This window comes from Ancrocorticia populi (genome assembly GCF_003123745.1).
GTDB classification, from domain to species: domain Bacteria; phylum Actinomycetota; class Actinomycetes; order Actinomycetales; family Actinomycetaceae; genus Ancrocorticia; species Ancrocorticia populi.
This window is the reverse complement of the sequence record NZ_QETB01000006.1, coordinates 1-57,214: the sequence shown is the minus strand read 5'-3', so window position 1 is coordinate 57,214 and position 57,214 is coordinate 1. Positions and strand designations below refer to the sequence as shown.

The window sequence follows — 57,214 nt, the reverse complement described above, 5'->3', positions numbered from 1 at the left end:
GTCAGAATGGACGCCGTAACCATGGCAATGGTTGAAATTGAGAACGTTCACAAGTTCTTCGGAGATCTTCATGTGCTCAAGGGCACGAGTCTCAGTGTCGAGCCGGGTGAGGTGTGCGCGATCCTCGGCCCGTCTGGTTCTGGTAAATCCACGCTGCTGCGCTGCGTCAACGTGCTGGAAGAAATCCAAGCCGGTTCGATCACTGTGGATGGCCAGCTCATGGGATTCCGCAAGGATGAATCTGGCAAGCTCCACGAGCTCACCACGAAGCAGCTCGCGGCCCAACGAACGAATATCGGGATGGTGTTCCAGCGGTTCAATCTGTTCCCGCACATGACAGCCTTAGAAAACGTCATGGAGGCACCCGTTCAGGTCAAAGAACTCTCCAAGGAGGATGCTTCCTCCAAGGCGAAGGAACTGCTGGAGCGCGTGGGCCTATCGGATCGGTCCGATCACTACCCCGCCCAGCTCTCCGGTGGCCAGCAGCAGCGTGTGGCTATTGCACGTGCTCTCGCGATGGAGCCGGACGTCATGCTGTTTGACGAGCCCACCTCGGCGCTTGACCCCGAGTTGGTGGGCGAGGTTCTATCCGTCATGAAGGATCTTGCTGAATCTGGGATCACCATGATGGTTGTCACCCACGAGATGGGTTTCGCGCGCGAGGTGGCCGATCACGTGGTGTTCATGGATGACGGCTTCATCGTTGAGCAGGGCAAACCTGCGGATGTCTTCGATCATCCCACGTCCGAGCGGACTAAGGATTTTCTGGCGAAGGTGCTATAGGGGTCTCGCCCATCCACGTTAGGACGCGGTAGCCGGTGCGGAGCGTACCTTCAAGTTCAACGATTCCCGTATTTACCGGGTGGTGCCCAATCACAAAATCTTTGGAGATCCCGATACCGCGCAGTGCGCTCCACGTTGAGATCATGCTTCCGTGAGATACAAAAGCAACGGAATCGGCTCCGCTTTCCTCGGCTTCGCTCACCACGGCGTCAAAACGCTCAAGTACCTCATATCCCGTTTCGCCTCCACCCATCTTGGCGTGGAGATCTCCGTCAAACCATTCCACGATGGTGCCGAAATAAGCATCGAAGGCTTCCTGAGTTGTTCCTCCTTCGAGGCTGCCCGCTTGAACCTCGCGGATGCCCGATCGAACAAGGGGCTCCATCCCACGCATCTGAGCCAACGGCGCCGCCGTGAGGTGAGTGCGCGTCAGGGTGGAGACGTACAGCGAATCGATCGCCGTGCCCGCTAATCTGTCCGGCAGCGTCAGCGCCTGATCATGTCCTAGCTCCGTCAGCAGTGCTCCGGGTTCGGCGGTGTCTAGTACTCGCGCCACATTGTTCGGGGTTTGTCCATGGCGGATGAGACGCAGCTTCATTATCGCTCCTTCACTTCGCGTGCCTGTGCATAAAAGACGTCCTCTACAACGGCACGCGCACGGCGGGCCGCCCGTAGATATTCTTCTTCCACATCTAGGCGCTGGGAGGATTCGAATCCCAACAGTGCCGCTACAACGCCCAGATCGGTCAGATCGTGGGGAAGGACGTCAATCTTGGTCCCCTGCGAGCGCCCGGTGCCAATAAAGTTCATGTCTCTGAGCAGCGAGGCCATGTTCCATGCCTCCGAAAGGTGCTCAGCTTGCTCTGAGGTGAGAATTCCTGCCTTCTCGCAAGCTGCGAGCACCTCGAGGGTGGAGGTGACGCGAAGGCTCTCGTATGTGCCGGCCTTCTCCAACTGCAGCAGTTGTGCCGTCCACTCAACGTCGGAAAGTCCCCCGCGCCCGAGCTTTAGGTGGCGCTGCACCGAAATGCCACGTGGAATCCGCTCGGTTTCCACCCGTGCTTTGATCCGCTGAATTTCGCGAATCTTTGCGGGCTCGAGCCCCCTTTGCGGATACCGGTACGGATCAATGAGAGAGATGAACTCGCTTCCCAGCTCCGCGTCCCCAGCAATCGGACGGGCACGTAGGAGAGCCTGATACTCCCACGGATCGGCCCAGCGCTCGTAGTATTCGGCATAGGCGGCCAGGGAACGGGTGAGGCGGCCGTTGCGTCCTTCGGGCCGCAGATCGTAGTCCACCGGGATTTGAGGCTCCCCGCTCAGGCTCCCCATAAGGCGTGATAGACGAGTTGCAACATCCACGGCCACCCGCTGGGCTTCTTCTTCATCGGCACCTGCGAGTGGATCGTGCACGAAGATGACGTCCGCATCGGAAGCGTATCCCATCTCCGCTCCTCCGAGCCTGCCCATAGCGATCACGCTGTAGCGCGAGACCGGCCCAGAGATATGGGCAGCCTCACACGCCGCACGCACCGCGCCAGTCAAGCCGGCCGAGATGGCAATCTCAGCGGCCCGAGAAACCGCCGCGCGGGAGGCCACAGCGTCTACAACTCCAAGGACTTGTCCCATCGCTGTACGCAGAAGCTCGCGGCGGCGCATGTACCGCCCTGCATTCGCAATGTCCTCGGCAGAGGTGCGCCTTGCGATTGTGGAGGCCAACTCCGCGTCCAACTCGGCCCGGGTGCGAGGTTGCAGATCTTTCTTATCCACTAACCAGCCAACGGATTCGGGTAGATCGGGAACATTCTGTGCGAGGTAGCGTGATGACGAGAGAAGGAGGCAAAGGCGTTCGGCGGCAGCTCCCCCGTCACGGAGTGTTCGCAAGTACCACGACGTCCGTCCCATCTTTTCTGATAGAACACGGAAGGCAAGCAGACCCCTATCGGGCTCAGGCCCGGCCGCGAACCAGCCCAACATCACGGGAAGAAGCTGGCGCTGAATGGAAGCGGTGCGGGACACCCCGGACGTGAGGGCACTGATGTGGTTGATGGCGCCACCCGGGTCCAGATACCCCATGGAGGCTAGGCGCGCCTTCGCTGCATCCTGATCCAGCGAGATGTCATCTGGCGAAAGCTTTGCCGCCTCTGGTAGGAGCGGGCGATAGTAGATGGCCTGGTGGAGGCGGCGGACCTCGCTGCGAGTTTCTTGCCAGACCCGGTCGATTTCGGGGCCGGTTGTGATTCCCTCGCAATGCATCGCGCGGGCAACTCGCCGCAGTTCGGCCTCCCCACTCGGGACGAGGTGCGATCGCCTCAGCCGCTGCAGCTGAATCCGGTGCTCGAGGGTGCGTAGGAGCCGATAGTCGTGATCCAGAAGATCAGCATCCTTGCGGGCGATGTAGCCGCCGTCGCGCAGCGCTGCAATCGAATCCAGAGTGGAGCGGGTCCGGAGAGTATCGTCCGAGCGTCCGTGAACTAGCTGAAGGAGCTGGACGGTGAACTCAATGTCTCGTAGTCCGCCCTTGCCCAGCTTAAGCTGGCGGCCTTCCTCACGGTGCGGCACATGGGCCTCCACCCTCCGGCGCATAGCCCGAGAATCCTCCACGAAGTGTTCGCGCGAAGCTGCTTCCCACACCTCTGGCCACAGCGTGTCAATGTAGCGCTGGCCGAGGGCCATATCCCCCGCGGCAGGGCGCGCTTTGAGCAGGGCTTGGAACTCCCAACCCTTAGCCCACCGCTTGTAATAGGCAACATGAGATTCCAGGGTACGAACTAGCGGGCCATCTTTTCCTTCCGGCCGCAGATTGGCGTCCAGCATCCACAAGGCCTGCTCGCCAGCCGGGGCGGACACAGCTTGCCCCAGTTTGGCAGCCAGCTTCGCGGCCAAACTCATTGCCTGACTCTCATCCACAGAATCGTCGGTTGGGCTGGCCACGTAAACCACATCAACGTCCGAAACATAGTTCAGTTCCCGGGCACCCGTCTTACCCATGGCGATCACGGTGAGTGCCACATGCTCGCTACCTTCAACCTCGCTTCGCGCGTACGCTAGGCCAGCCTCTAGGGCGCCGCCCACGATATCGGTGATGCGAGCCGAGACCTCTGGCATCGCCTCTAAGGGGTCTGGGCATGTCAGATCCGCAGCCGCCACACGAGCGATGCGGGTGAAATAGTGAGCCCGGAGAGCGTTGATGGCGTCCGGTTCCGTTGAAACCGGATACGCATCCGAGGGGTTGGCTCCCACAGCCGTGAGCGCGCTAGCCCGTTCGTCCGCCTGATCACCTCGCGGTATGCCGCAGGCTCCGCGCGGCCCCGGGGCAAATACATCTTTGAGCCGATCCGGGTGGGAGATGAGGAAATCGCCCAGCATCGTGGACATTCCGAGCAGGCCAAACAGCTCACGGCGGGATCGCGAATCACCTAGGAGCGAGGCCAACGCCTTGGAATGCTCAGCTTCCTGACACGCCTCCGCAAGCCGAATTAGCGCGAGGAGGCACTGGTCTGGATCGGCCACCTCGTGAAAATCTGCGAGGAAGCTACCAATTTCCATTCCCGCCAGAGCGGGGTCATCGAGGAGGCTGGCGCAGCGCGCTGGCTCCACAAAACCCGCCTTGCGTAGCTGGCTCGTATAGCTCTGTTCACGCACAGAATCTCCCTAGAATGTGGCTAGGAAGCGGCGGCGCTCCTCGGTGGTTATCTGTGTGGAGTATTCGCGCCATTCGTGCTTCTTTTCCCGAAGGAAGTAGGCGAAGCAATCCTCTCCCAAGCCTTCCGCCATGAGCTCGGATTCCCGCATAACCCGCAACGCCTGGCTGAGCGATTCAGGCAACGATTCTATGCCGAGGATCTGGCGTTCCATGGTGCTCATCAAGCTGACGTCCGTATCGGCCTGCTCAGGGAGTTCATAATCCCCCGCGATTCCCGCGAGCCCCGCGCGAATCATTGCAGCGAAGGCGAGGTAGGGGTTCGCCGAGGAATCGATCGCACGGTACTCCAGACGTGCTGATTGCGACTTTTCGGGTTTGTAGTACGGGACGCGAATTAGAGCAGATCGGTTGTTAGGTCCCCAACACACGTACGACGGAGCCTCGTCCCCTCCCCACAGACGCTTATATGAGTTGACGTGCTGATTCGTGACTGCGGTGATTTCCCGAGCGTGGCGAAGCAGGCCCGCCATAAACTGCCGCCCTGTCTTTGAGAGCCCGTAGGGTCCCGTGGGATCAGCAAACGCGTTTCGCTCGCCCTCAAACAGCGAAATATGTGTGTGCATACCCGAGCCTGGGACGTTTCCGAGCGGCTTCGGCATGAACGATGCTTGGACACCCTGGCGCACAGCGATCTCTTCAATCACTGCCTTGAACGTCATGAGGTTGTCCGCCATCGAAAGCGCGTCCGAGTAGTGCAGATCGATTTCGTTCTGGCCCGGGCCCGCCTCGTGATGGGAGAACTCCACGGAGATGCCCATCTCTTCAAGATTCAAAATGGCGTCCCGCCGGAAATCATGGGCCGTTGAGCGCGTAACGTGATCGAAGTAGGAGGCAGAATCGATCGGAACCGGGATCTTCTCAGGATCAGATTCCTGTTGGAAGAGATAGAACTCAACCTCCGGGTGAACGTAACAGGTAAAGCCCATATCGGCCGCGCTCTCGAGTGCTCGCTTGAGGATATTCCGCGGATCCGTTCGCGCTGGCTCATCGTCGCGCGTGGTGATGTCACAAAACATTCGTGCCACCGGATAGTCCGTTCCGCGCCACGGTAGGAGCTGGAAGGTTGCTGCGTCTGGACGGGCGAGCATATCCGCCTCGTAAACACGAGTGAGTCCTTGGATCGAGGAACCGTCAAAGCCGATTCCTTCCTCGAATGCCTTCTCCAATTCGGCCGGCGCGATCGCCACAGATTTGAGTTTGCCAACTACATCTGTGAACCAGAGCCGGACGAATCGCACACCCTTCTCTTCGATGGTGCGTAGTACATATTCTTGTTGACGATCCACGGCACTCCTTATGCTCTGTATTACATACTACTCAACACGGATGTCCTGCCAGCTCACGTACACGGACGGCGATTTCGTATCGTCGCTTTCAGGATCTGCATGAAGCCGGTTCAGCAAGAGGGATAAGAACTCTCCCACCTGATTCCAGCTGGTGAGTGGTTCGGACGTCCGAATCAGAGACGGGACGGATTCGGCCACGTCTACCTGCTGGACAACACTGAGCCGTTCTAGGCTCTGAACCCATCCGTCGATGCAATCGAGCGCCACCGCCCACGCGCCGTAACCGGCAATCTCGCCGATCGAAGCGTCCAGCGGCGTCTCAATCAGATACCGCCGGAATCCTCGGGCTTGGTCTCGTGCCACAGAACCGTCGGTGGTACGCACTGAGGCACCCAGAATGGTTGCTGCCCCAATAACCATGAGGAGCACGGACACAATCACCCAGAACGGTCTGAGCGAGCCTGCCAACATCAGGATTATTGTCAGAATTGTTGCCGCGAATCCTCCCAAAAGTTCGAGGATTCCCGCGGAGGCTAAGCTCTCGCGCCCGGAGCGTAGCCAGTGGTAGTCCGAACTCACCCGTTTCGTCACCGTACCAACAAGCTTTTCACCTACTGATCTGCGGGTACCTGAGAGCCTTGCAACTGGCACGCCAACAGGCGGGAACCCAAGATCTTCAAGAGTGGCACGAAACCTGCGCTCATCGAACGGATGAGACTTCGCATATGGCGGATTCTCCGCCCGCCCAGGAACCGATATGAGATCAAGGAAGGTTCGCTCCTCGGTATTACATGTCTCATCGGGTCCGCGCAGAAACACGATGATGATCGAGGGAGTGGCCTTGGGCAAATAGCGATATTCCACAAGTTCGATAAAACCGCGGCTAGCGAGATCCAACAGGGCCGAAATCGCTATCTCATCTCGAGGTGCCTCACGCATGATCAAAGCGCCATCTTGTGGCCTCATGTTCGGTGGGAGTACGCGCACCGGCGGATCGCCGCCACTGACGTGCCGGGTGGGATGCGATTCTCCGGGACTGGGAAACTCTCCGCGAGGAAGATCCGCATATTCGGATTCTGGGCGCACGGCCAGCAACAGCACCGCGAGCGCCAAGACAATGAGGGTGATCCCCACCCAGAACTCTGCGGAGGTTACGGCAAAGTAGGAAATTATCTCGCGCATGGGCCGCCTCCTCCTGTGTTGATCGGATGCTTTGTTCAGCATAGCGGCATCGCTGCCTTAAGATAGTGACAAGTTTGCGAAGGAGAACAATGTCCGGTTCCAACAGACCCCAGCGAGTACGCCTGCATCACCTCACTCAGATGAAGGAGCGGTCCGAGCCAATCACTATGCTCACCTGCTACGACGCAGTGACGGCACAGATCTTCGATAACGCAGCTATTGACATGCTATTGGTCGGGGATTCCTTCGGGAACACGCTCTTGGGCTATGGCTCCACTATCAAGGTCACCCTTGACGAGATGCTCATGGCCACCGGTGCCGTGAGCCGTGGCGCCCACCGCGCCTTCGTAGTGGCAGACCTTCCGTTCGGCGCATATGAGGAATCCCCTACACAAGCAGTCTCCTCCGCGGTCCAGCTCATCAAGGCGGGAGCTCAGGCCGTCAAGCTGGAAGGCGGCGTGCGCCAAGCGGCCACGGTCAAGGCGATTACTGACGCAGGCATCCCGGTGATCGGCCATATCGGATTCACCCCGCAGTCTGAGCATCGACTGGGCGGGCCCCGCGTTCAGGGACGTGGAGAGGAGGCAGCCGCTGCCGTGATCGACGATGCAGTTGCCGTCCAAGAGGCCGGAGCATCCGGCGTTGTCCTAGAGATGGTCCCGGCCCGGGTTGCTGGCAAGATCACCAAGATTCTGGAGATCCCCACCATTGGTATTGGTGCTGGCGATCACTGCGATGGCCAAGTACTGGTATGGACGGATATGGCGGGAATGACCGGCTGGTCGCCGTCGTTCTCAAAGCAATTCGGGGCCGTAGGTGCGGCGCTACGCGACGCGGCAACAAGCTATAGCGAAGCGGTCAAGTCTAGGGCGTTCCCAGACGAATCTCATTCGTTCTGATCGTCCCACGCCTCTTCCCATTTCTTTTCTGCTTCATCGGCCCGCGCGTTCCGTTCGCGCGCAATCTCGTAGGCCTTGCGCGCCTCATCGGCGCTGGCATAGGGCCCCATACGGTCCTGCCAGCCTGACTGTTTGCCGCGCTCAACGCGCCCGGTCCGAGTGTTGAAGTAGTACTGTTCGCCCATGGCAACACAGTACATTCCGCCTCATTCTCCCGTCCGCATTTCGCCCGGCTGTGCCAGCATCCTACAATGGCAGCTATGTTGGCTGATCGCGCCCCAAGAGGCACCCTAGTTCCTGGAAAACTCACCCCAAAGCGGGCGGTCCCCAAATCGATTGATCGCCCAGAGTATCTCTTCCACGACGGACCCGAGGTGGTGACGGCCTCCGACATTAAGGACGCCGAAACGATCGAAAAGATCCGCGCGGCCGGACGGATCGCCGCGGATGCCATGTATGCGGCCGGAGCTGCAGTTAAGCCGGGCATCACCACGGACGAACTGGACCGAATCGCTCACGAGTACATGTGCGATCACGGCGCCTACCCATCCTGCTTGGACTACATGGGCTTTCCCAAGTCCATCTGTACCTCAATCAACGAGGTCATCTGCCACGGCATCCCCGATTCGACCGTGCTGCGCGAGGGAGATTTCATCAATCTTGACGTGACCGCCTACAAAGACGGCGTGCACGGCGATACCAACGCGATGTTCATGGTGGGCGAGGTGGACGAGGAGTCCCGGCTGCTTGCCGAGCGGACGAAGAATGCCATGATGCGTGGTATCAAGGCAGTCAAGCCGGGCCGGCAAATCAACGTGATTGGGCGCGTCATCGAATCCTACGCCAAGCGCTTTGAGTACGGCGTGGTTGAGGACTTCACCGGGCACGGCGTGGGTGAGGCCTTCCATTCGGGCCTCATCGTTCCGCATTACGATGCAGCGCCCAGCTACGCCACGATCATTGAACCGGGGATGGTGTTCACCATCGAACCAATGCTCACTCTGGGCGATATCGCGTGGGACCAGTGGGATGACGATTGGACAGTGGTCACCAAGGATCGCTCGCGTACGGCACAATGGGAGCACACACTGGTTGTAACCAAGGATGGCGCAGAAATTCTGACGCTGCCCAGCAACGAGAATTTGGCCCCACACCTGTAAAGGACCACCATGGCAGAGCAGCTTGGATTTGGTATCGATATTGGCGGCTCCGGCATCAAAGGTGCTTACGTCAACCTCCTATCTGGCGAGTTCGCCACGGACCGCTACCGGATCCCAACTCCTCAACCTGCCACGCCAGAGGCCGTAGCCGCAGCCGTGAAGAAGCTGGTGGACCGCTTCGATGTGCCAGCCAGCGTTCCCATCGGCATTGATTTTCCCGCTCCGATACTCCACGGGGTGGCCCCGATGATCGCCAACCTCGATCCCGAGTGGAAGGATCGTGACGTGCTGTCCCTCTTCTCCGGATACCTAGACCGTCCGGTGTTCGTTGTGAACGACGCCGACGCGGCCGGTTTCGCCGAGGTCCATTACGGGGCGGCCTCCGGATACGACGGATTAGTTATTGTGCTCACCCTTGGTACTGGCATCGGCTCTGTCCTTGTCATGGACGGCGTGTTGGTTCCCAACACGGAGCTTGGCCACCTAGAGCTTGACGGACGCGATGCAGAAACCCACGCATCCTCCGGCGTATTCGAGCGTGAGAACCTGGGCTGGCGGCGCTGGGCTTCACGCCTTCAACGTTACTTCTCCCACCTAGAGATGCTGTTTTCCCCGGACGTCTTTATCGTGGGCGGCGGCATCTCAAAGAAGGCTGATAAGTTCTTGCCGCTGATCGAAACGCGTGCCCCTATCGTGCCCGCCGAGCTGCAGAACACGGCCGGGATTGTGGGATCCGCGCTCTTGGCTGCCGTAGATGCTGGCACGTTTACTCTGGATCGCGAGACGAAGAAGGCAATCAAGAAGGCCCGGAAGCAAATCCGCTCGGATAAGAAGAACCTGAAGAAGGCAAAGAAGTCCAAAAAGAGCGAATGAGCTGGCCGATACGCCGGGTTCTGTGCCGCTTTCGCGGCGGCGGCCATCCATCTACGCCATACGTTGCCGCATGGCTCTAGCAGTCCACCCACGCACTAAACGGGACGCCTACGTGCGCTGTGCGACCTTGCTCCCGGTGGGGCTTGCCGTGCCGCCTCAGTCACCTGAGACGCGGTGGTCTCTTACACCGCCGTTTCACCCTTACTCCGAACACTGCCCGAAGCGGTCTGTTTTCTGTGGCGCTTTCCCGCGAGTCACCTCGGGTGGGCGTTACCCACCACCGTTCCCTGTGGAGCCCGGACGTTCCTCGGGGCGCGCTTTCACGCACCACGCGGCCGCCTAGCCAGCTCATTCGCCCTGCAATGGTAGCACCCTTACCCCACCCGATTAGAATGGACGCCGTGCATATTCTCCTTCCACCCTCCGAGGGCAAATCAGCGCCGGTCTCGGGGCCCACTCTAGACCTCGTCTCACTGTCCTACCCGGAGCTCACCGGCCCACGCGAAGCGATCGCCCGCGAACTCAGCGCCGTAAGCGCTAGACCTGACAGCCTAGCCATCTTGAAGGCAGGGGAACGCACACTCCCCGAGGTCGAGGCCCAACGCCACCTTGGCGATCTCCCCTGCGCCCCCGCATACCAGGTGTATACCGGGGTTCTGTACGAGGCGGCCCGGCTGGGGAGCGATGATGCCGTCACGATCTTTTCTGGACTGTTTGGAGCCACCGCCGGAACGGATATGATCCCCTCCTACAGATGCTCGATGAACGTGTCACTCCCAAAGGCTGGTCCGCTCAAAACCTTCTGGCGCGGGCAGCTCAAGGACCATCCTGTCCTCGAAGCGGCTTCATCCGGCGCCACCGTGGATATGCGCTCGGGCGCCTACCAGATCTGGAACCCTCCGGGCGTTTGGTGGGACGTTCGAGTTCGTGACCACACGGGAAAGGTGATCACTCATATGGCCAAGCACTATCGCGGTCTATTGACCCGAGCTCTGCTTGACGCTAAGAGCGACGAGGTGGCGGACGTTGCCCGCACACTCGGCGATGTTTCAGTAGAGGTGAAGGGAAACCGCCACCATCTCACGCTGGTCCCCGCCGTCTAGGCGAGTGAGAGGAAGATCTTCTCCAGCTCTTTCTGGCTCTCCGCGGAATCGTCTTCGCTCAAGACGCACTCACGCATCGCGGTGGCGATCACAAGATACCCGGCCCGATCCACCGCCTTGGAAATCGCGGCGATCTGCTGAACCACGTCGCGGCAGTTGCCACCCTCGTCGATCAGTCGGATCACGCCGGTCAGCTGCCCGTTTGCGCGCTTCAGCCTATTGACAATCTTGCGCGTTGCCTCGGGATCATGCTGAATCCCAATTGCTTCTTCCATCTTTACTCCCTCTGCTCCCCACCCGATTGATACTCCCCGCAGTATATCTGATAGTATACCCCCGGTAGTATTTAACAGTCGCTAAAGGAGCGTCGTATGTGCCGCGCAGTAACGTGCAAGACCTGTGGAAAGACAACTTGGGCCGGGTGCGGCCAACACATTGATCAGGTGAAGAAATCCGTTCCAGCCTCACAGTGGTGCCCGGGCGATCACCCAAAGCAGCAAAACCTGTTCGGACGTATTTTCCAGAAGGCAAAGTAGACATGCGAATTGTGATCGTTGGCGGCGTGGCCGCTGGCATGAGTGCCGCCGCGCGGGCCCGTAGGCTCTCCGAGGACGCCCAAATCATCGTCCTTGAACGAGGCGAACACGTTTCATTCGCCAACTGCGGCCTTCCCTACTATGTGGGCGGAGAAATCGAAGATCAGTCCAGCCTCTTGGTACAGACCCCAACATCGCTGAAGGCTTCTCTCAATCTTGACGTGCGCACACGACACAATGTCACCGCGATTGATCCGGCGAGAAAAACAGTGAGGGTCGAAACGAACGGACGGTCCGAGGAGATCGCGTATGACTCCCTCATTCTGGCTCCTGGAGCTGTGGCCTCCCGCCCTCCGATCACAGGATTGGATGATTCCACGCGCGTTCGCACGCTTCGTAGGGTCGACGACGCCGTTGCCCTCCGCGAAGCGGTGGGCAACGGAAGCCAGCGCGCCGTGGTACTCGGTGCAGGATTCATTGGCCTCGAGGCGGCCGAGGCGCTGGCTCTACAGGGGTTGAGCACAAGCATCGTAGAATTCGCCAGCCACGTGCTACCGCCTCTGGAGCAGGAGATGGCCTCTCTTGTTACAGCTGAGCTGGAACGCCTCGGCATTTCGGTACACGCTGGCGTTTCAGCCCAAGAGATTACGCCCGGCCAATCGTCCGACACGGTGCTTCTCTCGGACGGCACGCAGTTGGACGCGGACATCATTGTTCTCTCAACGGGAGTGCGCCCGGACACCGCCGCCTTCGAGGCCTCCGGGGTAACGTGTGAGCGCGGCGCGATGATCGTGGATGAGCACGGCCGCACCAACCTACCTGACGTTTATGCCGCGGGAGACGCCACCATCTCCATTGACGCGGTGACGGGCGCGCGGCGCCCGGTCGCACTCGCCGGACCCGCAAATAGAGCCGGACGCCAAATAGCCGATGCCATCTTGCGCCCAGGATCTGCCCACCCCATCCCCACCCCGCTAGGAACGGCGATTGTCAGAGTTGGCGGTCTCACAGCTGCAATGACGGGCGCCAACCGTGCCTCCCTAGCTCAGGCAGGAATCAAATTCCACACATTGCATCTGCACCCCGGCCAGCACGCCGGATACTTCCCTGGTACGGAGCAGATACACCTCATAGTCCACCTCCGCAAGAGCGACGGACTCCTACTCGGCGCTCAGGCAGTGGGCAAGGACGGGGTGGACAAGCGGATCGACGTGTTGGCTACGGCAATCCGTGCCGGGATGAAGGTCGAGGACCTTATCGATCTTGATTTGGCCTACGCTCCCCCTTACGGCAGCGCCAAGGACCCGATCAACATGGTGGGCATGGCCGGATCCAACGTCATGGATGGCGTTCTCAAGCTCTGGTACGCCGAAGAATGGGAGCAATGGAAAGATCGCGCACTGATCCTCGATGTGCGGTCAGTGGGCGAATACTCCTCCGGGCACCTACCGGGGACACTCAACATTCCCCACACGGAACTGCGTACCCGCCTCGATGAAGTCACGGAGGCAGCCGCCAGCCGCCCGGTGCGAGTGCTGTGTCAGTCCGGCGTTCGCTCCCACATCGCCAATAGGGTTCTCGCCGCGGCGGGGTTCGATACCGCATCGCTTTCGGGCGGTATGCTCACGGCTCGGGCCGTGCTTGGAGAACAGGCGCTAGTTGTCTAGGCGAACGATGATCGCGTCGTAATCCTCGGAGAGGTAGATCTGGTCCGGATCGAGGCCGCGAATCTGGGCTACCTCCACGGGCGAAAGGTGGATGCCGCCATCGGTTGCGCCGTTGGCGTGCATCGCCAGCACCGCATAGCCGCCCGATTCGCGGGAATGCTGATAGATCCTTTTCAGATCCTCGTGAAGAGGATCAAAGATCGTGGCCCGTTGGGCTCGCAGATCCTCTTGCTGCCCCTGAATCTCGCCTACAGCGTCTTCGAGTTCGCTGCGATCCTTGAGTAGCTCGTCGTGAAGCTCGCGAGCCTGCGCGTCGATCTTCTCCACCCGATCGTTGCACTGCTCAAGGTTATCTAGGGTTTCGAATTCCTTGTCTGAGGCATCGGCAAGCAGGGCTCTCAGTCCCGCGATTTCGTCTTGTAATGCAACGAGATCGCGGGATGTGAGGCCTTCACCAGAGTTCAGTTTGGCTTCCTTATCGGAAATCTGGGCCTGAAATCCTTGGCAGACTGCCTCGGCTTCTTCCAGCGCCTTCTCTGCAGCTCCTACGGCCGCCACCGCGCTGTCCTTCTCACGCCCGCGCGCGGCGATCGCATTCATCAGCGCCGCCAGCTTTTCGCGTAGGGGATGCTTCACATTGTCTCGCTCAAGCCGGGCGATCTGTGAATCAAACTCCGCGACTTCTAGAAGTTTGAGCTGGTCTGCTGCTGGTGCTGTTGCCATGTTCGAAGCCTACCGAATCTGTGACCTGATGCACGAATCGAGTTCTTACAGCCGCGCGAACCACGCGTCTGTGGGAATGTCGGAGATATAGATGTCCACGGAGTCCCCTAGCTCGCCCACGAGCCTCTCGGCCATGATGCTCAACAGTGGCCACTCCGTTGCCCAGTGAGTCGCGCTCACAAGGGCACAGCCTCCATTCCACAGGTGATCGGTTGCCGGATGATGCCGCAGGTCCGCTGTCAGGTATACATCCGCGCCCGCCATATTCGCCGCATCGAGCAGCGAATCCCCCGATCCGGAACAGATCGCGACCCGCTTGATCACGCGCTCGGGATCCCCTCCCACGAGAACCCCCGCGGGAACCTCGGGAAGAACATCGGCAACGGCCTGCCCGAAGTCAGCCAAACTGACCGGCACGATTGCCCCTACTCCCCCGATTCCCGTCTCCTCATCCAAGGCCCGTTCCAAGTGCACGCCCAGCAGGTCCGCGAGCGCCACGGTTGAGGCGGCCACATCGGCGTTCGTATGTGCCGAATAGAGTGCCACGTCAGACTTGATGAGCCGACTGGTCCACGATCCTTTCGCGGTTGTTGCCGCCACGCTGTGGGTTCCGCGCAGGTACAGCGGATGATGCGTGATCAGCATGTCCGCTCCACGGGATATTGCTTCGTTCACGGTGGCCTCGCAGGGATCCACGGCGAATCCAACCGTGCGCACGGGAGCACCCGGAACCCCCACGGACAGGCCCACGTGATCCCACGATTCGGCGGTTTCGGGCGGGAACAGGCGCTCCATGGCGGCCATGACATCACTGACGCAAACACTCATGTTTCCACCCTAACTAAATCCCCTGTATTCTCCACCGGGACAGTACGATTTATGCCGTGTCTAGATTTCCGGTACTGAAGCCCTACGTCCTCCCCTTCTTCCCGGGGCTGATCGCGCTTCTTTTCGTGTGGTTCTCCCTCACGCCGTCTCTGCTACCCCGTCCTGCCCTGTTCCAAGGGGTTGTCACCGCACTGGCGGCACTTCTGGGTTACGCGCTTGGAGCTTTGCTCACCTGGGTGTTCGCCGGCATTACGTTCAGCACCCGCTTCAAGAGGATTCTTCTTGGCATCTGCGCGGCCGTGAGCCTCGTCATGATCGTGCTCTCCTACCTCTGGCAGCAAGATCTGCGCGATCTTATCGGCATTGGCCGCACGAATATTGGGTTCATCCCCATCTGGATCTTAGTCGCCGCGCTGTTATTCGGCCTTGTTCTAATTCTCTCGCGTGCGGTCAAGCGCCTTATGCTCTCCTTTGGGCACTTCCTCAACCGCTACCTTCCCAAAAGAGCGAGCGCGCTGATCGGCGCCTTCCTATCCGTCTGGCTCGTTGTAGGTTTCACAAACGGGTTCATCGTGGATAACGTGGCCCGATATACCAACCAGATATTCTCAACTCTTAACGAGGAAACCTATCTGGATAAGGAGGCTCCCACACTCCCTGAGCTATCGGGAAACCCGGATTCCCACTCCTCCTGGGAGTCCCTCGGTGAGTTCGGCCGGAAGTTCGTTCTAAACGCCCCCACCACGGAACAAATCGCGGACTTCACCGGGGAAGAGAGCGTGCAGCCGATCCGCGCATACGTTGGCCTAGGCGATCTTTCACCCGAGGAGCAAGCCCAGCTTGCCGTCGATGAACTAGACAACATGGGAGGATTCGATCGCTCCGTACTCAACGTCGCTATGTCCACGGGGCGCGGCTGGCTCAACGAGAATCAGGTTCAAGCACTTGAGTATATGTGGGCAGGCGACACCGCCACCGTCACGATCCAGTACTCATATCTTCCCAGCTGGGTGTCCTATCTAGCAGCCGGGCATCAGGCACCCGAGGCCGCAACGGCACTTTTCGAGGCCGTCTATGCCCACTGGAATACCCTCCCGGAAGACGAACGGCCACGCCTCGTGGTATCCGGCGAAAGCCTCGGATCATTTGGCTCCGAGAGCGTGTTCAACTCTGCACAGGATTTGGCGAACCGCACCGACGGCGGGCTCTACGTGGGCCCGGCGGGCATGAACCCAAATTGGCAGACTTTCGTGGAAAACCGTGACGAAGATTCGCCCGCCTTCCTTCCCACCTATAATCAGGGATCGGATATCCGATTCTCGGCCGATGGCTCGGCTTGGCCCGGCAATAAAACATGGCAGCCGCCCCGCATCGGGTACCTGCAACATGATAATGATCCCGTCACGTGGTTCGATGCCTCACTCACGCTCAGCAAGCCCGATTGGCTGAGGGCCAGCCAGCGCGGCCCCCACATCCCAGACCAGATGATCTGGATCCCCGGAGTCACGATGATTCAGGTGGGCATCGATCAGCTCTACGCGCTCGATACCCCGGGTCAGGGCCACAATTTTGCGCAGGAACCCGCGGTTGCGTGGGCAAGTATTCTTCCACCTTATGGGTGGACCGCCGAAGACACGGAGCGTCTCACAACCCTACTGGGACAGGAGATCACAGACTAGAGGATCACGAGCACTGAAACTACCATCGCCGTCCACGCACTGAGCATGACCATGTTCGGGCCGGCAAACTGCACCATCATGGCGGCGAACTCGCGTAGAAACGCGCTCGGTACGTAGTAGGCGGCCGTCTTCGATCCCACCACCTGAGCATCCATCTTCAGTTGACGGGTGAGCATTGCGGCCCGGAAGACGTGATAGCTGTTGGTTGCCACGATCACGTGCGTATCTGGCGCTGGTAACAGAGCTCGCGAGTTGATGAGGTTTTCTTGCGTAGTCCGAGCTTGATCCTCTAGGAGAATTCGCGACTCGTCGATCCCGTGATTGTGTAGATAGCGGGCCATGCCCTCGGCTTCGCTGATCTGTTCGTCGGTTCCCTTGCCGCCACTCGGAATGATTGTGGCTGGCGGTTCTTGCTGGTTCGCCACGGCCATCGCCATATCCAGACGCGCGGCCAGGAGAGGTGGAACCTTATCCCCCTTGAGTCCCGATCCCAGCACAATCACATATTTGCCCCGCAGCGTCATTGGGATCCTCCGGTAGGCGAAGGAAGCAAGTAAGACAACTAGAAAACAGAAGCCAAAATACACCGCGATTCCGAAGATTCCGGTTAAAACCATACCTCCGGCTTTGTTGTCGAGTTTATTAACGGCGACGACGGAAGCAATCGGCAATCCTGCCAACACAATACCGAGAAACAGTGACAAGAGATTACCCAAGCTACGCCGCTCACGGAGGATCATCATCACACCGTTGGCTAAAAGGAACACCGTGAGGATCGGATATCCGATTATTGGTCCGATGACCATGATGAGCAGAACGATGGCGAGGGGTCCAGAGACCCCTCGCCCGTCGTCGTTATAAAGAAGCAAACCAATCAGGCCGATGCCCAAGCCGAACAGGACAAACACAACGTTGCGCAAACGGCGCCGGTCAACAATAAAGCCGAGAATACCTCCAATAATCAGGAGGGCGGCCACAACCAGAAGAATCTTCCCCACATCTGAAGCTTACAAGATGTAGAAGGCAGCACTTAGTTGAGTTTTATGACCGCATCCGTATCGAAGAGGCCACCGCTAAAGGTCAGGCTGTCCACCTCGGTGCCCGCTGGAACGTCAAAGTAGAGCGTGCCGCTCAGCGTATTTCCAGGGTTGATCTCCTCGAAAGCAAAAGCATCATCCGCGTACATGATGGCGCCCGTATCGCTCGAATACGTGGTTTCACCGGACACCAGTTTGATGTCTCCGTCCGAAACATAGGCCGATTCACTCCCCGTATTGGTCAGGGACAAGCTCACGGGAATGTATTCGCCTTGAGCCTCCTCCTGGAAATACTCATCACCGATCGTTTCGGTTCGCTCCCCTAGGCCACTCACAACAATCTCAAAATCGCCGGAGGTAACAACATCGCTGATCCCGGCCACAATTTCCTGCTGGGCCGTGGAGCTTTCGGAACTCGCCGTTTGATCGGCTGTTTGATCCGCCGAATCGCCACCTCCCATTGAGGCAGCCACACCACCGATGATGGCGATGGCCAGAACGATGAACCACCAGCGCTTGTAGAGTGGCTTCTTTTTCTCCGTAGGTGTACTCACGATTGATCCTTCGAAATAGGTGAAGTAGGGTCTCTTCCACACTAGGCAGCGCCGTTCACCCGAAGTGCTGGGGAAAGGGCCGAATCTGTACCCGATCAGGCACTATCTGGACCGCAAAGATGTGGGAGTGCCTCTCTAGAATTGGGGCATGTCCGTTTCACTGCGCCGCTGGGTTGGCATCGTGCTCATGATGCTGTTCGGTGGGATTGTCACAACCCTCTATGCGAACACCTGGCCCGCCAACATGTCAGACTCCGATGTCTTATCCGATCAGGGAGCCATCCGGATGTTCATTGGGTACGCCGCATTGTTCCTCATCCCGCTCTACCGCAGCCAGCCGCAGGCTCTTTTGATTGTGGGAGGTATCAACACTGCCTTGGTTCTAGGTGATCCTTACGTGCTAGCGATTGGACTCACCGTGTGGATGGTTCGGGCCCGCGAGCGGCGTGAGTGGGTCGTGGCCTACGCCTGTATCGTGGCAATCCTTGCCAACGCAGTGGTTCATTGGCTTGCGCTTGCACGCTGGGACGCAGCGGATGCAGAATTCGGCACGGTTATCCTCATGGCGATTGTCACTGGCGCACTCGCCGTCCCGGCCATAGTTGCAACCATGGTTCGGAGCCGCCGGCACGTCAGCCATGCCACCGCCGCAGTCAAGGAAAGCCAAATGGAGCTCGATACCGAACTTGCGCGCCAGCGGGAGCGGGAGAACCTCGCGCGAGAAGTCCACGATACGTTGGCAACCCGGCTCTCTTCGATCGCTCTGCAAGCCGCCACCATCAATACGCCAGAGGCTGTCACTCTCCAGTCCAACGCATCGAAGGCAATGACAGATTTGCGCGGCATCCTCACTTCGATCCGATACGGGTCCACCGAAGAAGCCAGCAGCGCGGTGGGCTCATACGGCAATCAGCGCGACCTCGTGGACGTTATCGAGGATGCGCAGGCCTCCGGTCTGACCGTGAGCCCCTGCCTCATAGTTCTCAACTCCTACCAAGATGCGCCGAGTGAGCTCCAGCAGGCTCTACACCGCTTCACCCGGGAGGCACTGACTAACGCGCTGCGTCACTCCAATGACCAACGGATGGCGCTGTCCATTCAGGGCGGGCCGGGCGAAGGCGTCGCGTTCGCCGCCTCCAACACGTACAGCGACGATCAGGAATATGCAGATGGAGCTCATCAGGGACTCATTGGGCTTGATGAGCGCGCACGCCTTCTTGGCGGAACAATAAAAACCTCGCGGGAGAACGGGACATTCAAACTGTCTATTAGCGTGCCGTGGCCCGATGAGCCTGCCGTAGAATAATCGTGTGAGTACCACCCTGCGCGTGATTTTGGTTGATGATGACCAATTTGTTCTCAGCTACCTCGCGGACCTTATCGGGCGAGGCAGTTCCATCGATGAAGCGAGTGATTATCGGGTCCAGATCGTAGGCATTGCCGCTAGCGGGGCCGAAGCCGTCTCACTGGTCAGAGAAGTACGGCCAGATGTAGTTCTCATGGACTTGCAGATGCCCGGGGAGGTCTCGGGTGCAGACGCCATCCGTACCATAACTCACGGCATTGAGCCGCCCAAGGTGCTCGCCTTGACCGCATTCGGCGACGATCGCAATATCCGTCAGGCTCTTGCCGCTGGCGCCGATGGATACCTCATTAAGGCGCAGGCCGCTAACGTGCTTGTTTCGAGCATCATCAAGGCCCACGAAGGTGAGGCAGTCGCGTCCCCGGACGTGACCAAACACCTGATGAATCACCTAGTGCACGAGGATTCTGAAGTGCTGGAAGCTCGCGAACTCGTGCGCGAGCTTCACGAGGATGAACGGAAAGCGGCGGAGTTTCTCGCTCAGGGCAAGACGTATGACCAGATTGCCGCACAGATGTATAACTCCCCGAGCAACGTGAAGAAGCTGTTGTCGCGGGCTCGCCGCACGGTAGGCGCAGCCAATTCCGTGGAGCTAGCCGTCATCATTGATCGGGCGAAATTAAGAGGAGTAGAGTGAGTTCTGTCACCTAGGAGGAGACATGCTCAACACACAACTTGAACGTATGAGTGCAGGGCAAGGTTCTATCGCTGCGCTTGACCAGAGCGGCGGAAGCACACCTCGTGCCCTCAAACTCTATGGAATTGACGAAACCCGGTATACCAACGACGCCGAGATGTTCGATCTGGTTCACGCGATGCGTGAGCGAATCGTGACGAGCCCGGCGTTCAGCGGCGACCACATTCTTGGTGCCATTCTCTTTGAGAATACGATGGACCGCGAGTTTGCCGGGAAACCCGCAGCCGACTATCTGTGGGAAGAGAAGGGGATCCTGCCCATTCTCAAGGTGGATAAGGGCCTTGCAGATACCACGGACGGGGTGCGGCTCATGAAGCCCAATCCCGGGCTCGGTGATCTCTTGGAACGGGCCAATGAAGCCCACATCTTTGGAACCAAGATGCGCTCGTTCATTGCTGAGGCCAATCCCGAGGGAATAGCAGCGAACGTGGATCAGCAGTTCAAACTTGGCGCCCAAATCGCGAGCGCCGGGCTAGTTCCAATCTTGGAGCCTGAGGTGGATATTAATGCAGCGGACAAGGAAGCTGCCGAAGAAATCCTGATGAAGGAGATCTTCAAACACCTAACAACAGAGCACTTCGATTTGCCGATCATGTTCAAGCTAACCATCCCCAGCGTGGACGATCTGTACGCTCCGCTCATAGACAATCCTGCGGTCCTGCGCGTGGTGGCGCTCTCTGGCGGCTACAGCCGGGAGGAAGCCAACGCGAAGCTGTCCGCGAATCATGGGCTCATCGCCAGCTTCTCTCGCGCACTCACTGAGGGACTCACCGAGTCAATGAGCCCAGAGGAATTCGACGGGCTCTTGGGCGAATCGATCGAATCGATTGCGAAGGCATCGGCAAGCTAACAGGAGAATGTGCGCCGTCCGTCATGCGGAACCCTCCCGCTCGTGAAATACTCAACTTAGGAGTATTTCAATCAGGAGAGGTCATGGCACTCACAGATAAGAACAACGATCCGCAAGCCGGTGAGCCGGCGAACACCATCGAGGTGGCTTCGCCGCTCGCCGGTAAGGTCATTCCGCTTGCGGAAATTCCCGATGGAGATTTCTCAAGCGGTGGGTTGGGGGCCGGCGTGGGCATTGATCCCACCTCACGTACGGTTGTGGCTCCCGATGACGGAGAAGTGCTGCTTGCCTTCCCCACAGGGCACGGCGTGGGTCTCCGGCTTGACTCCGGAGTTGAGCTGCTCATCCACGTGGGGATCGATACGATTAACATGCAGGGCAAGGGCTTCACGATTGCTGTTGCTCAGGGCGAGCGCGTGAGCGCCGGGCAGACTCTCATCACCTTCGATACGCAGGCCATCGTTGGAGCCGGCTTCTCCCCCATTACGCCAATCACGATTACCAATCAGGCGCAGTTCGTGGGCGTCGAGCAGGCCGCTGCCGGTGAGGTGGCTCAGGGCGAAGGCCTTTTGCGGGTCACGCCCCGAGCCTAGGTGCTCCTAGACGTTGAGGGTTCCGGATAGATCGTTACCTTCGAGCTGGGAGCCCTCAACATCCACGTGCGGCAGAATACGGTCAAGCCACCGCGGCAGCCACCAAGCAGACTCACCGAGCAAGCTCATCGCCGCTGGCATGATCCACATACGCACTACGAAGGCGTCCAGCAGCACGCCAACCGCTAAGCCTAGACCGATGGATTTAATCATCGAGTCATCCGAGGCCACGAAGCTGGCGAACACGCAGATCATGATGAGGGCCGCGGCCGTGACAACTCTACGGCCGGACCGGTAGCCGGTGGACACTGCCACCTTGGCCGGTGAACCTTCCACGTACGCTTCGCGCATTCCCGTGGCTAAGAAGAGCTGGTAGTCCATCGCGAGGCCGAACAGGATCCCTACCAGAATGATCGGCAGGAAGCACAGCAGCGGCGCCGGGTTGGACACGCCAAAGATGGCCGAGAGCCAGCCCCACTGGAACACTGCGGTGATCACACCGTAGGTGGCAAACAGGGAGAGCACGAATCCGAGCGTTGCCACAAGCGGCACGAGCAGCGAGCGGAACACCACGATCATGATAATAACCGAGAGGCCCACAACCACCGCGAGATAGAGAGGCAGTGCATCCGAAAGCCCCTGTGCGATATCGATGTTGATGGCGGCCTGCCCGGCAACTCCAAGCTCATACTGGCCATCTACCGCGGGCAGATCACGGAGGTTATGGACAAGATCGGCCGTCGATTCATCATTCGGCCCACCCGCGGGCAGAACCTGGAAGGCCGTGAGCTGGCCGTCCTCAGAGGTAGCGACCGGCGCTACGGCCACAACACCGTCCTGTTCATAGAGAACCTTAGCGATGGACAACTGGGTGTCCAGCATCTCTGCATCATCCAAGCCCTCCGGAAGATCTGCGGTAACCACCAGTGCGGAGTTCGCTCCCGCTCCGAACTGCTCCTCAGTGACGGTGTAGGCACGGTGGGCCGTCGAATCCTCGGGCTGTGAATCGCCCGCAGGCAACCCCAGCCGCATGGAGAGTGCCGGGATCGCAATCACGGCAAGTACTACGATGCCAACGAGCGTGCGGAGAACCGCCTTAACGGTGGGAATGGGGCGCGCAGGCGAGCTCTTGCGCGGTTCGGCCGTACCATCACGCCTAGCAGCGAGCTTCGCCCGAGCCTTCTTGCCCAGGATGCGCTCGCCCACGAGCCCCAGCAGAGCCGGGGTTGCCGTTACGGCGAGCAGGGCGGCAATCAGGACGCTGAACGCGCCCACGCTTCCCATAAGCCCGAGGAACGGAATACCCGTCACGTTTAGAGCAAGGAGCGCCACGATCACAGTTGCGGCCGCGAAGATGACGGCCGTTCCCGCGGTGCCGTTAGCCAACCCGATCGAATCGCGCACGTCCTTACCCGCCATGAGCTGGCGGCGATGCCTGTTAAGAATGAAGAGCGAGTAGTCGATGCCCACGGCAAGGCCGAGCATCACACCAAACACGGGAGTCACAGACGTCATCTGAATTGTTCCGGAGAGGGAAAGCGCGGCGAGCGTTCCGACCCCCACACCGGTCACGGCGGTGACAATCGGGAATGTGGCAGCCAACCACGATCCAAGCACCACGATGAGTACGATCCCCGCGGCAACAACGCCAATGACCTCATTGATTCCGAAGATCTCCGGGATCCCCTGAGCGATCTCATTCGAAACATCGGCCTGAACACCCTCAACGGCGTGTTCGTCCAAATAATCGATGAGCGCATCCTTGGACTCGCTAGGCAGGTCCATCAGCGATTCGTCGAATGACAAGTTGACGATGGCAGCGGATCCATCCGAGGAGACCACGTGGTAGCCCTCCGCCATGCCAAGAAGCTCCTCGCCTACCTCCAACTGGTGGGTTTGGGCATCTAGCTGAAATTGGGCTTCATCGAGCTCATCCGTGGGATAACCGGCCGCTTCAAGTTGCTCGCGCTGGGCATCGATTTCCGCCTGTCCCTCGGCAATCTGGGAAGCACCTTGCTCCATTAGCCCGGCTTGAGCGGTCCGTGTTTTTTCGGTGGAGAACGGATCCACCACGGAGGCCACATTCGGCAGCTCTTCGATCCCAGTTACAACCTCGCTGATCTCTGCCTGCTGTTCGTCGCTTAGCGCCTCGCCATCAGAACTGTGGAAGACCACCGTTCCCGAGGCGCCACTGAAGTCGGGAAGCTTCTCCTCAAGTTCTGCCACGATGTCTCCGGATGCGGTATCCGGAATGTCAAAACTATCGACTAGCCCCTTAAACCCAACCGCGAATGCTCCGCCTGCTGCGGCAAGGAGCACGAGCCATGTAGCAAGGACTGCCCACGCTCGCTTTGCAGAGAATCGTCCCAATCGGTAGAGCAGTCGCGCCATGATAAGTCGGCTTTCTAATCGTGCGGTGTTGCCTCCCAATCGTAAGACGCACCGTCTCGTCTATGCAATGTAGGATATGAGAATGAGGACACGAAGCGGTCCCGTCCGCAACGAAAACACGCACCAAGCAATTCTGGAAGCCACCGCAATGCTGTTTGCCCGTGAAGGCTATGACAGGTTGACTATTGAGGGCATCGCTCACGAAGCTCACGTTGGGAAGCAGACCATCTACCGCTGGTGGAGTTCCAAAGGCGATCTTGTGGCTGAGTGCTTAGTTGCTGGGATGCTGCTACCCGACCGTCTGACGCTTCCCGACACGGGCGAAATTCGTGAGGATCTGCGCCAATGGCTCACGGAGATCTTCCGGATCATCGCCGAACCGGAAACGGAGGGGATGCTCCGTTCCCTTATCTCTGGTGCGGCGGAAAACCCGCAAATAGGCTCTCGGATTCGCGAAAGCCTTATCGGCACGGATTCTGTGACCGGACGCCTTGAGGCAGGCATCGGTCAAGGACAGAACCTGTATGAGGGCGCTCCCTTTGACGAGATAGCCGAGGCACTAATCGGGGCCGTGGTACTGCGGGCCCTCAGCCGCACTCCACCCTCGGAGGAGGACGCCATTCGCCTCATCGATGCAGTTATTGGGCCGGAGCTACCCATTCCTCAATCGCAGCGATAACGGCGGGATCATCCGGCTTGGTGGTGGGACGGAAGCGCTTGATGCGGCCGTCCGGATGGACGAGGAACTTCTCAAAGTTCCACTTGATCCTGCCCGCCTTGCCAGAGGCATCCTCCGCCTGAGTGAGCTCCTTGTAGAGCGGGTGAGCGCCAGAGCCATTTACCTTGACTCGCTCCGTCATCGGGAACGTCACTCCCCAAGTAGCCGAGCAGTACTGCGCGATATCCTCAGCATTCTTGTGCTCCTGATGGAACTGGTTGGACGGCACCCCGATCACGGTGAAGTTTCGCTCGCCATATGTGCGCTGCAGCTGTTCTAACTGCTCGTATTGCGGAGCGAGCCCACAGCGGGAAGCCACATTCACCACGAGAGCCACCTTGCCATCGGCGATCTGGCCAAAGGTTGTGGGCTCTTCTGCCAACGTGTTGATAGCTATGTTGTTTAAAGTCATTTCGGTCTCCTTTGTTCACCTACGATACAACGCCTTGAATCACCGGAATTAGTTCGCCAGCTGCCCACCAGGACGCCAGTCCGATCGGCACAAGCATCAACAGATTCCAGAAGAACGTTGGCAGCGGTGTGATACGCGCCAACTGGGCGGGATCTGACTGACGGCCACCGCTCATCACCACAGATCCAAATTGCCGCCATGCCCCCACCAACAGGATGATTCCCACAGCTGAGACCACAGTGGCCGAAAGCTCGGGATCGTTCGTCCACCACACCCACCCGGTTCCAACCAGCAGAAGGAGCAGGATAACCACCGTATAGCCGGATTTCGACCGAATGAGTGCCACAACCATCAGGACAAAAGCGATCACCAAAACAAGTCCTGCCCGCCCGCTCAGTGCCGCAAAGAGGATTGCGCCGCCCACGATCGCAGGCATGGGATAACCCGCATACATCGTAAGAATTAGCCCAATGCCCCGGGACTTCCCGGTTGTCAGCGTGTGCCCGGACATATCCGAGTTCACCACAAAGCCGGTGAAGGAACGCCCGCAGGCCACACCTACCACCGCGTGGCCGAGTTCATGAACCACAGTGACAATCTGGCGTAGGTGCCGCCAGATAAAGGGCACCATCACAATCACTGCTGCCGCCACGATTCCCGTCAGGAGCCACGGGCTATCGGGAACAACAAAACCGCGGACGCTGTCCTCTAGCCGAGTTGCAAACTCGCGCCATAAATCCATGCTGTGATTATCTCAGCTGGCGCTGGGAGTTGGCTCGGTAACGATGTCGCGAGCCCTAATCCGCGCGCCAGTACCCAACGAAACTGATCCGGCTCTTCGGAACGCCCGCCCGGACCAAATGGCGCCGTCCCTCGGTGGCAAGCTTGCGCTCCCCCACCACATAGGCAAAAAGCGACTCGGGATTCTGCGGGGTAAATTCGCACAGCTGGTAGAGGGCGAGGCTACCAGCCGGAATGGAGTGATCGTCGCGCGTGATCCACCGCACCTCAACTCCCTCCGGCCCTTCGGCCGCTTGGACGTCCCCATCCTCTGGTATCTCGATCAGCGCCAACCCAACGGCATCGGCCGGAAGGTCGCGCAGAATCCCAAGAATGGCTGGCAGCGCCGATTCGTCCCCAGCCAGCAGATAGAAATCACATGCCTCTGGAAGATCAAAACCGCATCCCTGATCAACCAGGGCAATCTGCTCACCGGCGCTGGCCTGCTGAGCCCACGCCCCTGCCGCACCTTCGTCCCCGTGAGCCACGAAATCGATGTCCATCTCTCCTGACTCCGGACGATGGTTGCGCACGGTGTAGTTGCGCATGATTGGCCGGGTCTCAGACTTCGACTGGGCGATGTACTTCATGTAGGAGCCGGTAGCTAGGCGCGAAGGTATCTGAGAAAAGTCGGTTGGTCCATCAAGGCGCGGTACGAACAGGCGGAACCAGTGGTCAAACCCCCGGCGGGGTAACTTCCCCATGTCGGGACCGGCCACAGTTACTCGAACCATGTTGGGCGTCACCCGCTCGGACCGGACAACTTCCGCGGTATACAGGCCGCTTCCCTTTCGTGCTTCCTTGAATCCCATTTCCGCTCCTAGCATTTAAGTAAGGCACACCTTACATAAATCTCACGCCCAACCTCAACCGCTCCTTTATCTGTATAGACATCTAGTCAAAAGGGCGTGTAATCTATATCAAGAACTCGGTGCCATGGACGTCATATCGAAGGAGAACAGGATGCTCATCAGCCTCAAGGAAGCGCTCGCATACGGCGAAGAAAACAATTGCGGGATTGCCGCGATTAACACCCCCACCTTTGAAATGCTCGTAGCAGCCATCAACGTTGCAGAACGTTTCGATGTTCCCCTCATCCTCGCGCACGCCGAAGTGCATGATCCGGTGAACTCGATCGAAAATATCGGCTCAGCGATGGTGGCACTGGCCAAGCGATCCAGCGCGAAGCTGGTGGTGCACGTAGATCACGGCGAATCAATCGAATTTATCAAGCGTGGGTTCGAAGTTGGCTTCAACTCGGCGATGTACGATGGCTCCCGGCTGCCCTACGAAGAGAATCTGGCGATCACGAAAGAAGCCGTGAAACTAGCCAAGCAGTATGGCGCTAACGTTGAGGCAGAACTTGGCGTCATGCCAGGGCGCGAGGACGGCAAGGACTCCACCACAGGGATCGGTGATCGCGCGCTCTACACAGATCCGCAGCTCGCCGCGGACTTCGTTTCACGTACGGGCGTAGATGCTCTGGCTTGCTCATTTGGCACGGTCCATGGTCTGTACAAGGCCGAGCCAAAGCTGGACTACGATCTGATCGTCGAGCTCCGCAAGGCCACCGGCGTGCCCATCGTGATGCACGGTGGTTCCGGACTTGCCACCGAAGAATACCGTTCCTGCATCTCGCGCGGCGTTCAGAAGATCAATTACTACACATACGCGGATAAGGCCGCACTCGAAGGCGTCAAGAAGTTCCTAGCCGACGAACCGGACACGTACGTGATGGCACCTGTAACGGTGGCGGCTCAGGAAGCTGTGGAGCGCGACCTCAGCGAATTGGTCAAGTGCCTCTACAACAAGAACTAAGCTTGAAGCTGCTAAACGTTCTCAAATAAATCTGGATCACTCTAAAGAATGGGAGATCGCCGTGGTGTCTGACCCAACGCGCACCTTCGCACCTCGATACTTCGAGATCGCTCAGGCGCTCCGCGCCAGGGCGGGAAAGCTCCACCCGCACGACTCCCTGCCGAGTGACGCCGAGCTATGTTCGGAGTTCGGAGTCAGCCGGATGACTGCCCGTGCGGCTGTCCAAGAGCTTGTGAACGATGGACTCGTGTATCGGGAACCCGGACGAGGAACGTTCGTGTCTCCGCCGGTTGTGGACAGGCAACTTTCCAACCTTCTAGGCTTCAACGCCGAGATGCGGGCAAAGGGGCTTGCCCCGTCCTCGGTGCTTATTTCTGCGGAGATCGCTCCCGGCACCAAAACGCAGCTTCAAATGCTGTACTTGGAGCCGGGGAGCGAGGTGCTAAACATCCTGCGCCTGCGTAAGGCAGACGATGTTCCCCTCGTGCTGGATCTCAACACTCTCCCGGCAAAATTCGCAGGGGTCTTGGAGACCGACCTAGACACGGGTTCGCTTCACTCAGCACTGATAGCTGAGGGAGCGGTCCCGAGCCAAGGAACATCCACTATTACGGCCGAGGGAGCCACTCAGACCGATGCCAAGCATCTTGGTCTCGATGCCAGCTCTCCCTTAGTTGTGGAGCGCCGCCTGATCCGCGACCCCCACGGCACCCCGATCGAATGGACGGAGAGCCGGTACGTTCCCGAGCGTTACAGCATTACCGCCCAGTTCACTGTGGAGCTTCCTCCTCAAGGATGAGCTGGAGAAACACCAAGTCCAGCCACGCCCCGAATTTGCTACCCACCTCTTTAAGAAGCCCCACGCGCTCGAACCCCAGCTTCTCATGTAGGGCGATCGATCCGGTATTGGACGCCTCGATTGCAGCCACTATGACGTGCTTACCGTGGGTGCGGGCGTGATCAATCAAGGCGGCCATGAGAGCCTGACCAACGCCCTTACCCCGCTGCCCCTCGCGGATGTAAACCGAGTTCTCCACCGTTTGACGGTATCCATCAAAGTCCCGATACGGCCCGTAGCTGGCGTAGCCAAGCACGGTATCGCCTTCCACCGCCACAAACACTGGAAGGTCCGCACTGCGATGATCTTCGATCCATTGGGCACGGTTGGCAACGCCCACCGCTCTCTCATTCCAGATCGCGCGTCCGTTGAGCACAGCATCGTTGTAGATGGCAGTGATTCCGCGGGAATCCTCAGCTACTGCATCCCTGATCTCCACGTGTTCTCCTTGAGAAGACTCCGATAGGTTCGCATTAACTATAGGGAACGAGAGGCGGCGGGCAACAATATCTCACGCCACCAGATGAATCAGAAGCCTCCGGGGCCTCCGCCTTGACCACCTTCGCCGCCACCCATCTGCATGGACTCGGTAATCTCAGTGACTTCCTCGCCGTTCACGGTAACGGTACCGCCGTTCAGCTCCGCCGTTCCTTCAAAATCAAAGGCAAACTGTGCGGTGATATCCACCGTTCCACCGTTGATCGTCAGATCGCCGTTGCTATCGAGAGCATCCGTATCGCCCTCTGCCATCGTGATGGACAGGTTCCCATCGTTGATCGTGATGGACAATCCGTCAGTAATGATGTCCGAGGCCGAGGCGTTGATCCCATCATCCGTGGCATAAATCGTGATGTCCCCGCCGTCAATCGTGACCACTGGCGCCTCGATTCCTTCCACCGATTCTTCGATGTTGATCGTCCCGCCGCTGATATTGAGTTCCTGCTCAGCCTTAATCGCGTCATCACCCGAGGTGATCGTAATGTCGCCGCCCGTGATGGAGAGGACACCCTCACCCAGATCCGTATCGTTGGATGCCTTCATGCCGTCTCCGGCCGCATCGATCGTGATAGTCGCGTCCCCGATCACAAGGGAATCCTTGCCACGGATGCCATCGTCCGCGCTAGTCACGTTGATCGTCCCCGATTCGATTGTCAGATCATCCTTGCCCACGATGCCATCGGCGAAGTTCGCGGTGACGTCCAGCGTGCCGGTGCCGGTGATGATCAGATCGTCCGAGGAATAGATGGCTCCATCAATCTCTTCATCCGATCGCGTTGAAGCGTCCGAGACCGTGTTGGTGGTTCCGTCCGCCAGCTCGAGCACCGTGAGTTCGGCGTTATCCACCTGAATGGCGGCTCCATCCGAGCTTTCGATCGTTGCACCGTTCAAGATGATTCGCACATTACCATCGGTGTTCACCGTGACCTGGCCAGTTGTACTACCCGACAGGATGTAAGTGCCCGCTTCCGTAATATCCAGACCATCATCGGTGAGCGTCACCTCCGTGGTTTGCAAGCTGTCCCAGTCCACATCCCTGCTAGTTGAGCTGGAATCCGAGGAGGCAACCTCGGCCGTGCTAGAAGTTTGCGAAGTCGTGGCCGATTCCACTGTCGTGTCCACGCTAGAGGTAGCCCCCGTTGCGGCGCATCCGCCTAGGAACACCCCCACCGCCAGTACAGCCGGAGCAAGTTTCTTGAAGCGTCCCATTGTGTTCCTTTCGTTGGAGGACTTCTTAACTACAAGAAGATTCAACTAACCCCGGCTGTGTTCAAACTGTGCGGGCTATAAGGAATTCACATGAGTTTTTCGAGGAGCGCGCCGGAGCGCTTTGCCGATATAGAGGAGGAGATAGCTAAGCACCATGTACACCACAACCATGACGCCCACCCAGAGCCACCAATCTCCTGACGTGGGGTCGAGGAAGTCATACATCGGGCGTCCAAAATAGTGCGCGTTCCAGGAGTAGAGCCAGAAATAGGGAACCAGCATCATTGCCCACGTCAGCGGCACGAACCAGCGCAGCCGAATCTGATTGCGTCCAGCGAAGAACCAGTCCAGTGCCATGAGAATCGGACAAACGATGTGCGCAATCTTGCCTGAAAGATCCGGATAATCGGCCCCTAACAACGTTGCGTAAACGATCCCGGTCAGCACCGTCATTGAGGCGGCCACGCCCCGGAACCAACCATAGTTCCCCTCTAGTCGATGCCGATACGTCCCGCGCGTAACAAACGGCCGAATCACTGAGCCAAGGCTGACGAGGAACATCATCACGGTGGAAAGCTCCGTGAAATACGAAATGTGCTTCACGAAATCGATCCATGAACTGGTGTCCGCCAGCATGAGCCAGGAGCCGTAGCCGGACGTTACCGTGAGCAGCAGCCGCCATATCCATGTTCCCCAGAGAATTGAGGCGGTTGCTGAGGGCAGTTTTATAGACGACGACGGTTCTTCAGTCACAACTCACTCCTTGTATCAGGCAATGCCTCACATACTTTAGTCGCGCGATTCATTCAAGCTGGTCTATATCCAAGTGCGCAGCTACACGCCTAGCTTCGGCAAGCGGATCAGCCACAGTGATCGCACCGCTTAGTACCAAGGTGGCAAAACCGTGCACGATAGACCAAGCGGCCCGGCTGGAGCTTTGGTCATCGGGTCCGTGGTCACGCGCGTCTCGAACGCCTGCCTCTAGCGCAGCTCGTGCGTGTTGCTGAGCCAGATTGAGGTCATCATCCCCATCCCGCAGCAGGCTGGGCTGGAACATCACCAAGAAATGTGAAGGATGGGTGAGCGCAAAATCCACATACGAAACACCCATATCCACAAGACCTTGGTGGGACGGCAAAGACACTGCTTTTGCGAGCAACTCAAAACCCTCTGCGGCAAGCGCTGTCAAGAGCCCAGCCTTGTCGCCAAAGTGATACGTCGGGGCAGCGTTGGACACATTGGCGTCTTTGGCGAGCGCACGAAGGCTTAGCTTCGCCACGCCCGATTGAGCGATCGATGCGGCGGCCGCGTCGAGCAGCGTACGGCGCAAGTCACCATGGTGATAAGTCATGAGGCCAACCTTACCAACAATCTTTTCATTGACAAGATTCTAACGATCTTGCAAACTTGACAATGACAAGTTACTAGCTGATCTGGAGGCTCCCATGGAACCACTCATTGCACTGATCGCCACGACACTCACGGTCCATTTCGTTGCTCGCTCTCGCGCTCCGAACTGGCGCCCGTGGCCGGTCGCGTTGCGCACAGGAGTCGCCTTCATGTTCATCATGACGGGCATCTCCCACTTCATCGGAAAACGCGAAGAACTCATCGCGATGGTTCCGCCAGCCTTGCCAGCTCCCGAGTTGTTAGTCACCGTCACAGGGATCCTCGAGCTCGCTGGCGCGGGGGCCCTATTGCTCTGGCCAGTTATGCGCCGGTGGGCCGCCGGTGGCCTAGCGTTGATGTTGATCGCGATGTACCCGGCCAACGTCCACAAAGCACTCTCTGGAGAAGACCTCCCGTGGAACGAGCTGCTCATCCCTCGCACAATTGTGCAACTCGTTTTTCTTGCAGCCGTCCTCATAGTGCTCGCGTACGAGAACCGAGCGAATTTCGTCGTCGTCGAAAAATATAACGACGACGGCGCCTAGCCCTTGTCCTTCCCCACTCAAACGCGTAGCGTCAAAGGACTTGGGGAAACTTCCCCAAAACGATGGAAAGGATGAAACGTATGACCAAGCACGCACTCATCATGACCTCGGATTTTGGCGTGGAGGAGCCGGAACTACTATCTCCGCGCGACGCCCTCACCCGGGCTGGCATTGATGTAACGGTAGCCTCTACAAGCGGCGAAACTATTCAGACCGTCAAGGGAGATAAAGAGCCCGCAAGCATCGTTCAGGCAGATACCGCAACTGGAGCGGTAAATGCGGACGATTACGATCTTGTGGTGATTCCCGGCGGAACAGTGAACGCCGATCACGTGCGCATGGATAAGGATGCACAGAAAATCGTTCAGGCCTTCGCGGCAAGCCACCGCCCCGTTGGAGCAATTTGTCACGGGCCATGGCTGCTAATTGATGCTGGCGTGGCGGAAGGTAAGACGCTCACGTCTTACGCATCCGTTCGCACCGATCTTGTCAACGCCGGGGCAAGCTGGGTTGACGAGCAGGTATTCCGGTGCCCGGGCAACGACTGGGTTTTGATAACCTCACGTAACCCGGGCGACCTAGAAGCCTTCAACGACGCGCTGATTAAAGAAATCAGCTAGGACCGCACGCTAGGCGTTGCGATAGGAATCCTCGATCTTCTGTCCCACCTGTGAATCGATGTTCTTCCAGTACTCGAACACGTGGGATAGAACGGGTTCCTCAACTCCATCTCGGAGCGCGCCTACCACCGTGTTCACCAGACGATCACGCTCAGCTTCGCTGTAGACGCCGCGGACTAGGCTATGTGCCTGTCCGAAATCGTCATCCTCAGCGTGAAGAGTGTAAGCGGCGCGGGTGAGTGTGCCGTCGGCCTCCCAGCCGTTCTCCTCGATCCCCTGCTCGTCTTGATAGCTACGGCCGTAGGAGTTTGGCGAGTAGACAGGAGCATCGCCCGAATGCTCGTACTGCATCGCGCCCTCTTTGTCGTAGGAGTTCACCGGGTTGATCGGCGCATTGACAGGGAGCTGGTTGTAGTTCGTGCCAACGCGATGGCGCTGGGCATCCGGGTAGGAGAACACGCGTGCCAGCAGCATCTTGTCCGGTGAAACGCCCGTGCCCGGAACCATGTTGGACGGGCTGAACGCCGCCTGCTCGATCTGAGCGAAATGGTTCGTGGGATTCTCATTGAGGGTGAGGCGGCCTACTTCTGTCAGCGGGTAGTCCTTGTGACTCCACGTCTTCGTCAGATCAAACGGGTTAAATCGGTAAGACTTCGCATCCTCGTAGGGCATGATCTGGACCTTGAGTGTCCAGCTCGGGAAATTGCCGCCCTTGATCGCGTCAAAGAGATCGCGGCGGTGGAAATCGGCATCCTCACCAGCCATCTGCGCGGCTTCCTCGTTCGTCATGTTCTCCACACCCTGATCCGTCAGGAAGTGGTACTTGACCCAAGAGCGCTCCCCCGCTTCGTTCACCCACATGTAGGTGTGGGAGGAATAGCCATTCATGTTGCGCCAAGTACGCGGCAGGCCACGATCCCCCATAAGATAAGCGACTTGGTGGGCGGTCTCGGGCGAGAGCGACCAGAAGTCCCACTGCATGTTCTGTGAGCGCAGGCCAGTGTCAGGCATACGCTTCTGGGAATGAATGAAATCAGGGAACTTCATAGGGTCACGCACGAAGAAGACCGGCGTGTTGTTACCCACCATGTCGAAGTTTCCTTCGTCAGTGTAGAACCGAGTAGAGAATCCGCGGACGTCGCGCCAGGTATCGGGTGAGCCGAGTTCACCCGCCACCGTGGAGAAACGAGTTAGCGTGCGGACTTTCGATCCCGGCTGGAGGAAGCTGGCCTTTGTGTAGGCCGAGACATCGCCGGTGACTTCGAATTCACCAAAGGCGCCAGAGCCCTTGGCATGTGGGCTGCGCTCAGGGACGCGCTCACGGTCAAAGCGGGCAAGCTTCTGAACCAGAGCCACGTCGTGGAGCATGAGCGGGCCATCGGGGCCAACGCTCAGCGAGTTGGCATCAGATTCGCGCGGCGCGCCACTCTCGGTTGTTGATGGGATTGCGGGATCGAACGTTGACATGCTGTCTCCTTTAAGGCAAAACGCTGTGTTCTTCCCTTTCACGGTATCCCGTATTGGGGCATTTCTCGAGTCTTTTCTGGAATCGTTCCAGACTAGTTTGACAAGGGCTACGTCCGGGGAAAATGGTGGATTGAGGCGATTTAGAGCGACTGAAGTAGTTGGTACGACGCCGTGATAAAGACGTATGTCGCAATCGGAACATGTTCGCTATGGGCGAACGTATCGGCCGCAGTTTTCTATGACTCGGAATTTCCTCACGTAGCTGAAGACACCCATAGTGTTAGCGCGGTCACAGAGCCGCTGATAAGATGGAGAGAAACCAGAGGCATTCCGCAAAGCGGCAACAAGCCGCCAGAAAGGTTGGCATCATGGCACGTAACTCACAGGGCATCGTAGATCCGCTGGACTTCACCTCAGTTCTGGAACAGAACAAGACCCCGGGAACGAAAATTACCTTCATCGTCCCCACCGATGTAACTGGCCAAAATGACGAGGTCTCAGTCCTCACCCTGAAGAACCAAGTCAAGGAAGCCAAGAGGAGGCTCGCGGAGCAAGGTATGAGGGAGGCCGAGATTGCAACATCCCTTAAACCTGTGACTGACTTGCTGGAAGATTCCTCTTATTGGCGGTTGCAGAGCCGCAGCCTCATCGTGTTTGTTGCGGCCGGATTCTTCCAGGCGGTGCGGCTGCCGATTGAGCTGGCCGAATCCCTGAGTATCGACGAGGATTTCAACATCCTGCCACTAGCTCCTGTGCTGGCGAGCGACCGCAAGCTCTACATTCTCGCGCTGGCCAAGAACTCCGTGCGACTTTTCGATTCAACCCGCAACGTTATCGAGGAACTGCCACTTGAGGACATCCCGGGGTCCTTCGATGAAGTAGTGGAGGAACGCCCCGAGCGCGTCATCGACGTGCGGGCAGGCTCCGCGGGCACCCAAGGAACACCGAGTTATCATGGCCCCGATGGCGACGTGGACAGGCAGATGACCGAAGAGTTCATCTACGCCGTGGGGCAGGCCGTGGGCGGCCGGCTAGGTAAGGCGAGGTCGCAGCTTCTCGTACTGGCGGCCGTTGAAGAGTATCTTCCCATCTTCAAGGAGTTCTGCCCCTACCCCGCGATCTTCGACCGAGTGATCGCCGGAAACCCCGAGCACGCGATTGCTGAGGACCTGCGGTCCAACGCTTGGCAGCTGGTCAACTCGTATGAGGAAGAGAAGGAGGCCGGTGAACTCGACAAGGCGGGGAGCCTTGCGCACGGAGGCAAGGGTTCCTTCGATCTGACTGAGATCGCGGAGGCGGCCAGTCAGGGGCGCGTGGACACGCTCTTCCTGCCGCGCGACACCGCGGGGATCGCTGGCGAGGATGCGCGCACCTTAGCCAACAGCGGCCTGCTCGGAACGCTCGGGACTGGCGGACGCGTGCGAACACTCGGCAAGATCGATTCCGAGGCGCTGGCGACGTTCCGGTACTAGCTTTTTGACCCGTGACGGCACCCTCACCGATCGCTGGCAAGCATCCCAAAGATGAGGGTGTCGGTCCACGCGCCCTTACTCCACCAGTCTTGGCGAAGATGCGCTTCCTGGCGCATCCATTCGTGCGCAGACGCGGTGGAGCTTGTAATGATCGAACGCGAGTTCCAGTACCGCACTCGCAGCTTCGCGCGCAAACCCGCGGCCGCCGAAACTAGGGTCCATCACCCAGCCGATCTCAGCGGTTCGATGGTCTGCACCTACAAGCCACAGCAATACACTCCCGATAGGTATTCCATCGTGTTCAATCACGAGAGCCAGCGCATGCGCTTCGCCGTTAAGGTCAGTCTGCGTCAGTCGCTCGGTCAGCTGCCGAGCCGCATCGTCCAAACTCCACGGTTCATCCAGCAGATATCGGGCGACGCCCTCTTGAGAATATATGCGGTGCAACCATACTGAATCGTCGGGCTCGTGGAGTCGAAGGCGCAGGCGCTCAGTCTTTAATGGAATCAAATGAACGGCATCCGGCATGCCCACAAACCTAACACAGCATCGATATTCGGCAGCCAGCCATCCTGCAGGCGCTGCAATCTTCAAGAACCATAACCTGATATGACTATTCCGCTGGCCCTGAATACTACAAAGTACCCCAATTACTCGAGCGAAGTGTACCAAGAAGGCAACAAAGCCAACGAGGAAATCAAGATCAACAGGTTGAACTACAATAGTCGAGTATGTTGAGCAAGCACTGGTTAAATTCCTTGCGAGAAATCAATCTGAACGGCGATCTCTCCTAAGGATTACCGCCTGTATAAAATGAGGAAGTCTAATGGCATGGTATGAAACTTTGGCTGCTGGTGCCGGTGCCGCACTTTTAGGTCTGGTATTCAAAAAGGTACGCGAGGAACAAGCTGAAACACGAAGACGGTTGGAATCTCCATTATGCTTTGATGATGGCATAACTCAGGAAGAATTCTCCCGGATCGTCCATAAGGCAGTTCAACGAGCCCCGCGAATCATAAAAGTCTCAATAGAAGGGATGGTCGTAACCTTCACGGTCGAATCGAACACGGGACTGTCCGTTTGGAATACGACAATTGACTTCAATGATTACGGACACCTGACAGGTAAATACTGGCTAAATACAGATAATCAACAGTCAGTGATTCCGCAGTCCATTGCTCGATGGATCCAAGAAGGCATCCACGAAGGGCTTCAGCCGTCAGTTAACGCAGATCAACGCGCCTGAGAAGCCACTCAAAATGAACTTGAGGTTGCTGCCATGGCCACGAGAATTCACTTGAACGAGAGCAGGTAATAGCAAACTCTTCTCCAAGTTGTTCGTATCGTCGGCGTCGCTGGAAGCCAAGCGGCCAGACACAGTGCTAAAGATGCCCGAGTCTTTCCATCAAAGGCATCTCAAATTGCAACATAACTATGTTCTACTTCTTCTTCTTTTGCTTCTCTAGCTTCTCTAGCTTCTCCATGTAGTTAGCCTTCTCATTGAGGCGCTTAGCCTCTGCTCTAAGCTCTCTCGGGGTCTTATTCTTTGCTCCTGGCGTCCTCGGCACGATTCCTCCTAGAATAGATAAATGATTTATTTATCATAATAACACGAGGAACGCCTGTACAACTGCGGATAAATTAGGTACCCGCAGACCACGAACGTCACGATGTTACGGTCACAATCATTAGCCAGCGCAATTCCAAGGCCCGAGCTGCTTCCCCATGCCAAGCACGAACACCCACAGGCCCCATTCTTACTGGGGAAGCCTCAGTCACATCATCACTGACCCCAAATTTGTCGAGCAAACGCCCTTTAAATGGCTCAAAGGAACGCAGGGAACGCTACGAGATTCTCTCGAGCATTTGGTTTCATCAAAATGATAACCGACCATAGATTCCGGAGACATCGCGGAACTCGCTGTGAAAAGGTCTCTCGAACGTGGACGATACAACTATTCCCCATCGACGATAGGGATTCTTGCAATCGCGACTGTGAACCCCATCGATGAGAGCTGTCTCCCCTGCTGCATAAGGTTCAATTTGCTGAAGAACGGTAACCAATCCCTACCCTTTCGCGTTGAGTTGGCAATGACTGCGAAGACAACGCTATATTGTGAACGGTTGACAAGCTCATCCGAACTAGGAACAAGCCGAAGCCAATCCGCCCGCGATTCAGGAGGGATCTCGGATTCAATCACCTCACGAAGTTGGCTGCGAAAAACTCCGTCATTGACGAACGTTGTAGCCGACACGCTCCCCTGCGCAAAGAGGTGGCTCAACGTAGCGGAGCGGGACTTTCTCTTGATATGAATCAAGTCCCCCTCAGTAGAGAAAACGTCGCAGAACTCTATTCCGCTACTAGCACCACCCGGCCTTTTGATCCGGGCATCAAACTTGAACAGGTGATCAGGAGAGCTGCTGGCAAAGCGAGCGTTGTAGTCGGCTTCGGCCTCACCTCGATAAGCTGGTGGGAGATCGAGATGGGAATCAACCAGATTGTTAGCAAACATATCTACCTCTTCGACCAGCGTAGAGCTGACAGCGAACCACCTGCCCTCGATTAAAACGTGAAGCCGATCATCGACGCGTTGCTCGGTGACGATACACTGATACAGGCTCCAGCGCTTGTCAAAGTTCCCCGAACGCCCAAACCGGACTGATACTGTACGCGACTTGAGTTTGGCGAGAGATATCAAACGACAGTCTTCACCCAAACAGTCGAGATACTCGTCAAGGTCCAAGTCGTCATAAACGCAGCCACTAGTACCCCCAATTTTGAAACCGTCGATGTCACCCCACTCGATTGTCTCTGGCATCGCAAGATGAGTGGAACCCGTTTCTCGTGAGCACAGTTGATCGATGAGTAGCTCGTTGAGTGATTGAATGATCGAAGGGTCGCGCACAAGCGACAACTGATCGATCCATCCAAATTCTGTCTTGTAGTCGTCCGCTGAGAATGCTTTCAATAGATCGTCGCATATTCTGGGGAGGTCAGCGGCAGAAGATTTGGTCCCCATCACCAATGAGTCTGCACCAGCGAGTCGCTTTGTCAACGACTGGTCCTGTGGCTCCCCTGTGACAGCACGAAGGATGTCTGTAGATACATCTACATTAAACGTGGGAAGTTCAGCACTCTTGCTAGCTTGGGTAGTGGTTGACACTACGACATCCTCAAACGTCTTGGTATCCAAACTCCGGATCTGGCGAGGGTCGATAAGGTTCAGCGCGACCCGTAGACCAAACTGATACTCGATCTTTGATAGGTCAAGCAAAGTACGCCCATAACCAAACGTCAATGCAAACATGCGGCCGCTAGTGTGCAGAAGTAGCAGCGCAGAGGCCGAAGACGTACTAAGACCTCCAAGGCTATCAGTCAGTATTGGCTGAACAAATCCCACCCATGCTGGCACTGCGTTCTGAGGCTTTATATAGAAGAACCTGCCATCTATACCGGTTGATTGGTCGAGCTCAACTACGGTGACATCCTTTTCCGGATCAAGCGCATCGTTAAACTCCTCGACCTCCTGCTGTAGGAGATAGAACGTAAGTCGCCGCGCCTTCATATCGTCCCCCTCACCTCTTCTTTGTCATTCGCCGGGGTCCATCCTGCAGTTCCCTCGCAACCATCGCTGCGAACGCCGGATCAGCATGAATCCGTGCCACAACATCATCGGCAACCTTATTCACGTCGAAAGATCCGTCGAACTCGATTCGCACCGGACTCGGATACACCGCATTAACTCTCGGCGCATACGCGCTCTCACCGTTGTCACCATAAGCCGTCAGCACGTGGTCAAACACGAGTTGAACCTTGCTCTGGAAAACGTCTGCCGTATATGGGTCCGGAAGAGCACGGTCGAGGACGCCCCGGATCGTACTGTTAACCTCGCTGACCACATCGGCCTTGCGATGCCAATCTTGCACGATTACCTCGTGTAGTCGCTCAAGTAGATCCTTGGCCCCCACCTTCACCCTCTCTAGCTCTTCGTCCGTGAGCACCGGATCGGGCTTGGTTAGCAGGTCAAGGATCGCCAGCTGCTCCTCTGTCAGTTCTTCGCGAGCCGCACGCTCTTCCTCTTCGCTGAGTGTCTGAGAAAGAGCCATCAAACGGCGCAGATACTCGTCTATATTGAGGCTCCCCGCGTTGTAATCCTCGATCAGTTTCTCGATTCGTTCAACAAGTTCGTACCGCGTGGGGTTGCGCGTAGACGCCCCGATGGCCTTCTGGCGAAGCAGCTGAGCGAACCGATCGGTCTCGGCGCGTTTCCGGCCAGCGATCTGGGCCGCCAGCCCGTCAAAGTCAATAAGCGACAAATCGATCAGAGGGTCAGGCCGTTCTCCCTCAACAGCCGCCCGGATCATATACTCATTTGCCCCAACGGACCGATCCAGAAGTGCATCGACCGAATCCGCAACCTCGGAAATGTCGGGCTTAACCGGCCGGGTAACCTCGATAATGCGCTGGTGGATCTCGCGAATCCCCGCGACAGTGCGCTGCTGGGCGGCGGCCCTTGGGTTCGGCAGCAGAGCTTTGAAAAGCTTCCGAACCTGCCGCGCTTTCACGATGAAGTCAGTACGCGTCTTCTCGTCCACGAGCAGAGCTTCCACGGCAGCATCCCGTTTGGCAATGTGCTCGAATCCCCCAGCATCCCGTATTTCCCCGAGGTCCACACCTAGGCCAGCACAAAACGCCGTAATGTCCCCAACAGCTCCATCCAGCTCCACCGCCAACTCATCAACGATCTCAATGGGAGAATCCCCCGCGTTCCCCGCCCCATAGATCGCGAGCGCCTTTTCTAGGTTCCGGAATACACCAACGTAATCGGCAATGAGGCCGTTTTCCTTCTCAGGAAATACCCGGTTGGCCCGCGCAATGGTCTGCATAAGCGTGTGGTTCTTCATCGGCCGGTCTAGGTAGATTGTTGACACGCTCGGGGCATCAAACCCCGTCATCCACATGGCGCACACGAAAACGATACGCAGAGGATCGCTGGGATCCTTGAACTTCTCGGCTAAGTCCTCGCGGTTCATCCTCTCCCGATGCGGCCGAATGTCGAGTCCCTGATCATCGAGCATCTTCAGCTCGTTCTGTCCTTGAGAGACCACCGCAGCCATGTCCGTGGTCTCCATCAACTCAATGCGGGATGCTAACCACGGGCGTTCCAACACGGGCAGGGCGTCGTGTTGTTTGCGCAAGTCCACTAAATACTCGGCCCATGCCTCTTGGACGTAGTCATACGTCCGCACGGCCGCCGCCTTGTCCAGCCCCACATACATCGCCTTACCGGAGAATCCGCGCCCCACGAAGTGCTGTACAAGATCCTTGGCAATAGTTCGCAATCTCTTGGGCCGCGTCAGCAGGGCGTATTGAGTCCCGAACTCTCGGGCAAGGGCACCCTCGGAATCCTCGTCCACTTCCGCCGCTTCGAGGAGTGAATTGAGTTCGTCGGAGAAACCCTCGTTTTCCAATTGGAGTTCGGGGATGCGGTTCTCGTAGTAGAGAGGAACGGTCGCACCATCTTCGATTGCGTCCCGAAAGTTGTAGACGCTGACGTAGTCACCGAACTGCTCCCGCGTTGCCTGCTCCTCACCCGCGATCAGAGGTGTACCGGTGAAGCCCATCATCGAGGCATTGGGTAGGGCGCGTCGCATATTCAGTGCGAGTGTATCGTATTGGCTGCGGTGGGCTTCGTCAGTTATAACGACGACGTCAGACCTATCCGACAACACCGGCATCTCTCGTTCACCTGCAGCCTTCGATGGCTGGAACTTCTGAATCAGCGTGAAGACGTATCGGTGGTCTGCCGCCAACAGTTCGCGCAGGTTCGCGATCGATTCGGCGTGCACCTTTGCCTCGGGCGGCACGGCACCCGCATCGGCGAACTCGCCATGGAGCTGCGTGTCCAATTCCGTACGGTCAGTAACCATCACGAATGTCCACTTACCCGGGATCTGCCTCAAGACTTTCTGCGTGAACCACAGCATCGAGAGGCTCTTACCCGAACCTTGGGTATGCCAGAACACCCCAAGCCGTTTGTCGTTCTCGGCACGAGCACGCTGCATATTGTGGATGGCCGCGTTAACACCGAGATACTGATGTGAGCGAGCGATGTTCTTGATCAGCCCGCCCGGACGCTCTAGGTAAGCAACAAAGTTCTCGAACAGGTCCAGCAAGATCGCCGGATCGCAGGTGCCTCGCAGCGCGGTTTCCAGGGAAATCGCGCCCCGATTACCGGCCGCATCGATAACTTTCCAATCGCTGAAGTAGTCCCACGGAGCAAACGTGGAGCCGATCTTTGCCTCGCTACCATTGGATAGCAAGACGAAACAATTTGGCACGAATAGCTGCGGGATTGTGTCGCGATAATCTGTCACGTTATCGTCGAAGGCCGCCTTGACGGGTTGGCTCGGTCCCTTCAGCTCCATCAACACCAGCGGGATTCCATTGACGAACAGTGCGACGTCAAGCCGCCGCGAATGGAGGGTTCCCTTCACCCACATTTGCTGAACCGCCAGCAGATCGTTGCTATGCGGATTCTTTAGGTCGAGGTAGCGGAGAGTTTCGAGGTGCTTATCGCCATTCTCGTCGGTCCATTCGGCGAGGTAGCCATCTCGCAGGAGGCCATACACCTCCCGGTTCGCTCGGACCCGATCCATGGCTGATCGATCCTTCGTAACAGCTTCGACAGCTTCGTCGATCAGAGAGTCAGGAATGTCCGGGGTATTGAGCCTGAGCATCGCTCGTTTTAGCCGATGGGTCAGCACAACATCGTGCTGGGAGTCGCGGCCCAGAGTTCCCTTGATGCCGAGTATCTCCCCAAATGCGTCAACCGTGCTCCACCCAAGCTGGGCGAGCAACTCCATGGTTGGGTTCTCTACGTACTTCGATTCAGGACCAATCGGTGTCATGCCATCCCCCGCTCCTTCACGAGTGCATCAAGATCCAGTGTAGAGACGTCTATCTTGCCTGTGACGAGTTTTGGGAGGAGCAAGTCGCGGATTGACGCAAGTCGATCACGCTGCTGCCGGAGAATATCAACATCGTCGAACAAAGGACGCACGCATGTTTCGAAGGCGAGATGCGTCTGTTTATCGGCGGTTACGATCTGCACTCCGCGCGCATCATTGATCGATACGAATGGCTGAGCCGAACCCCGTTTCGGCCAAATATCCGGATTCTTGGTCGCCAAATAGAGCCAGCTGGCATTCTGCTGAGGCTCATACGGAAGGATCTTGATCGTGTTCGCAATTGAAGACCAACGTCCAGACGCCCAGAAGGTCCTACCACACCGAGCCCCCACCGCCGACAGTACGACTCCAACACCATCCACTTCATAGTCTGGCAGGAAGCCATCGGGGCCCGCGGCACTGAAAGCGACGTTTCCGGTCGCTACATATGCAGCCTTAGTAGTCGTATTGCCACCGACGAGCTTTCCTAATTCTTCCAATCTCTGCACCTTCCACCCCTCGGGGATTGGGCCGAGTTCGGAGTCGACGAGCGAAACGTCTTCATGCCCGGGATAGCGGAACTTCACGAACCACTCGCGGTAGATGGTCCGAGCCATCTCCTCCAACACGGCAACTCGCCGCCGGTTGTTCTCGATCAGATCGTTAAAACTACACAGCACATCCGCAATCTTGTCCTGGCTTCGCCGATCAGGGAGCTTGATCTTCATTCTCTTGGCAGATCCGACGTTAAAATGTTGCTGAGCCGAACCTACGAGCTGCGACTTGACGACATTCGATCCGTAAGCCGAGTTGAAGAGTGCAGCAAGCAAATGCGGATTAAGCTCTTTGGACGGCGTAATAATGACGAGGTCAGCACAATTCGCTCCGTCCAGCTCCATAGGAATCACAGAAGCTGTGCCAGGGTAACCGGTTCTAATTACAACAACGTCACCCACCGAAAGTGAGGATTTGCGGAGCTTCGCGTTGAACTCATCCCCAATAAAGAACATACCCTCCGTATCGATGACGAAGGGCCGCACATTCTGCGATCGTAGAAATGGCACGCCACTATCAACGTATTGAGTAGCCATTGGACCTACGTGACCGACAGTAACTCTCTCACATAAGTCTCCCAGAACGACCTCCCGCCACTCGCTCATAGCCCGAGCACCCCTTGGACCGCGGCATCAACCTTCGTACGGAGCACTTCGGCTTCGTCGCTGAGGCTCGTGAACTCCTCATAGAGGGTGGAGAGTTTGGTGTGGAAGTCTTCGTCGTCGTCCTCAATAACAACGGAACCCACGTACCTGCCCGGGTTCAGGCTCCAACCCTGGGCCTCAATCTCCGCTCGAGTGGTGACCTTGCAGAGTCCCGGGACGTCCGCGTACATACCTTCCGGGAAGTTTTCCGTCATAAGGTCGCTGCTGCCGTCCGCGGTAGTGGCCTCCTCGCCACGGTAGAGCCGGACGATGTTGGCGAGGAACTCGATCTGCTCGGCCGTGAAATCGCGATGCGCGCGATCGATCTGCCGGTAGATGTTGCGGGCGTCGATGAACAGCACCGAATCTTCGCGAGGTGTGCCGATCTTCGCTTTGTCGAAGAACCAGAGTGTTACCGGCAGCGTGACCGTGTAGAAGAAGTTGGAGCTGACAGCAACCATGACATCAACGGCGCCGGACTCGATGATCTGTTTGCGGATCAGCTTCTCGGAGTTGCCCGCGTCCCCCGCGCTGTTCGCCATGACGAAGCCGGCGCGGCCCTTGGGCGCGAGGGCGGAGTAGAACTGTTCGATCCAGATGTAGTTGCCGTTATCTGACTTCGGGAGGCCGAACGGGTATCGCTTATCGCCCGCGAGAAGATCCTTCTTGATCTTGTCCACGTTGAAGGGCGGGTTTGCCATGACATAATCGAAGGCGCCAACTGAGCGGTGGGGATCCTCGTAGTAGCTGTTGGCCTGACGGATGTCTCCAGAGAGGCCGTGGAGGGCGAGGTTCATTTTGGTGAGGGGAACAGTTTCATCAGTCTTCTCGGCGCCGAAGACCGAGAGCTTGCGGGTGGCCGATTCGTGGTGGCGTTCAACGAACTTGGCGCACTGGACGAACATGCCACCTGAGCCGCACGCGGGATCGAACACACGGCCCTCGAAGGGTTGGAGGATCTCAACGATCAGACGGACGATCGAGTATGGGGTGAAGTACTCGCCACCGCCTTTGCCTTCTTGCGCGGCGAAGTGGGATAGGAAGTCCTCATAGATGAATCCGAACGCGTCTCCCCCAAGCTCGGCGGGAAGTGGAGCGAAGAGGCGAAGGAGCTCGACGAGGGTTGATGGCTCCAGCTTTTGGTAACCGCGGGGAAGGACGCCCTTGAGTTCGGGGTTAGACTCTTCAATCGCCTTAATGGCGTTATCTGCGGCTTTACCGATGTCCTCACCTTCTGGGAGGCCGACTAGGTAGGACAGGCGCGACTCTTTGGGCACGTAGAGCACGGACTTCGCTTTGTAATCCGCGATCGTGACGGGGTTGCGGGCGGAGGCGTTGGCCTCAACGGTGGCTCGGATCGATTCGAACCTGTTCTCGGCGTATGCGAGGAAGACTAGGCCAAGCACGGGATCACGGTATTGAGCGGCCGTCAGCTTCGAGTTCGCTCGCAGTTCATCAGCTGCGGCCCACAGCGTGGATCGGACCTCAGCAAGATTCTTGGTTCTCAAACGCGATTCCGTTCTGTGAGTGGGTTGCGCCTTCTGCGCGGTGAGTCTTGTGCTGCGCGCGTGCGGTATGGCGCGACAGTACACCACCATCATATCCGCAGTTGTGGCGGGTGGATGGAGCCGGGCCAAAGTGAGCCAGACGCCTGTTTTCGGCTAGACACATCTAGCACGATGAGAGCTCAGAGACCGAAGACCTCTTTCTTCTTTGCTTCGAACTCATCCTGAGACAGGATCCCGACGTCAACAAGTTCCTTCAGCTTCTTAATGGTTTCGATCTGCTCATCCAATGAAAGCAACGGTGAGGGCGCACTTGCAGCAGCTACTGGTGCAACTGGAGCTGCAGTCAACGGGTTGATTGCCTGCGCAAGATTCATGCCGAATAACATTCCGCCACCGTCTCCTAAACCGTGATCCTGAACACCCTGAGAAACCTTCTGTTGGGCTGCAATATTCGACGCTTGCTGTGAGATCGCCTCGAATGCCGAGAGGTTCATCTTGTTGCTGGCGTACTGTTTAACCAGATTTCGCGATTCAGGCGAGAATTCGATGCTCTCGATACCCACCTGTACTACATCCAATCCATACCTAGTGATCCAAGAGCCAAGAGCAGAGCTGTCGTCGGCAATCAGTTCAGCGATAGATCCGGCCTGCGCTGGTAGTTCCGAAATCCGATGGGTCGCCGAGAGAGAATTGACTGCCACAAGGAACGCTTGTATGAACTCGGAGGAGATCTGCTGGCGGGCCTGTGGGCTATCGAAAGCGTAATAACGTGCATTCGCGGGTAGAAAGTTGCGGACGAACGCGACGGGATCAACGATACGGAGCGAGAAAGTTCCGAACGCCATAATTTCTAGATCAGCGTCGTAAAAGCTATCGTGATAGACTACCGGCCCTCGCGTGCCAAACTTGAGACCACGGATCTCACGGAGGTTGACAAAGGCTAGATACTTCTGGTCAGAAGTCTGACCACCGAAGCGGAAGCGCTCCGTGGTCTGCTTGACGATCGGTGCGGTAAAGCCTTCCCCGCTGAAGATACTTGGTTGTCCGGCCCAGTATTCATACCCACCAGCTTGAGTAATGACATCCTCGATACCTGCCTGGCTGAAGATAAAGGCCGCGGTGTTCTCGGGGACGAAAACCTTCGAGCCGTTGGTGATGACATCGGCTGAACCCTTGGAGTTGACACCACGGTGGTTGTTGGCTTGCTGGTGTATGCCTGGAGCCACGACCGAGTACTCAGTAAAGTAACCTGCGGTGATAATATCTTTCCACTGGTCCGCGAATGTTCCGCTGAGAGCTCCGGTGAAGGCCTGAATGATACCCATTGCTAATCCCTTCTACTCAACCTCGAAGCTGCTGGCTCGAACCGCAGTATTCGCAGGCGATCATCTGACCCGTAGAGCCTGATACCGGAGCGCCGCAACCGTTGCACTTTCTTGTGACTTTCACCGGGACTTTTGCCTTCGAACCAAATGCGGATCTGAAAACTCCAAGCGTGTCGTTCACGACATCGGCGACCATAGCTGCACCTGGAATTGCCATTCCCGTGTCTTGGTGGACGGGTGCTTCTACTCCCGTTACTACTTGGTTGATCTTGCCGATCCAGTCGTTGAGCTTTTTCTTCCCTCCTGACTGAAACGCAAACTTTTCCTCCCCATTCACGAAGTACACCTCCAGTACTTTTGTGTCGTTCGCAGCTTTCCCGATCACAGCTTGCGCCTGTTGACCGTAGACTTTGATTTGATTCAAAGGAAACGTTAGATTTCCTTTTGAATTACCGAACATGCCTTTCTTCACCAGCACCAAGTTGAGGTTGGTGAGTATCAACTCATCGGTGTACGACGACCAAAAACCACCGTGCATGACATGCTCGTCTTTAAGCAGCACAACTTCATTCGGCTGAAGATTATATTTCGCGGCCACTATCTTCCTTTCCTCTCTACGCTGAGGGACACCGACTCTTACCGTTCACACTTGGCGGTACTCGTGCCGAAGATAGTAAGTGTTACAGGTATGTGAGGCTACGGCGCCCGTCCCGTAATTCAACTCCCTAGGTGCTGGCTGGATATTGTAAATAGTATGCCACGAAACGGCGCGCATTGGCGGATAGCACCATTTCTGAAACAACGCTAAATGTAGTTGTGAATTCAAAGGGATTCGCGTGTCCGCTTCGTCCACAATGCTGAGACAGGCTTGATCTTCATTCTTGAACTCACTGCACTGAACCTAAGCCCCACGGCTTCTTCTATGACGTCTATTGTCCAATTGGTCAAGTGAACACCCATAAGAACCTCCAACCCAACAGAAGCCAGCACCTTCCTCAAAACGCTAGTATCGATGGGAGCCACTAAACGTTGTTTGCACCCTTGAGGAGTTTAGCTATGTCCCTTCCCGCACTCGCCATCACTGGATCAACTGGCCATATTGGCGGGCTGGTAGCCCAGCATCTCGCTGATGACGGCCTCAGCCAGCGCCTCCTCGCCCGAAATCCCAACAAGGCCCCGAAACTGCCGGGAGCCACTGCCGTACAGAACAGCTACGAAAACACTGAAGAATCACGAAGCGCACTTTCCGGGACTAAGCTCCTCTTCATGGTGTCCGCTTCCGAGAGTTCTGAAAGGTTAGACCAGCATCGGGCATTCATTGACGCAGCTGTTGAAGCTGGAGTCGAGCACATCGTCTACCTCTCCTACTTCAAGGCGGCGCCCGATGCGACCTTCACGCTCGCCCGCGACCACTGGGCAACCGAACAACACATCATCAAGTCAGGCATCGCATACACATTCCTTCGCGACAACATGTATACGGACTTCTTTACCTCCATGGTTGGTAGCGACGGCGTGCTCCGTGGCCCCGCAGCAGACGGGCGGGTCGCCTCCGTGACGCGAGCCGACGTTGCCCGCGTCGCGGCCGCCGTGCTTCATGACCCCACCGCACACACCGGGCAGACTTACGACCTCACGGGGCCAGAAGCACTCACCTTTGACGAAATCGCGCAGACCATCACCGATGTCACCGGGCGCGAAGTCTCATTCCACAACGAGACCATCGATGAAGCCTATGAGTCGCGCCGCGCTTGGGACGCCCCGCAGTGGGAGTACGACGCATGGGTCTCCACCTACACGGCAATCGCCGCCGGAGAACTGGTACCCGTAAGCGATGCCGTCGAGCAAATCACGGGGAAACCCGCCGAGTCGCTCCGAGATTTTCTTAGCTCAGCCAACTGACCACATACTCGGCTCGGAGTCGGAGCTTGCCCCTGAGCTCAGGAGAGCTCGGTCTAGCGGCTCACGCGGTCCAGCAAACCGAGCTCTTCGGCCGAGAGCTCGAGGGAAACGCCTTGGAAGAGCGCCTCTAGTTGTTCGGGTTTGGACGCCGATGCAATCGGAGCAACGACGGTAGGCTGTGCCAGCAGCCACGCGATAGCAACGCTTGCTGGTTCCGCACTATGGGCCTGAGCAACATCGAACAGAGCGCTCAGCACGTTCTCCGTATTGTCATTGATATAGGTCTGTACAACGGGTGCGCGCGAACCCGTGAGAGGCTCACCCGGACGATACCTGCCCGTTAGCAAGCCGCTAGCTAGCGAGTAATAAGGCACAACGGCCAAGGCGGACTGCTCCGCGATTGGAGCCAGATTCGACTCGAAATCTTCGCGTTTCACCAGATTGTAGTGAGGTTGCAAAGCGACAGGTCGGCGAACACCCATACTGTCGGCTGCCGCGATCCATTCACGGACTCGTTCAGGACTGTGGTTCGATAGCCCAACCTCGCGGATCTTTCCTGCTGCTTGGAGCTCAGCAAACGCTCCAACAGACTCTTCAACAGGAACCGATGTGTCCTCCTGATGAGCGTAATAAAGGTCAATGTAGTCAGTCTGAAGGCGGTTCAAAGAGTCCTCAGCAGCGGCCGCGATGTTGGCAGCCGAGAGCCCGGGCCGGGTTGGCAACTGGGCGACCTTGGTCGCAATAACAACCTGATCCCGGTTGTTTCGTTCAGCAACCCACGAGCCGATGACAGACTCTGACTCGCCGCCCTTATTCCCCGGGATCCAGACAGAATACGAATCCGCAGTGTCAATGAAATTGCCCCCGCGATTTACGTACTCGTCAAGAACTCTGAATGAGGCTGGCTGATCTGTTGTCCAGCCAAACGTGTTCCCACCGAGGCAAAGCGGGGAGATTTCGATCCTAGATTCTCCAAGTTGAGTCATGTTGACTGCCTTTCTAGACAAATAGTGCTGTTTGAATTTCTGTAGTTAAGCGTGCTGCATGGCCTTATCGTCGGGCCACAGCCCGAAATCGCTGAATACGCTGGCGATGTCAGCTTCGCCTAACTGCCGCCCCGATGCAGCCTCAGTCAAACTCAGCCCGAGCATGAGCGAAAGTGCACTCCGTGCTGGGTCAGGGCCTACCGTCCAAGTCTGAAAAAACCCGTTCAGCGCATCGAGCAGTTTGATTGACGCCGGCCGCAGTTGAGGCTGCCGTATTGACGCCACGAGCAATTCGAAGCTCCCAATCACATGTTCAGGGGTGCGCCCGTCCGGGTCACGGACAACGCGATCCCAAGCCTCGGAAATCGAGATCTTTCCTTCTTGGGCGTCTGGCTTCAGTTGATCTAATCGGGCAACAGAGTCATCAATCAAGCGATCAAAGGCCGCCTCGAACAGCTCGTCTAGCGTGGCGAAATGGTAGGTGATCGAAGCAAGAGATACCCCTGCCCGCTTGGCAACCTTACGCTGCGTTGTCCCCGCCAGTCCTTCTTCGGCAATCAACGCGATTGTAGCTGTCATGATTGCCGCGCGAGTTCGGTCACCATCAGAGCGCCGGGACCGCTTCGGCGTGAAGCAGCGAGATGGATTCTCCGCTTCCATCGAAACCTCCTTTGTTCTAGTTTGTACTATAGTACAGACTAAGAAGTTCGGGTGGCAATAGTAGGGTTCTATGAGCTTTGCGGCCCCAGGGGTAGGAGCTGTGGGACAAGTCGTACGAAAAGTACCATCACGAGGAGTTCAACGAGGGTTTGAGTAACGACGACGAGCGCCGCAAGATCGAATGCCGCAGGCAGTGCTAGCACAAACGGGAGTAACCGCAAGGGCCAACAGGCTCCTATCCTCCCACGGCGCGGCACCGAGATTGAGTCCGTGCCAAAAAGCAACTACATGTACTTTTTGGCCGGATATGGCGCGCTATTTCAACCGACGCTCATTCGTGAGGGCTACTGACCAAGTTCTTATCCTCGCTGTCCACAGCTGGGAGGGGACGGCGCTTCGAGCGTGCTGCTCGGATTCCGTTGAGGATCACGACAACTTCCGCGACCTCATGTACCAGCACTACCGCGGCCAGACCGAGCACCCCGAACAGCGCCAGAGGAAACAGCACCACGATGATCGCCAGCGCTAGGGCGATATTGCCTGTCATGATCGCTCGGCCCCGGCGAGCGTGAGCCAGAGCATCAGGGATCAACCGCAGGTCGGTGCCGGTGAACGCAACATCAGCGGCCTCCACAGCCGCAGCGGAACCACCCGCGCCCATCGCGATCCCGACCGTGGCCGAAGCTAGCGCGGGGGCATCGTTGATGCCGTCACCAATCATTGCTGTCGGCATCGCGTCGGCGGACTGGCGAATCTGCTCGGCCTTGTCCGCAGGAAGCTGTTCGGCGTGAACCTCATCGATGCCCGCCTGAGAGGCGATCGCTTCAGCCGTGCGGGTGTTGTCTCCGGTAAGCATGATCGTCGAAACGCCCTGTGCGTTCAAGGCGGCGATCGCTTCTGCAGCTTCGGGACGTAGCTCATCGCGAATACCAATCACTCCGGCTACAAGGCAGTCGGCCTCAACCACGATGATACTCATGCCCTGTGCGGCTAGCTCGCTGACCTGTGCGGCGAGCGCCTGCGGGTCAACCCAGCGTGGGCTACCGACGCGCACCCGACGGCCGTCGACAATCCCAGCGAGTCCGTGGCCGGGCTGCTCCTGCACCTCGGCGGCGACCGGCCTGTCCGTCGCGGCTGCTGTAATGGCCTCCGCCAAGGGATGTGTGCTCGAACCTTCCAGCGCAGCCGCGAGGCCGAGGACTTCGGCCCCCAGGCGGCCATCAGCTGCGTAGGTGGCAGCGACCGTTGGGTGGTTGCGGGTTAGTGTGCCGGTCTTGTCGAACGCCACCCGACGGATCGTACCCAGCTGTTCGAACGCTGCCCCAGATTTAATGACAACACCGAACTTCGATGCAGAACCGATTGCGGAGATCACTGTAACGGGCACTGCGATCGCCAACGCACATGGTGATGCGGCGACAAGGACAACTAGGGCGCGCTCGATCCACATACTGGGATCGCCCACGAAGAACCCGAATACGACGATCAGAGCGGCCGCGATGAGCACTATCGGCACCAGAGGGCTGGCAATTCGGTCAGCCATTCGCGCGCGCTCGCCCTTATTTGCATGGGCTTGCTCGACGAGATGCACAATCTTCGTTAGTGAGTTGTCCCGCCCGTCTGCGGTTGCTTCGATGTGCAACGTGCCTGAGCCATTAACCGAGCCAGCAAGCACCTGATCGCTAGGGCCGACCGCGACGGGGATGGATTCACCGGTAATCGCCGAGGTATCCAGCCAAGAGCGGCCTTCGGTAACCACTCCGTCCGTGGCAAGGCGTTCTCCAGCGCCAATGGTGAGGATGTCTCGCTCGCGTACCTCGCCAGCAGGGATTATCTGCTCACCGTCGGGACGCGAGACACGGGCGGTCTCGGGGATCAGTGAGAGCAATGCGCGCAGCCCTTGCTTGGCGCGATCCATGGCACGATCCTCTAAGGTCTCGGCGATGGAAAAGAGAAACGCGAGCGCTGCTGCCTCACCAACATGTCCGAGTAGCACGGCACCAATAGCGGCGATCGTCATCAGTAATCCCACACCCAGCCGGTCACGGCCCTTAGCGTTGAATAGTCGCTTGAGCGTGCTTGGCACGAACGTCCATGCGCCAGCAAGCAGTCCAAGAGAGAAGGAGACGATTGCGGGAACGTCTAGGCCTGTCCACTCCATGATCAGCCCGGCAACCAACAACACGCCGGAGGTCACTGGCAGAGCCAGAGCACGGTCGCGCCACCACGGCGCCAACTCCTCATGCTCCTCGCCATGCGATTCGTTAGGGCCACAGCACTCCCCGCTCATCGCACACCCTCGATCTCAGTTTCAGCACGTTCCTGTGTGTCAGAACCGCAGCAGCCAGCAATCGAGCACTCCGGGTCGATGCACGGCACCTGCTCGTCAACCGCGAGTGTGACATCAACCAGTGCGGTCAGCGCGGCGGCAATGTGCGGGTCCGAAATCTCGTACCGGGTTTGTCTGCCCTCGGGTTCCGCCACAACAATCCCACACCCGCGCAGGCACGCCAGATGGTTCGATACATTGGTCCGGTTCAGCCCAAGATCGCGAGCGAGCCGCGCCGGGTATCCCGGCTTGTCTAACAGAGAAAGCAGAATGCGCGAACGGGTCGGATCGGCCATAGCACGCCCCAGCCGGTTCATCACGTCAACACGAGAAGCAATGGTCAGCACGTAATGACCATACACCAGTTGGTGACCAATCAGTAGAAGCTACTCCCGTTCCTCCCGTCACCTCGCCGCTGTTTCAGCTAATGCGGCAACCGCAGTATGGACGTCAGATTCAGTCGTGGCGCGGCCGATGGAAAGGCGGAGCGCACCAAGGGCGATCCGGGGCTCAATGCCCATTTCGAGAAGGGTGGCGGCGGGCGTGTGAACGCCGGAGTGACAGGCACTTCCTGTCGACGCCGCAATACCATCCAGAGCGTCGAGCAGGTTGCTGCCGATCTGATCGGGAAAAGCAACCATGAGCGTGTTCGGTAGGCAACCCTCGGCGGGGCTAATGCGGACCAGGCCGGGAATCGCCGGCGAAAGACTTCTCCAAAACAACTCCCGGAGTCCCCTCTGGCGGGCGGGTTCCGATTCTAGAAGTCCTTGAGCGAGTTCGGCGGCTGCACCCAGCCCAACAATGCTGGCAACGTTCTCGGTACCGGGCCGCAATCCCCGTTCCTGTCCTGCACCAACAAGTACGGGCGCAATCGCCGTGCCACGCCGGATATAGAGCGCACCGACACCCTTCGGTGCATACAGCTTGTGCCCGGCGATACTGAGGAGATCAACGGCTAGTTCATCCACCGCGACAGGAACCTTTCCTACCGCCTGAGCACCGTCTGCATGCATAACACCGCCAGCCGAGTGAACACGCTCGGCAACGGCAGACACTGACTGAATGGTTCCCACCTCATTTTGAGCGAGAATCAACGTGCCCAATCCAACCGGACCCTCAGGCACGTTGTTCGGATTGACTCGGCCCGCGGCATCGACACTAAGATGGTGCACTACCCAACCTTGCTCGGCAAGCCGTGTTAGGGGCTGAAGTGTGGCCGGGTGCTCAACCACAGAGCTGACAGCGATGTGGGTGCGAGCAGTGCGCGCCGTGCCCTGAATGGCCAAGTTGTTGGCCTCGGTGCCGCCGGACGTAAAGGTGATCTCGTCCGGGTGCGCGCCGATCAATGCCGCAACCTGTTCCCTAGCAGTATCGATTCCTCTGCGAGCCAGCTTGCCCTGCGGTGTTGAACTTGACGGGTTGCCGAAGTACTCAGTCAGGTAGGGCCACATAGCATCGGCCACTTGGCGCGCTACCGGAGTGGTTCCATTGTGGTCGAGGTATATACGCGACATGCGCAAATTCCTTCCTGTAGAACTCTCTTGAGTTCCAGCGCGAGAGGCCAGCGACAATGTGCCACGTGTCTAGGCCCCTCTGAAGACTACATCCACGAGATAACCCCCGCTTACTTGTGACCTCTCACCTATTTATGTAACCTCTTACCTATATCGATGGAAAGAGGCAAGTAGTGGATATGGAAAACGGAGTTACGACGCTGGATACTGAACTTCTGGTGTTCGGTTCAGTGTTCGCTGTAGCGAATCGGCTCCAGCGGGTGTTAGATGCCGCCATGCCGGAAGTGACGGCGAAGCAGTGGTGGCTGCTGGCGACACTGTCTCAGTTCGATGAACCACCCACATTGAGCGAGTTGTCGAAAGCAGCTGATACCTCTCACCAGAACACTCGCCAGATACTGGACAAGCTGGCTCGTAAGGGTTTTGTGACTCTGGTTCCTGATGGGGCGGATCGTCGGGTAAGCCGTGTTGCTACTACTGAGAAGCTGGACGAGTGGGGCCGTGCGACTGAAGGACAAGCCCGGGACTTCATGGCCCAGTTGTATGCCGGATTCACGCGCAAAGAACTTATTGCGCTTGGCAATGGACTGATGCGCTTACACGACACACTTGGGCACATGACAAAGGAAAAGGAATGAGTACCGCGATCGTTTACGCTTCGAAACATGGGACAACAGCCGAGATTGCGCGCCGTATGACCACACGAATAGGCGGAAACACCACCCTATTTGACCTAGCTGATGGCTCCCCCGACCTCTCCCCCTATTCGACCGTTGTGCTTGGCACTGCAATCTACGCGGGCCAACCCAAGTCAGATATGAAGGCTTTCTGCCGTACTGTAAAGCTCTCAGGCAAACGGCTTGGTTTGTTTGTGTGTGGGATGGAACAGGATCCAGCGAAGCAGGCCACAGAACTCGCGAACGCTTTCCCCAAACACCTGAGGAAGCAAGCAGCCACGGAAGCTTTCCTCGCGGGGCGGTTCCTGTTCTCCGCAATGAATCTGGCCGAACGCTTCATCACCAAGCGGATCGCTAAGACTAGTCAGGACGTTGACTCGATTGACGACGACGCCATTACCGCATTCGCATCGTCACTCACAGGCACAGAATAACGCCGCAGTGTGTGGAGCGCCCCTAACCGCTAACGTCAGCAAGCGGTTGAAACGGGAACCCGAACTGTACTCGTCTACGGTTTGAACAATGGCCAACTGACGGACAGCCAAGTGGACGCTATCCGATCTACTTCGTTTTCAATGCTGAAGAAAACTCGTATGCTTTTGATTCTTCAAGGCCAGATCGGTGAGCAGTACTTGGTTCCAACCAGCAAGTCCGGGCATAGTTGCGAGAAGCAAGGCTATGTAGTTCCATATCGAGAGGTGCTCATGGATGATACTCGAGGATCCGGCTCGACTGCTCCCATTCCAACGGGAGCGCGTGTCGCGTATCTGGGAACGGCGATTTTCGGTGGCCTGCACGCGCTGGCGAGCATCTATTGGGGTCTGGGCGCTCGGGTTGATTGCATATGGCGGGGTGTACACAACCGCAGCCCATCTTTCGCTGGCTGGGTGGTTTAGTGAGGCGCAAGACCTGAACGGATTACGGGGCCACGCCTACCTGTGGTCGCCACTGTTCCTTGCGTGGGGATTGAGCCTTGCCATCGCGTTACTGCTCGACCGCAAGCGCCGAGCGATCCACGGCGAACAATAGTCTCAAGCGTTCTCAAGTTTTCTGAGGGTGTTCAGGTTTCGGTTAGTTGTTGTGGCCTTGAAGCGAGCTTTGGCCACGATCTTTGCAAATGGGGTCGAGGTGCTTTCACCCTTCGGGCAGCGCCAGTACACCACACCCTTCCCCACGCCAACTTGCTCGACCGCGCCGTTCTCTTGTGCGGAGGCCGCTTCAACCAGTTCGTCTCGCGACTCATCACTCGAGGCAAAAACCACATAGGCGTGGTGTTGCGCGTCTTCTTCAAACGGGTAGGACTGAATGATCTCTGTCAGCCCGTTTTGCTCGATAAGCACGATCCATGCCTCATAACCGAATCGCTCGCGCAGGCCCGTCTCGATAGCCAGCTTGAGCCGCGCTTGTTCCGGCACCCCAGGGGAAACCTCGCTGTCAAAACACACGTTGCCTGAGGCAAGCACCGTGCGCACGTTCGAGAAACCCAAATCACTGAAAAGTTGTGCAAGCTCGCCGCTACGCAGGGTGATGCCATTAACGTTCACTCCGCGTAATAGCGCCACCCAGCGGTTCATGGTTGCCAGTCTAGGTTCTGGCTCTACCAGTGGACCACCCCTCACGGGCTCGAATCCGTTTTGAAACCAAAACGGAAAGAACCGGGCACCTCCAATACTGGAGGCACCCGGTTCATTTGTGGGCCTTCGTAGGTGCTTTTCAAACCCTTGTGATCAGCTCCAGGCCTTGATTTCCTCTATTATCAAGGGAAAGAAGCGGCATCAGCGACGGGATCAACCGCAACATACGGATGGTTGGTGTCGCGGCCGCGGGTCATGGCGACCTAGAGGTTCTCCCGTGTGGCTGATGCCGTCAAGGATCAGATCAGCGCGGGCACGCTCATTGAGCTGGGTTACCGTCTGAGTATCTTGCCGCTAGACAGCCTAGGCGGCATCGACCAGCAACACTATCGCTCCTTCGTCTTCGGCGATGGCGGTGATGCGGTCAGGAGAGCCAGTGCCGGCAAGTGAGGCTTCATTCGGGATCACTATCCGACCGGGCTGAACGTGAGGCCTTGCTACTCGTGGAGTTGCCACCAGCGAGCGGTGTTGCTGGTCTCGATGCTGAGTACTTCACCGAGGCAGAACAGGCCAGAGCCAATCCATAAACCGGGCGGTGTTCCTTCTTCCGTGTAGCACCTCGTCAACGGTGTTGAGAGCGATCGGTCTCCGTCACCGGCACTCAACACCCGCATCGAAACCGTCATAGCTGACCTCCCACGCGCTCAGGTGAGGCTCGTCGGTACGCTCGGTCAACTCAGCATTGACCCGGGAACGTTGGTAAGCCCCTGTTGTGAACTCGGGTGATGGGGGGTGCCCCTATGTTGTTTGTCAAGCTGCTTGGGCTAGTTCTGGGGTGTCGTAGAGGGTGTTGTCTCGGAGCATGGCGTACAGGACGGTGAGTCTGCGGTGTGCTAGAGCGATGATGGCTTGG

The 57,214-nt window shown here is 57.8% G+C and carries 57 protein-coding genes and 1 other RNA gene (1 of these 58 cut by a window edge); 24 read left to right on the top strand and 34 right to left on the bottom strand.

All coding sequences use genetic code 11. From position 1 onward, the window contains the following. Positions 1–19, top strand: the 3' portion of a protein-coding gene (locus DD236_RS10795; RefSeq protein WP_109094412.1) for an amino acid ABC transporter permease. The gene continues 947 nt to the left of window position 1, outside the view; the window shows 19 of its 966 coding nt (coding positions 948–966); its start codon lies beyond the left edge, outside the window; the stop codon is at positions 17–19. A gap of 2 nt (positions 20–21) precedes the next feature. Then, positions 22–783, top strand: coding sequence for an amino acid ABC transporter ATP-binding protein (locus tag DD236_RS10790; RefSeq protein ID WP_109094411.1), 762 nt, complete (start codon positions 22–24; stop codon positions 781–783). On the opposite strand, the gene DD236_RS10785 is transcribed toward DD236_RS10790, so the two are convergent. From DD236_RS10785 to DD236_RS10770, 4 genes are read right to left on the bottom strand one after another with little or no spacing between them, the layout of a single operon-like run. Further along, positions 755–1,381, bottom strand: coding sequence for a histidine phosphatase family protein (locus DD236_RS10785; protein WP_109094410.1), 627 nt, complete (start codon positions 1,379–1,381; stop codon positions 755–757). The two genes, DD236_RS10790 and DD236_RS10785, sit on opposite strands and share 29 nt — an antisense overlap. Continuing rightward, a complete protein-coding gene (locus DD236_RS10780) occupies positions 1,381–4,428 on the bottom strand; it encodes a bifunctional [glutamine synthetase] adenylyltransferase/[glutamine synthetase]-adenylyl-L-tyrosine phosphorylase (RefSeq protein WP_109094409.1) in 3,048 nt (1,015 codons plus the stop codon). Before DD236_RS10780 ends, DD236_RS10785 begins: the two co-directional genes overlap by 1 nt. 9 nt (positions 4,429–4,437) lie before the next feature. Further along, the gene (gene glnA, locus DD236_RS10775; protein WP_109094408.1) at positions 4,438–5,775 is read right to left on the bottom strand and encodes a type I glutamate--ammonia ligase; all 1,338 of its coding nucleotides are present in this window, start codon (positions 5,773–5,775) and stop codon (positions 4,438–4,440) included. A 27-nt stretch (positions 5,776–5,802) separates the two neighbouring features. Beyond that, a complete protein-coding gene (locus DD236_RS10770; RefSeq protein ID WP_165819904.1) occupies positions 5,803–6,957 on the bottom strand; it encodes a DUF2207 family protein in 1,155 nt (384 codons plus the stop codon). 89 nt (positions 6,958–7,046) lie between these two features. Here DD236_RS10770 and panB point away from each other — a divergent pair, with 89 nt between their 5' ends. Beyond that, positions 7,047–7,856 (top strand): 3-methyl-2-oxobutanoate hydroxymethyltransferase, encoded by an 810-nt coding sequence (gene panB, locus DD236_RS10765; RefSeq protein WP_109094406.1) that lies wholly within the window; start codon positions 7,047–7,049, stop codon positions 7,854–7,856. Here panB and DD236_RS10760 read toward each other — a convergent pair. Continuing rightward, complete coding sequence (locus DD236_RS10760) at positions 7,844–8,041, bottom strand: hypothetical protein (RefSeq protein WP_109094514.1); 198 nt, start codon at positions 8,039–8,041, stop codon at positions 7,844–7,846. The genes panB and DD236_RS10760 overlap by 13 nt on opposite strands. A 66-nt stretch (positions 8,042–8,107) precedes the next feature. Between DD236_RS10760 and map the strand changes: the two genes are divergently transcribed. Both map and ppgK read left to right on the top strand, forming a co-directional pair. Then, complete coding sequence (gene map, locus DD236_RS10755) at positions 8,108–9,016, top strand: type I methionyl aminopeptidase (RefSeq protein WP_109094405.1); 909 nt, start codon at positions 8,108–8,110, stop codon at positions 9,014–9,016. A 9-nt stretch (positions 9,017–9,025) separates the two neighbouring features. Next, positions 9,026–9,889 (top strand): polyphosphate--glucose phosphotransferase, encoded by an 864-nt coding sequence (gene ppgK / locus DD236_RS10750; RefSeq protein ID WP_109094404.1) that lies wholly within the window; start codon positions 9,026–9,028, stop codon positions 9,887–9,889. Here the strand turns inward: ppgK and rnpB are convergent. Further along, positions 9,883–10,240: RNase P RNA component class A (gene rnpB / locus DD236_RS10745), an RNA gene on the bottom strand. The two genes, ppgK and rnpB, sit on opposite strands and share 7 nt — an antisense overlap. A 50-nt stretch (positions 10,241–10,290) precedes the next feature. Between rnpB and DD236_RS10740 the strand changes: the two genes are divergently transcribed. Further along, on the top strand, positions 10,291–10,992 hold the full coding sequence (locus tag DD236_RS10740; protein WP_165819903.1) for a YaaA family protein: 702 nt from the start codon (positions 10,291–10,293) through the stop codon (positions 10,990–10,992). Here DD236_RS10740 and DD236_RS10735 read toward each other — a convergent pair. After that, positions 10,989–11,267 carry a metal-sensitive transcriptional regulator gene (locus tag DD236_RS10735; RefSeq protein ID WP_109094402.1) on the bottom strand — a complete coding sequence of 93 codons (279 nt, stop codon included), beginning with the start codon at positions 11,265–11,267 and terminating at the stop codon, positions 10,989–10,991. The two genes, DD236_RS10740 and DD236_RS10735, sit on opposite strands and share 4 nt — an antisense overlap. Positions 11,268–11,530: 263 nt before the next feature. Between DD236_RS10735 and DD236_RS10730 the strand changes: the two genes are divergently transcribed. Continuing rightward, positions 11,531–13,195, top strand: a complete 1,665-nt coding sequence (locus DD236_RS10730) for an FAD-dependent oxidoreductase (protein ID WP_109094401.1) — start codon at positions 11,531–11,533, stop codon at positions 13,193–13,195. Here the strand turns inward: DD236_RS10730 and DD236_RS10725 are convergent. Together DD236_RS10725 and DD236_RS10720 are read right to left on the bottom strand one after the other, a co-directional pair. After that, positions 13,184–13,918, bottom strand: a complete 735-nt coding sequence (locus DD236_RS10725) for a zinc ribbon domain-containing protein (protein ID WP_109094400.1) — start codon at positions 13,916–13,918, stop codon at positions 13,184–13,186. The genes DD236_RS10730 and DD236_RS10725 overlap by 12 nt on opposite strands. Before the next feature lie 45 nt (positions 13,919–13,963). Next, complete coding sequence (locus tag DD236_RS10720) at positions 13,964–14,746, bottom strand: Nif3-like dinuclear metal center hexameric protein (RefSeq protein WP_109094399.1); 783 nt, start codon at positions 14,744–14,746, stop codon at positions 13,964–13,966. Between the two features lie 56 nt (positions 14,747–14,802). On the opposite strand from DD236_RS10720, the gene DD236_RS10715 reads away from it, so the two are divergent. Beyond that, positions 14,803–16,425, top strand: coding sequence for an alpha/beta hydrolase (locus tag DD236_RS10715; protein WP_109094398.1), 1,623 nt, complete (start codon positions 14,803–14,805; stop codon positions 16,423–16,425). Here the strand turns inward: DD236_RS10715 and DD236_RS10710 are convergent. Beyond that, the gene (locus DD236_RS10710) at positions 16,422–17,423 is read right to left on the bottom strand and encodes a YdcF family protein (protein WP_109094397.1); all 1,002 of its coding nucleotides are present in this window, start codon (positions 17,421–17,423) and stop codon (positions 16,422–16,424) included. The two genes, DD236_RS10715 and DD236_RS10710, sit on opposite strands and share 4 nt — an antisense overlap. A 32-nt stretch (positions 17,424–17,455) precedes the next feature. Beyond that, the gene (locus tag DD236_RS10705; RefSeq protein ID WP_109094396.1) at positions 17,456–18,016 is read right to left on the bottom strand and encodes a DUF4352 domain-containing protein; all 561 of its coding nucleotides are present in this window, start codon (positions 18,014–18,016) and stop codon (positions 17,456–17,458) included. Positions 18,017–18,164: 148 nt separating this feature from the next. On the opposite strand from DD236_RS10705, the gene DD236_RS10700 reads away from it, so the two are divergent. From DD236_RS10700 to DD236_RS10685, 4 genes are all read left to right on the top strand, one after another. Then, positions 18,165–19,322 (top strand): sensor histidine kinase, encoded by a 1,158-nt coding sequence (locus DD236_RS10700; RefSeq protein ID WP_109094395.1) that lies wholly within the window; start codon positions 18,165–18,167, stop codon positions 19,320–19,322. A gap of 4 nt (positions 19,323–19,326) precedes the next feature. Then, positions 19,327–20,016, top strand: coding sequence for a response regulator transcription factor (locus DD236_RS10695; RefSeq protein ID WP_109094394.1), 690 nt, complete (start codon positions 19,327–19,329; stop codon positions 20,014–20,016). A gap of 22 nt (positions 20,017–20,038) precedes the next feature. Beyond that, a complete protein-coding gene (locus DD236_RS10690; RefSeq protein ID WP_109094393.1) occupies positions 20,039–20,926 on the top strand; it encodes a fructose bisphosphate aldolase in 888 nt (295 codons plus the stop codon). Between the two features lie 83 nt (positions 20,927–21,009). Continuing rightward, the gene (locus tag DD236_RS10685) at positions 21,010–21,519 is read left to right on the top strand and encodes a PTS sugar transporter subunit IIA (RefSeq protein WP_165819902.1); all 510 of its coding nucleotides are present in this window, start codon (positions 21,010–21,012) and stop codon (positions 21,517–21,519) included. Between the two features lie 6 nt (positions 21,520–21,525). Here DD236_RS10685 and DD236_RS10680 read toward each other — a convergent pair whose 3' ends face one another. Then, positions 21,526–23,910, bottom strand: coding sequence for an MMPL family transporter (locus DD236_RS10680; RefSeq protein WP_109094391.1), 2,385 nt, complete (start codon positions 23,908–23,910; stop codon positions 21,526–21,528). Between the two features lie 82 nt (positions 23,911–23,992). Between DD236_RS10680 and DD236_RS10675 the strand changes: the two genes are divergently transcribed. Then, complete coding sequence (locus DD236_RS10675; protein WP_207785800.1) at positions 23,993–24,589, top strand: TetR/AcrR family transcriptional regulator; 597 nt, start codon at positions 23,993–23,995, stop codon at positions 24,587–24,589. On the opposite strand, the gene DD236_RS10670 is transcribed toward DD236_RS10675, so the two are convergent. The 3 genes from DD236_RS10670 to DD236_RS10660 are packed head-to-tail and all read right to left on the bottom strand — an operon-like array spanning position 24,549 to position 26,632. Then, positions 24,549–25,040, bottom strand: coding sequence for a glutathione peroxidase (locus DD236_RS10670; RefSeq protein ID WP_109094389.1), 492 nt, complete (start codon positions 25,038–25,040; stop codon positions 24,549–24,551). The two genes, DD236_RS10675 and DD236_RS10670, sit on opposite strands and share 41 nt — an antisense overlap. Before the next feature lie 19 nt (positions 25,041–25,059). Next, positions 25,060–25,782: a M50 family metallopeptidase gene (locus tag DD236_RS10665; RefSeq protein ID WP_109094388.1), complete on the bottom strand. Its 723-nt coding sequence runs from the start codon at positions 25,780–25,782 to the stop codon at positions 25,060–25,062. Between the two features lie 55 nt (positions 25,783–25,837). Beyond that, positions 25,838–26,632 carry a siderophore-interacting protein gene (locus DD236_RS10660; RefSeq protein WP_109094387.1) on the bottom strand — a complete coding sequence of 265 codons (795 nt, stop codon included), beginning with the start codon at positions 26,630–26,632 and terminating at the stop codon, positions 25,838–25,840. A 151-nt stretch (positions 26,633–26,783) separates the two neighbouring features. On the opposite strand from DD236_RS10660, the gene DD236_RS10655 reads away from it, so the two are divergent. Next, positions 26,784–27,638, top strand: a complete 855-nt coding sequence (locus DD236_RS10655) for a class II fructose-bisphosphate aldolase (RefSeq protein ID WP_109094386.1) — start codon at positions 26,784–26,786, stop codon at positions 27,636–27,638. Between the two features lie 64 nt (positions 27,639–27,702). After that, positions 27,703–28,437, top strand: a complete 735-nt coding sequence (locus DD236_RS10650; protein WP_109094513.1) for a GntR family transcriptional regulator — start codon at positions 27,703–27,705, stop codon at positions 28,435–28,437. Here DD236_RS10650 and DD236_RS10645 read toward each other — a convergent pair. The 4 genes from DD236_RS10645 to DD236_RS10630 all read right to left on the bottom strand — a co-directional run bounded on the left by DD236_RS10645 (position 28,409) and on the right by DD236_RS10630 (position 31,534). Continuing rightward, positions 28,409–28,915 (bottom strand): GNAT family N-acetyltransferase, encoded by a 507-nt coding sequence (locus DD236_RS10645; RefSeq protein ID WP_109094385.1) that lies wholly within the window; start codon positions 28,913–28,915, stop codon positions 28,409–28,411. The genes DD236_RS10650 and DD236_RS10645 overlap by 29 nt on opposite strands. 89 nt (positions 28,916–29,004) lie before the next feature. Then, on the bottom strand, positions 29,005–30,183 hold the full coding sequence (locus tag DD236_RS10640) for a carbohydrate-binding domain-containing protein (protein WP_109094384.1): 1,179 nt from the start codon (positions 30,181–30,183) through the stop codon (positions 29,005–29,007). Between the two features lie 75 nt (positions 30,184–30,258). After that, a complete protein-coding gene (locus tag DD236_RS10635; RefSeq protein ID WP_109094383.1) occupies positions 30,259–30,936 on the bottom strand; it encodes a hypothetical protein in 678 nt (225 codons plus the stop codon). Positions 30,937–30,985: 49 nt separating this feature from the next. Continuing rightward, positions 30,986–31,534: a TetR/AcrR family transcriptional regulator gene (locus DD236_RS10630; RefSeq protein WP_109094382.1), complete on the bottom strand. Its 549-nt coding sequence runs from the start codon at positions 31,532–31,534 to the stop codon at positions 30,986–30,988. Positions 31,535–31,628: 94 nt separating this feature from the next. On the opposite strand from DD236_RS10630, the gene DD236_RS10625 reads away from it, so the two are divergent. Beyond that, a complete protein-coding gene (locus tag DD236_RS10625) occupies positions 31,629–32,117 on the top strand; it encodes a DoxX family protein (RefSeq protein ID WP_109094381.1) in 489 nt (162 codons plus the stop codon). Positions 32,118–32,197: 80 nt separating this feature from the next. Further along, entirely contained in the window at positions 32,198–32,737 is a 540-nt protein-coding gene (locus DD236_RS10620; protein ID WP_109094380.1) for a type 1 glutamine amidotransferase domain-containing protein, read from the top strand. A 9-nt stretch (positions 32,738–32,746) separates the two neighbouring features. Here the strand turns inward: DD236_RS10620 and DD236_RS10615 are convergent, their stop codons facing one another. Continuing rightward, positions 32,747–34,204 carry a catalase gene (locus tag DD236_RS10615; RefSeq protein WP_109094379.1) on the bottom strand — a complete coding sequence of 486 codons (1,458 nt, stop codon included), beginning with the start codon at positions 34,202–34,204 and terminating at the stop codon, positions 32,747–32,749. 368 nt (positions 34,205–34,572) lie between these two features. On the opposite strand from DD236_RS10615, the gene DD236_RS10610 reads away from it, so the two are divergent. After that, positions 34,573–35,676 carry a baeRF3 domain-containing protein gene (locus tag DD236_RS10610; RefSeq protein ID WP_109094378.1) on the top strand — a complete coding sequence of 368 codons (1,104 nt, stop codon included), beginning with the start codon at positions 34,573–34,575 and terminating at the stop codon, positions 35,674–35,676. Positions 35,677–35,751: 75 nt separating this feature from the next. On the opposite strand, the gene DD236_RS10605 is transcribed toward DD236_RS10610, so the two are convergent. After that, positions 35,752–36,204, bottom strand: coding sequence for a GNAT family N-acetyltransferase (locus DD236_RS10605; RefSeq protein WP_207785798.1), 453 nt, complete (start codon positions 36,202–36,204; stop codon positions 35,752–35,754). A 298-nt stretch (positions 36,205–36,502) separates the two neighbouring features. Here DD236_RS10605 and DD236_RS10600 point away from each other — a divergent pair, with 298 nt between their 5' ends. Next, positions 36,503–36,922, top strand: a complete 420-nt coding sequence (locus tag DD236_RS10600; RefSeq protein WP_109094377.1) for a hypothetical protein — start codon at positions 36,503–36,505, stop codon at positions 36,920–36,922. Positions 36,923–37,115: 193 nt separating this feature from the next. On the opposite strand, the gene DD236_RS12380 is transcribed toward DD236_RS10600, so the two are convergent. The 7 genes from DD236_RS12380 to DD236_RS10570 form a co-directional block, all read right to left on the bottom strand. Next, on the bottom strand, positions 37,116–37,244 hold the full coding sequence (locus tag DD236_RS12380; protein WP_279322965.1) for a hypothetical protein: 129 nt from the start codon (positions 37,242–37,244) through the stop codon (positions 37,116–37,118). A 387-nt stretch (positions 37,245–37,631) separates the two neighbouring features. Next, positions 37,632–39,242 (bottom strand): DUF6119 family protein, encoded by a 1,611-nt coding sequence (locus DD236_RS10595; protein WP_109094376.1) that lies wholly within the window; start codon positions 39,240–39,242, stop codon positions 37,632–37,634. Positions 39,243–39,252: 10 nt separating this feature from the next. Further along, the gene (locus DD236_RS10590; protein WP_109094375.1) at positions 39,253–42,588 is read right to left on the bottom strand and encodes a type I restriction endonuclease subunit R; all 3,336 of its coding nucleotides are present in this window, start codon (positions 42,586–42,588) and stop codon (positions 39,253–39,255) included. Beyond that, positions 42,585–43,787 (bottom strand): restriction endonuclease subunit S, encoded by a 1,203-nt coding sequence (locus DD236_RS10585; RefSeq protein ID WP_109094374.1) that lies wholly within the window; start codon positions 43,785–43,787, stop codon positions 42,585–42,587. The genes DD236_RS10590 and DD236_RS10585 overlap by 4 nt, the downstream gene beginning before the upstream one ends. Continuing rightward, positions 43,784–45,334: a class I SAM-dependent DNA methyltransferase gene (locus DD236_RS10580; RefSeq protein ID WP_165819901.1), complete on the bottom strand. Its 1,551-nt coding sequence runs from the start codon at positions 45,332–45,334 to the stop codon at positions 43,784–43,786. The genes DD236_RS10585 and DD236_RS10580 overlap by 4 nt, the downstream gene beginning before the upstream one ends. A 179-nt stretch (positions 45,335–45,513) precedes the next feature. Beyond that, positions 45,514–46,659, bottom strand: coding sequence for an SPFH domain-containing protein (locus DD236_RS10575; protein ID WP_109094373.1), 1,146 nt, complete (start codon positions 46,657–46,659; stop codon positions 45,514–45,516). A 16-nt stretch (positions 46,660–46,675) separates the two neighbouring features. After that, positions 46,676–47,257: a TFIIB-type zinc ribbon-containing protein gene (locus DD236_RS10570; RefSeq protein ID WP_109094372.1), complete on the bottom strand. Its 582-nt coding sequence runs from the start codon at positions 47,255–47,257 to the stop codon at positions 46,676–46,678. Between the two features lie 458 nt (positions 47,258–47,715). On the opposite strand from DD236_RS10570, the gene DD236_RS10565 reads away from it, so the two are divergent. After that, on the top strand, positions 47,716–48,561 hold the full coding sequence (locus DD236_RS10565; RefSeq protein ID WP_109094371.1) for an SDR family oxidoreductase: 846 nt from the start codon (positions 47,716–47,718) through the stop codon (positions 48,559–48,561). Between the two features lie 53 nt (positions 48,562–48,614). On the opposite strand, the gene DD236_RS10560 is transcribed toward DD236_RS10565, so the two are convergent. The 5 genes from DD236_RS10560 to DD236_RS10535 all read right to left on the bottom strand — a co-directional run bounded on the left by DD236_RS10560 (position 48,615) and on the right by DD236_RS10535 (position 54,050). Further along, complete coding sequence (locus DD236_RS10560) at positions 48,615–49,547, bottom strand: aldo/keto reductase (RefSeq protein ID WP_109094370.1); 933 nt, start codon at positions 49,545–49,547, stop codon at positions 48,615–48,617. Between the two features lie 45 nt (positions 49,548–49,592). Continuing rightward, the gene (locus DD236_RS10555) at positions 49,593–50,207 is read right to left on the bottom strand and encodes a TetR/AcrR family transcriptional regulator (RefSeq protein WP_109094369.1); all 615 of its coding nucleotides are present in this window, start codon (positions 50,205–50,207) and stop codon (positions 49,593–49,595) included. Positions 50,208–50,538: 331 nt separating this feature from the next. After that, positions 50,539–52,497 (bottom strand): heavy metal translocating P-type ATPase, encoded by a 1,959-nt coding sequence (locus DD236_RS10545; RefSeq protein WP_109094368.1) that lies wholly within the window; start codon positions 52,495–52,497, stop codon positions 50,539–50,541. Then, entirely contained in the window at positions 52,494–52,883 is a 390-nt protein-coding gene (gene cmtR, locus DD236_RS10540; protein ID WP_109094512.1) for a Cd(II)/Pb(II)-sensing metalloregulatory transcriptional regulator CmtR, read from the bottom strand. Before cmtR ends, DD236_RS10545 begins: the two co-directional genes overlap by 4 nt. Before the next feature lie 57 nt (positions 52,884–52,940). Beyond that, positions 52,941–54,050 carry a cysteine desulfurase family protein gene (locus DD236_RS10535; RefSeq protein ID WP_109094367.1) on the bottom strand — a complete coding sequence of 370 codons (1,110 nt, stop codon included), beginning with the start codon at positions 54,048–54,050 and terminating at the stop codon, positions 52,941–52,943. A gap of 179 nt (positions 54,051–54,229) precedes the next feature. Here DD236_RS10535 and DD236_RS10530 point away from each other — a divergent pair, with 179 nt between their 5' ends. The 3 genes from DD236_RS10530 to DD236_RS10520 all read left to right on the top strand — a co-directional run bounded on the left by DD236_RS10530 (position 54,230) and on the right by DD236_RS10520 (position 55,756). Further along, entirely contained in the window at positions 54,230–54,688 is a 459-nt protein-coding gene (locus DD236_RS10530; protein ID WP_133246094.1) for a MarR family winged helix-turn-helix transcriptional regulator, read from the top strand. Beyond that, on the top strand, positions 54,685–55,161 hold the full coding sequence (locus DD236_RS10525; RefSeq protein WP_109094365.1) for a flavodoxin domain-containing protein: 477 nt from the start codon (positions 54,685–54,687) through the stop codon (positions 55,159–55,161). Before DD236_RS10530 ends, DD236_RS10525 begins: the two co-directional genes overlap by 4 nt. Positions 55,162–55,435: 274 nt before the next feature. Then, the gene (locus tag DD236_RS10520) at positions 55,436–55,756 is read left to right on the top strand and encodes a DUF3995 domain-containing protein (protein ID WP_109094364.1); all 321 of its coding nucleotides are present in this window, start codon (positions 55,436–55,438) and stop codon (positions 55,754–55,756) included. A 2-nt stretch (positions 55,757–55,758) separates the two neighbouring features. Here the strand turns inward: DD236_RS10520 and DD236_RS10515 are convergent, their stop codons facing one another. Beyond that, on the bottom strand, positions 55,759–56,301 hold the full coding sequence (locus tag DD236_RS10515; protein ID WP_109094363.1) for a DUF1697 domain-containing protein: 543 nt from the start codon (positions 56,299–56,301) through the stop codon (positions 55,759–55,761). Between the two features lie 279 nt (positions 56,302–56,580). Between DD236_RS10515 and DD236_RS12090 the strand changes: the two genes are divergently transcribed. After that, entirely contained in the window at positions 56,581–56,751 is a 171-nt protein-coding gene (locus DD236_RS12090) for a hypothetical protein (protein WP_165819900.1), read from the top strand. The last annotated feature ends 463 nt before the right edge of the window (positions 56,752–57,214 follow it).

Coding starts and splice junctions, on each gene's coding strand:
- DD236_RS10575 (WP_109094373.1), bottom strand. CDS start 46,659: ATGGGTATCATTCAGGCCTTCACCGGAGCTCTCAGCGGAACATTCGCG.
- DD236_RS10565 (WP_109094371.1), top strand. CDS start 47,716: ATGTCCCTTCCCGCACTCGCCATCACTGGATCAACTGGCCATATTGGC.
- DD236_RS10670 (WP_109094389.1), bottom strand. CDS start 25,040: ATGACTTTAAACAACATAGCTATCAACACGTTGGCAGAAGAGCCCACA.
- DD236_RS10515 (WP_109094363.1), bottom strand. CDS start 56,301: ATGAACCGCTGGGTGGCGCTATTACGCGGAGTGAACGTTAATGGCATC.
- DD236_RS10595 (WP_109094376.1), bottom strand. CDS start 39,242: ATGAAGGCGCGGCGACTTACGTTCTATCTCCTACAGCAGGAGGTCGAG.
- DD236_RS10700 (WP_109094395.1), top strand. CDS start 18,165: ATGTCCGTTTCACTGCGCCGCTGGGTTGGCATCGTGCTCATGATGCTG.
- DD236_RS10525 (WP_109094365.1), top strand. CDS start 54,685: ATGAGTACCGCGATCGTTTACGCTTCGAAACATGGGACAACAGCCGAG.
- DD236_RS10555 (WP_109094369.1), bottom strand. CDS start 50,207: ATGGAAGCGGAGAATCCATCTCGCTGCTTCACGCCGAAGCGGTCCCGG.
- DD236_RS10610 (WP_109094378.1), top strand. CDS start 34,573: ATGGCACGTAACTCACAGGGCATCGTAGATCCGCTGGACTTCACCTCA.
- DD236_RS10735 (WP_109094402.1), bottom strand. CDS start 11,267: ATGGAAGAAGCAATTGGGATTCAGCATGATCCCGAGGCAACGCGCAAG.
- DD236_RS10625 (WP_109094381.1), top strand. CDS start 31,629: ATGGAACCACTCATTGCACTGATCGCCACGACACTCACGGTCCATTTC.
- DD236_RS10585 (WP_109094374.1), bottom strand. CDS start 43,787: ATGAGCGAGTGGCGGGAGGTCGTTCTGGGAGACTTATGTGAGAGAGTT.
- DD236_RS10770 (WP_165819904.1), bottom strand. CDS start 6,957: ATGCGCGAGATAATTTCCTACTTTGCCGTAACCTCCGCAGAGTTCTGG.
- DD236_RS10590 (WP_109094375.1), bottom strand. CDS start 42,588: ATGACACCGATTGGTCCTGAATCGAAGTACGTAGAGAACCCAACCATG.
- DD236_RS10730 (WP_109094401.1), top strand. CDS start 11,531: ATGCGAATTGTGATCGTTGGCGGCGTGGCCGCTGGCATGAGTGCCGCC.
- DD236_RS10615 (WP_109094379.1), bottom strand. CDS start 34,204: ATGTCAACGTTCGATCCCGCAATCCCATCAACAACCGAGAGTGGCGCG.
- DD236_RS10520 (WP_109094364.1), top strand. CDS start 55,436: ATGATACTCGAGGATCCGGCTCGACTGCTCCCATTCCAACGGGAGCGC.
- DD236_RS10630 (WP_109094382.1), bottom strand. CDS start 31,534: ATGACTTATCACCATGGTGACTTGCGCCGTACGCTGCTCGACGCGGCC.
- DD236_RS10725 (WP_109094400.1), bottom strand. CDS start 13,918: ATGGCAACAGCACCAGCAGCAGACCAGCTCAAACTTCTAGAAGTCGCG.
- DD236_RS10640 (WP_109094384.1), bottom strand. CDS start 30,183: ATGGGACGCTTCAAGAAACTTGCTCCGGCTGTACTGGCGGTGGGGGTG.
- DD236_RS10545 (WP_109094368.1), bottom strand. CDS start 52,497: ATGAGCGGGGAGTGCTGTGGCCCTAACGAATCGCATGGCGAGGAGCAT.
- DD236_RS10530 (WP_133246094.1), top strand. CDS start 54,230: ATGGAAAACGGAGTTACGACGCTGGATACTGAACTTCTGGTGTTCGGT.
- DD236_RS10675 (WP_207785800.1), top strand. CDS start 23,993: ATGAGGACACGAAGCGGTCCCGTCCGCAACGAAAACACGCACCAAGCA.
- DD236_RS10665 (WP_109094388.1), bottom strand. CDS start 25,782: ATGGATTTATGGCGCGAGTTTGCAACTCGGCTAGAGGACAGCGTCCGC.
- DD236_RS10685 (WP_165819902.1), top strand. CDS start 21,010: ATGGCACTCACAGATAAGAACAACGATCCGCAAGCCGGTGAGCCGGCG.
- ppgK (WP_109094404.1), top strand. CDS start 9,026: ATGGCAGAGCAGCTTGGATTTGGTATCGATATTGGCGGCTCCGGCATC.
- map (WP_109094405.1), top strand. CDS start 8,108: ATGGCAGCTATGTTGGCTGATCGCGCCCCAAGAGGCACCCTAGTTCCT.
- DD236_RS10605 (WP_207785798.1), bottom strand. CDS start 36,204: ATGCCGGATGCCGTTCATTTGATTCCATTAAAGACTGAGCGCCTGCGC.
- panB (WP_109094406.1), top strand. CDS start 7,047: ATGTCCGGTTCCAACAGACCCCAGCGAGTACGCCTGCATCACCTCACT.
- DD236_RS10680 (WP_109094391.1), bottom strand. CDS start 23,910: ATGGCGCGACTGCTCTACCGATTGGGACGATTCTCTGCAAAGCGAGCG.
- DD236_RS10760 (WP_109094514.1), bottom strand. CDS start 8,041: ATGGGCGAACAGTACTACTTCAACACTCGGACCGGGCGCGTTGAGCGC.
- DD236_RS10690 (WP_109094393.1), top strand. CDS start 20,039: ATGCTCAACACACAACTTGAACGTATGAGTGCAGGGCAAGGTTCTATC.
- DD236_RS10720 (WP_109094399.1), bottom strand. CDS start 14,746: ATGAGTGTTTGCGTCAGTGATGTCATGGCCGCCATGGAGCGCCTGTTC.
- DD236_RS10600 (WP_109094377.1), top strand. CDS start 36,503: ATGGCATGGTATGAAACTTTGGCTGCTGGTGCCGGTGCCGCACTTTTA.
- DD236_RS10660 (WP_109094387.1), bottom strand. CDS start 26,632: ATGGGATTCAAGGAAGCACGAAAGGGAAGCGGCCTGTATACCGCGGAA.
- DD236_RS10535 (WP_109094367.1), bottom strand. CDS start 54,050: ATGTCGCGTATATACCTCGACCACAATGGAACCACTCCGGTAGCGCGC.
- DD236_RS10620 (WP_109094380.1), top strand. CDS start 32,198: ATGACCAAGCACGCACTCATCATGACCTCGGATTTTGGCGTGGAGGAG.
- DD236_RS10785 (WP_109094410.1), bottom strand. CDS start 1,381: ATGAAGCTGCGTCTCATCCGCCATGGACAAACCCCGAACAATGTGGCG.
- DD236_RS10560 (WP_109094370.1), bottom strand. CDS start 49,547: ATGACTCAACTTGGAGAATCTAGGATCGAAATCTCCCCGCTTTGCCTC.
- DD236_RS10790 (WP_109094411.1), top strand. CDS start 22: ATGGCAATGGTTGAAATTGAGAACGTTCACAAGTTCTTCGGAGATCTT.
- DD236_RS10655 (WP_109094386.1), top strand. CDS start 26,784: ATGCTCATCAGCCTCAAGGAAGCGCTCGCATACGGCGAAGAAAACAAT.